This is a genomic window from Salinispora fenicalii, from assembly GCF_000514815.1.
Taxonomy (GTDB): domain Bacteria; phylum Actinomycetota; class Actinomycetes; order Mycobacteriales; family Micromonosporaceae; genus Micromonospora; species Micromonospora fenicalii.
The window spans coordinates 417,622-474,018 of record NZ_KI911471.1; the positions used below are offsets into that span (position 1 = coordinate 417,622).

At 71.5% G+C, this 56,397-nt stretch carries 54 protein-coding genes and 1 riboswitch (2 of these 55 cut by a window edge); of the genes, 31 read left to right on the top strand and 23 right to left on the bottom strand.

Features of this window, described 5'->3' with window-relative positions:
- A protein-coding gene (locus tag B116_RS0119855; RefSeq protein WP_027661094.1) for a glycerol-3-phosphate dehydrogenase/oxidase crosses the window boundary here: on the top strand, window positions 1–1,410 show its 3' portion. 117 nt of this gene lie to the left of the window's left edge; 1,410 of the gene's 1,527 nt are visible here — the last part of the coding sequence; the start codon falls outside the window, past its left edge; its stop codon occupies window positions 1,408–1,410.
- 39 nt (window positions 1,411–1,449) lie between these two features.
- On the opposite strand, the gene B116_RS0119860 is transcribed toward B116_RS0119855, so the two are convergent.
- Window positions 1,450–1,833: a hypothetical protein gene (locus tag B116_RS0119860; protein ID WP_018720076.1), complete on the bottom strand. Its 384-nt coding sequence runs from the start codon at window positions 1,831–1,833 to the stop codon at window positions 1,450–1,452.
- An 83-nt stretch (window positions 1,834–1,916) separates the two neighbouring features.
- Window positions 1,917–2,357 (bottom strand): hypothetical protein, encoded by a 441-nt coding sequence (locus B116_RS0119865; RefSeq protein WP_026321330.1) that lies wholly within the window; start codon window positions 2,355–2,357, stop codon window positions 1,917–1,919.
- Between B116_RS0119865 and B116_RS27925 the strand changes: the two genes are divergently transcribed.
- Window positions 2,269–2,460: a hypothetical protein gene (locus tag B116_RS27925; protein WP_188116058.1), complete on the top strand. Its 192-nt coding sequence runs from the start codon at window positions 2,269–2,271 to the stop codon at window positions 2,458–2,460. The two genes, B116_RS0119865 and B116_RS27925, sit on opposite strands and share 89 nt — an antisense overlap.
- Window positions 2,461–2,673: 213 nt before the next feature.
- On the opposite strand, the gene B116_RS0119870 is transcribed toward B116_RS27925, so the two are convergent.
- From B116_RS0119870 to B116_RS0119880, 3 genes are all read right to left on the bottom strand, one after another.
- Entirely contained in the window at window positions 2,674–2,973 is a 300-nt protein-coding gene (locus B116_RS0119870; protein ID WP_018720079.1) for a BON domain-containing protein, read from the bottom strand.
- Window positions 2,974–3,045: 72 nt separating this feature from the next.
- Window positions 3,046–3,576 carry an STAS domain-containing protein gene (locus B116_RS0119875; protein WP_018720080.1) on the bottom strand — a complete coding sequence of 177 codons (531 nt, stop codon included), beginning with the start codon at window positions 3,574–3,576 and terminating at the stop codon, window positions 3,046–3,048.
- The gene (locus tag B116_RS0119880; RefSeq protein WP_018720081.1) at window positions 3,573–3,917 is read right to left on the bottom strand and encodes a hypothetical protein; all 345 of its coding nucleotides are present in this window, start codon (window positions 3,915–3,917) and stop codon (window positions 3,573–3,575) included. The genes B116_RS0119875 and B116_RS0119880 overlap by 4 nt, the downstream gene beginning before the upstream one ends.
- 173 nt (window positions 3,918–4,090) lie before the next feature.
- On the opposite strand from B116_RS0119880, the gene B116_RS0119885 reads away from it, so the two are divergent.
- Genes B116_RS0119885 through B116_RS0119895 form a run of 3 tightly spaced genes read left to right on the top strand, consistent with a single transcriptional unit; the run spans window position 4,091 to window position 6,668 of the window.
- Window positions 4,091–4,765, top strand: coding sequence for a response regulator transcription factor (locus B116_RS0119885; RefSeq protein WP_018720082.1), 675 nt, complete (start codon window positions 4,091–4,093; stop codon window positions 4,763–4,765).
- Window positions 4,762–6,114, top strand: coding sequence for a sensor histidine kinase (locus B116_RS0119890; RefSeq protein ID WP_026321331.1), 1,353 nt, complete (start codon window positions 4,762–4,764; stop codon window positions 6,112–6,114). The genes B116_RS0119885 and B116_RS0119890 overlap by 4 nt, the downstream gene beginning before the upstream one ends.
- On the top strand, window positions 6,111–6,668 hold the full coding sequence (locus B116_RS0119895; RefSeq protein ID WP_027661095.1) for a GerMN domain-containing protein: 558 nt from the start codon (window positions 6,111–6,113) through the stop codon (window positions 6,666–6,668). Before B116_RS0119890 ends, B116_RS0119895 begins: the two co-directional genes overlap by 4 nt.
- Window positions 6,669–6,713: 45 nt before the next feature.
- On the opposite strand, the gene B116_RS0119900 is transcribed toward B116_RS0119895, so the two are convergent.
- Window positions 6,714–8,198: a coiled-coil domain-containing protein gene (locus B116_RS0119900; protein ID WP_027661096.1), complete on the bottom strand. Its 1,485-nt coding sequence runs from the start codon at window positions 8,196–8,198 to the stop codon at window positions 6,714–6,716.
- A gap of 259 nt (window positions 8,199–8,457) precedes the next feature.
- Here B116_RS0119900 and B116_RS0119905 point away from each other — a divergent pair, with 259 nt between their 5' ends.
- Window positions 8,458–9,357, top strand: coding sequence for a siderophore-interacting protein (locus tag B116_RS0119905; protein ID WP_027661097.1), 900 nt, complete (start codon window positions 8,458–8,460; stop codon window positions 9,355–9,357).
- A 124-nt stretch (window positions 9,358–9,481) separates the two neighbouring features.
- On the opposite strand, the gene B116_RS0119910 is transcribed toward B116_RS0119905, so the two are convergent.
- Entirely contained in the window at window positions 9,482–10,117 is a 636-nt protein-coding gene (locus tag B116_RS0119910; protein WP_018720087.1) for a TetR/AcrR family transcriptional regulator, read from the bottom strand.
- Between the two features lie 109 nt (window positions 10,118–10,226).
- On the opposite strand from B116_RS0119910, the gene B116_RS0119915 reads away from it, so the two are divergent.
- Window positions 10,227–11,426, top strand: a complete 1,200-nt coding sequence (locus B116_RS0119915) for an acyltransferase family protein (RefSeq protein WP_027661098.1) — start codon at window positions 10,227–10,229, stop codon at window positions 11,424–11,426.
- A 3-nt stretch (window positions 11,427–11,429) separates the two neighbouring features.
- Here the strand turns inward: B116_RS0119915 and B116_RS0119920 are convergent, their stop codons facing one another.
- Window positions 11,430–13,763 (bottom strand): CDP-alcohol phosphatidyltransferase family protein, encoded by a 2,334-nt coding sequence (locus tag B116_RS0119920; protein ID WP_027661099.1) that lies wholly within the window; start codon window positions 13,761–13,763, stop codon window positions 11,430–11,432.
- A 91-nt stretch (window positions 13,764–13,854) separates the two neighbouring features.
- On the opposite strand from B116_RS0119920, the gene B116_RS0119925 reads away from it, so the two are divergent.
- The 7 genes from B116_RS0119925 to B116_RS0119955 are packed head-to-tail and all read left to right on the top strand — an operon-like array spanning window position 13,855 to window position 19,441.
- On the top strand, window positions 13,855–14,835 hold the full coding sequence (locus B116_RS0119925; protein WP_018720090.1) for a zinc-dependent alcohol dehydrogenase: 981 nt from the start codon (window positions 13,855–13,857) through the stop codon (window positions 14,833–14,835).
- 4 nt (window positions 14,836–14,839) lie between these two features.
- Window positions 14,840–15,238, top strand: a complete 399-nt coding sequence (locus B116_RS0119930; protein ID WP_018720091.1) for a 6-pyruvoyl trahydropterin synthase family protein — start codon at window positions 14,840–14,842, stop codon at window positions 15,236–15,238.
- Entirely contained in the window at window positions 15,235–16,269 is a 1,035-nt protein-coding gene (locus B116_RS0119935; RefSeq protein WP_027661100.1) for a glycosyltransferase family 4 protein, read from the top strand. The genes B116_RS0119930 and B116_RS0119935 overlap by 4 nt, the downstream gene beginning before the upstream one ends.
- A complete protein-coding gene (locus B116_RS0119940) occupies window positions 16,266–17,114 on the top strand; it encodes a hypothetical protein (protein WP_027661101.1) in 849 nt (282 codons plus the stop codon). The genes B116_RS0119935 and B116_RS0119940 overlap by 4 nt, the downstream gene beginning before the upstream one ends.
- A gap of 44 nt (window positions 17,115–17,158) precedes the next feature.
- Window positions 17,159–18,103, top strand: coding sequence for a lysylphosphatidylglycerol synthase domain-containing protein (locus B116_RS0119945; protein WP_050591898.1), 945 nt, complete (start codon window positions 17,159–17,161; stop codon window positions 18,101–18,103).
- A gap of 11 nt (window positions 18,104–18,114) precedes the next feature.
- Complete coding sequence (locus B116_RS0119950) at window positions 18,115–18,759, top strand: GTP cyclohydrolase II (protein ID WP_027661103.1); 645 nt, start codon at window positions 18,115–18,117, stop codon at window positions 18,757–18,759.
- Window positions 18,752–19,441 (top strand): RibD family protein, encoded by a 690-nt coding sequence (locus tag B116_RS0119955; protein ID WP_018720096.1) that lies wholly within the window; start codon window positions 18,752–18,754, stop codon window positions 19,439–19,441. Before B116_RS0119950 ends, B116_RS0119955 begins: the two co-directional genes overlap by 8 nt.
- A gap of 27 nt (window positions 19,442–19,468) precedes the next feature.
- Here the strand turns inward: B116_RS0119955 and B116_RS0119960 are convergent, their stop codons facing one another.
- From B116_RS0119960 to B116_RS0119980, 5 genes are read right to left on the bottom strand one after another with little or no spacing between them, the layout of a single operon-like run.
- Window positions 19,469–20,035: a GNAT family N-acetyltransferase gene (locus B116_RS0119960; protein WP_027661104.1), complete on the bottom strand. Its 567-nt coding sequence runs from the start codon at window positions 20,033–20,035 to the stop codon at window positions 19,469–19,471.
- Window positions 20,028–22,121, bottom strand: coding sequence for a penicillin acylase family protein (locus B116_RS0119965; protein ID WP_027661105.1), 2,094 nt, complete (start codon window positions 22,119–22,121; stop codon window positions 20,028–20,030). The genes B116_RS0119960 and B116_RS0119965 overlap by 8 nt, the downstream gene beginning before the upstream one ends.
- Window positions 22,118–22,927 carry an ABC transporter ATP-binding protein gene (locus B116_RS0119970; protein ID WP_027661106.1) on the bottom strand — a complete coding sequence of 270 codons (810 nt, stop codon included), beginning with the start codon at window positions 22,925–22,927 and terminating at the stop codon, window positions 22,118–22,120. The genes B116_RS0119965 and B116_RS0119970 overlap by 4 nt, the downstream gene beginning before the upstream one ends.
- A gap of 26 nt (window positions 22,928–22,953) precedes the next feature.
- Window positions 22,954–23,982: a FecCD family ABC transporter permease gene (locus B116_RS0119975; RefSeq protein ID WP_027661107.1), complete on the bottom strand. Its 1,029-nt coding sequence runs from the start codon at window positions 23,980–23,982 to the stop codon at window positions 22,954–22,956.
- The gene (locus B116_RS0119980) at window positions 23,979–25,079 is read right to left on the bottom strand and encodes a FecCD family ABC transporter permease (RefSeq protein WP_027661108.1); all 1,101 of its coding nucleotides are present in this window, start codon (window positions 25,077–25,079) and stop codon (window positions 23,979–23,981) included. The genes B116_RS0119975 and B116_RS0119980 overlap by 4 nt, the downstream gene beginning before the upstream one ends.
- A 65-nt stretch (window positions 25,080–25,144) precedes the next feature.
- On the opposite strand from B116_RS0119980, the gene B116_RS0119985 reads away from it, so the two are divergent.
- Complete coding sequence (locus tag B116_RS0119985) at window positions 25,145–26,176, top strand: ABC transporter substrate-binding protein (protein ID WP_018720102.1); 1,032 nt, start codon at window positions 25,145–25,147, stop codon at window positions 26,174–26,176.
- On the opposite strand, the gene B116_RS27640 is transcribed toward B116_RS0119985, so the two are convergent.
- On the bottom strand, window positions 26,169–26,306 hold the full coding sequence (locus tag B116_RS27640; protein ID WP_155245688.1) for a hypothetical protein: 138 nt from the start codon (window positions 26,304–26,306) through the stop codon (window positions 26,169–26,171). The two genes, B116_RS0119985 and B116_RS27640, sit on opposite strands and share 8 nt — an antisense overlap.
- On the opposite strand from B116_RS27640, the gene B116_RS0119995 reads away from it, so the two are divergent.
- The 4 genes from B116_RS0119995 to B116_RS0120010 are packed head-to-tail and all read left to right on the top strand — an operon-like array spanning window position 26,305 to window position 31,581.
- Complete coding sequence (locus B116_RS0119995) at window positions 26,305–27,906, top strand: pyridoxal phosphate-dependent decarboxylase family protein (protein ID WP_027661109.1); 1,602 nt, start codon at window positions 26,305–26,307, stop codon at window positions 27,904–27,906. The genes B116_RS27640 and B116_RS0119995 overlap by 2 nt on opposite strands.
- 35 nt (window positions 27,907–27,941) lie before the next feature.
- A complete protein-coding gene (locus B116_RS0120000) occupies window positions 27,942–29,228 on the top strand; it encodes a lysine N(6)-hydroxylase/L-ornithine N(5)-oxygenase family protein (RefSeq protein WP_018720105.1) in 1,287 nt (428 codons plus the stop codon).
- Entirely contained in the window at window positions 29,225–29,794 is a 570-nt protein-coding gene (locus B116_RS0120005) for a GNAT family N-acetyltransferase (protein WP_027661110.1), read from the top strand. Before B116_RS0120000 ends, B116_RS0120005 begins: the two co-directional genes overlap by 4 nt.
- On the top strand, window positions 29,791–31,581 hold the full coding sequence (locus B116_RS0120010; protein ID WP_018720107.1) for an IucA/IucC family protein: 1,791 nt from the start codon (window positions 29,791–29,793) through the stop codon (window positions 31,579–31,581). Before B116_RS0120005 ends, B116_RS0120010 begins: the two co-directional genes overlap by 4 nt.
- A gap of 65 nt (window positions 31,582–31,646) precedes the next feature.
- Here the strand turns inward: B116_RS0120010 and B116_RS0120015 are convergent, their stop codons facing one another.
- From B116_RS0120015 to B116_RS0120030, 4 genes are read right to left on the bottom strand one after another with little or no spacing between them, the layout of a single operon-like run.
- Window positions 31,647–32,711 carry an ABC transporter ATP-binding protein gene (locus B116_RS0120015; RefSeq protein WP_027661111.1) on the bottom strand — a complete coding sequence of 355 codons (1,065 nt, stop codon included), beginning with the start codon at window positions 32,709–32,711 and terminating at the stop codon, window positions 31,647–31,649.
- Entirely contained in the window at window positions 32,708–33,556 is an 849-nt protein-coding gene (locus B116_RS0120020; RefSeq protein WP_027661112.1) for an ABC transporter permease, read from the bottom strand. The genes B116_RS0120015 and B116_RS0120020 overlap by 4 nt, the downstream gene beginning before the upstream one ends.
- Complete coding sequence (gene modA, locus B116_RS0120025; protein ID WP_027661113.1) at window positions 33,553–34,311, bottom strand: molybdate ABC transporter substrate-binding protein; 759 nt, start codon at window positions 34,309–34,311, stop codon at window positions 33,553–33,555. The genes B116_RS0120020 and modA overlap by 4 nt, the downstream gene beginning before the upstream one ends.
- Window positions 34,308–34,733, bottom strand: a complete 426-nt coding sequence (locus tag B116_RS0120030) for a TOBE domain-containing protein (protein ID WP_018720111.1) — start codon at window positions 34,731–34,733, stop codon at window positions 34,308–34,310. Before B116_RS0120030 ends, modA begins: the two co-directional genes overlap by 4 nt.
- A 264-nt stretch (window positions 34,734–34,997) precedes the next feature.
- Here B116_RS0120030 and B116_RS0120035 point away from each other — a divergent pair, with 264 nt between their 5' ends.
- On the top strand, window positions 34,998–35,420 hold the full coding sequence (locus B116_RS0120035) for a Fur family transcriptional regulator (RefSeq protein WP_018720112.1): 423 nt from the start codon (window positions 34,998–35,000) through the stop codon (window positions 35,418–35,420).
- 155 nt (window positions 35,421–35,575) lie between these two features.
- Window positions 35,576–36,712: a carboxylate-amine ligase gene (locus B116_RS0120040; protein ID WP_018720113.1), complete on the top strand. Its 1,137-nt coding sequence runs from the start codon at window positions 35,576–35,578 to the stop codon at window positions 36,710–36,712.
- Between the two features lie 76 nt (window positions 36,713–36,788).
- On the opposite strand, the gene B116_RS0120045 is transcribed toward B116_RS0120040, so the two are convergent.
- Entirely contained in the window at window positions 36,789–38,570 is a 1,782-nt protein-coding gene (locus B116_RS0120045) for an N-acetylglutaminylglutamine amidotransferase (RefSeq protein ID WP_082312853.1), read from the bottom strand.
- A gap of 395 nt (window positions 38,571–38,965) precedes the next feature.
- On the opposite strand from B116_RS0120045, the gene B116_RS0120050 reads away from it, so the two are divergent.
- Window positions 38,966–39,892 carry an ABC transporter ATP-binding protein gene (locus B116_RS0120050; RefSeq protein ID WP_018720115.1) on the top strand — a complete coding sequence of 309 codons (927 nt, stop codon included), beginning with the start codon at window positions 38,966–38,968 and terminating at the stop codon, window positions 39,890–39,892.
- Window positions 39,889–41,511, top strand: coding sequence for an ABC transporter permease (locus B116_RS0120055; RefSeq protein WP_027661115.1), 1,623 nt, complete (start codon window positions 39,889–39,891; stop codon window positions 41,509–41,511). Before B116_RS0120050 ends, B116_RS0120055 begins: the two co-directional genes overlap by 4 nt.
- Window positions 41,512–41,537: 26 nt before the next feature.
- On the opposite strand, the gene B116_RS0120060 is transcribed toward B116_RS0120055, so the two are convergent.
- Window positions 41,538–42,482: a hypothetical protein gene (locus B116_RS0120060; protein WP_027661116.1), complete on the bottom strand. Its 945-nt coding sequence runs from the start codon at window positions 42,480–42,482 to the stop codon at window positions 41,538–41,540.
- Between the two features lie 186 nt (window positions 42,483–42,668).
- Here B116_RS0120060 and B116_RS0120065 point away from each other — a divergent pair, with 186 nt between their 5' ends.
- Window positions 42,669–43,883 carry an MFS transporter gene (locus B116_RS0120065; protein WP_027661117.1) on the top strand — a complete coding sequence of 405 codons (1,215 nt, stop codon included), beginning with the start codon at window positions 42,669–42,671 and terminating at the stop codon, window positions 43,881–43,883.
- A 104-nt stretch (window positions 43,884–43,987) separates the two neighbouring features.
- Here the strand turns inward: B116_RS0120065 and B116_RS0120070 are convergent, their stop codons facing one another.
- Window positions 43,988–44,635: a CatB-related O-acetyltransferase gene (locus tag B116_RS0120070; RefSeq protein ID WP_027661118.1), complete on the bottom strand. Its 648-nt coding sequence runs from the start codon at window positions 44,633–44,635 to the stop codon at window positions 43,988–43,990.
- A gap of 95 nt (window positions 44,636–44,730) precedes the next feature.
- Complete coding sequence (locus B116_RS0120075) at window positions 44,731–45,717, bottom strand: LacI family DNA-binding transcriptional regulator (RefSeq protein WP_027661119.1); 987 nt, start codon at window positions 45,715–45,717, stop codon at window positions 44,731–44,733.
- 165 nt (window positions 45,718–45,882) lie between these two features.
- Here B116_RS0120075 and B116_RS0120080 point away from each other — a divergent pair, with 165 nt between their 5' ends.
- Both B116_RS0120080 and B116_RS0120090 read left to right on the top strand, forming a co-directional pair.
- Complete coding sequence (locus B116_RS0120080; RefSeq protein ID WP_027661120.1) at window positions 45,883–47,097, top strand: MFS transporter; 1,215 nt, start codon at window positions 45,883–45,885, stop codon at window positions 47,095–47,097.
- Between the two features lie 347 nt (window positions 47,098–47,444).
- The gene (locus tag B116_RS0120090; RefSeq protein WP_033667746.1) at window positions 47,445–48,224 is read left to right on the top strand and encodes a TIM barrel protein; all 780 of its coding nucleotides are present in this window, start codon (window positions 47,445–47,447) and stop codon (window positions 48,222–48,224) included.
- Between the two features lie 102 nt (window positions 48,225–48,326).
- Here the strand turns inward: B116_RS0120090 and B116_RS0120095 are convergent, their stop codons facing one another.
- Window positions 48,327–49,982 carry an FAD-binding dehydrogenase gene (locus tag B116_RS0120095; protein WP_027661122.1) on the bottom strand — a complete coding sequence of 552 codons (1,656 nt, stop codon included), beginning with the start codon at window positions 49,980–49,982 and terminating at the stop codon, window positions 48,327–48,329.
- Window positions 49,983–50,183: 201 nt separating this feature from the next.
- On the opposite strand from B116_RS0120095, the gene B116_RS0120100 reads away from it, so the two are divergent.
- The 5 genes from B116_RS0120100 to B116_RS0120120 form a co-directional block, all read left to right on the top strand.
- Window positions 50,184–51,392 (top strand): PucR family transcriptional regulator, encoded by a 1,209-nt coding sequence (locus tag B116_RS0120100; RefSeq protein ID WP_027661123.1) that lies wholly within the window; start codon window positions 50,184–50,186, stop codon window positions 51,390–51,392.
- A gap of 137 nt (window positions 51,393–51,529) precedes the next feature.
- The gene (locus tag B116_RS0120105) at window positions 51,530–51,874 is read left to right on the top strand and encodes a hypothetical protein (RefSeq protein ID WP_018255668.1); all 345 of its coding nucleotides are present in this window, start codon (window positions 51,530–51,532) and stop codon (window positions 51,872–51,874) included.
- 110 nt (window positions 51,875–51,984) lie between these two features.
- Window positions 51,985–52,115: riboswitch (cobalamin riboswitch) on the top strand.
- 45 nt (window positions 52,116–52,160) lie between these two features.
- Window positions 52,161–52,346, top strand: a complete 186-nt coding sequence (locus tag B116_RS27645) for a hypothetical protein (protein WP_155255771.1) — start codon at window positions 52,161–52,163, stop codon at window positions 52,344–52,346.
- Between the two features lie 127 nt (window positions 52,347–52,473).
- Window positions 52,474–56,142: a cobaltochelatase subunit CobN gene (cobN, locus tag B116_RS0120115; protein WP_027661124.1), complete on the top strand. Its 3,669-nt coding sequence runs from the start codon at window positions 52,474–52,476 to the stop codon at window positions 56,140–56,142.
- Window positions 56,139–56,397, top strand: the 5' end (the start) of a protein-coding gene (locus B116_RS0120120) for a magnesium chelatase subunit D family protein (RefSeq protein WP_027661125.1). Its footprint extends 1,982 nt past the window's final position; only the first 259 of its 2,241 coding nucleotides appear in the window; its start codon is at window positions 56,139–56,141; its stop codon lies beyond the right edge, outside the window. The genes cobN and B116_RS0120120 overlap by 4 nt, the downstream gene beginning before the upstream one ends.

The window sequence follows — 56,397 nt, forward strand, 5'->3', positions numbered from 1 at the left end:
GATGCCGCCAGCCGTGGCCTCTCCGTGGCCGCCGTCGAAGCCCAGGACCTCGCCCACGGCACCTCCCGCTGGAGTTCCAAGCTGGTCCACGGTGGACTGCGCTACCTCGCCCACGGTCAGATTCGCGTCGCCTACGAGAGCGCGATCGAACGCCACGTCCTGATGACCCGCACCGCCCCGCACCTGATCCGGGCGCTGCCGATGTTGCTGCCCACGACCGACTACACCATTGGTTGGCAGGATCGGGCCGCGGCGGTCGGGCTGCGCGTCGGCGACCTGCTGCGCGTCAGTGCGGGAACCACCCGCCGGACCCTGCCGGGTACCCGACGGCTCGGCTCGGCCGAGGCGGGTGCGATGGCGCCGATGTTGCGCCGGGTCAGCCTCCGCGGTGCCCGCCTGTCCTGGGACGGCCAGCTCTGCGACGACGCCCGGCTCGTGGTCGGTCTGGCCCGCGCGGCGGCGGCGCGCTCCGCCCGCATCCTGCCCCGCGCCCGGGTGATCGAACTGCACGGCGACGGCGCCACCGTCGAGGACACCCGCACCGGGGAGACACTGCACATCGCTGCCCGCGCCGTGATCAACGCCACCGGTGTCTGGGCAAGTAGCCTCACCCCACACGTGCGTCTGCGGCCCTCCCGCGGCACTCACCTCGTGCTGCCCGCTGCGGCGCTAGGTGGACTCTGGGCCGGTCTGACCATCCCGGTACCCGGCGATTTCGCCCGCTACGTTCTCGTGCTGCCCCAGACCGATGGCCTGGTCTACGTGGGCCTGACCGACGAGCCGTTGGCCGGACCCATCCCGGACGTACCGGAGCCCACCGAGGCCGACATCGCGTTCTTGCTCGACGTGCTCAACGGCGTCCTTGACCGGCCACTGCGCCGCAGCGACGTCCTCGGCGCCTACGCCGGGCTCCGGCCGTTGCTCGCCGACGCCGCTGACCGTACCGCGGACCTCTCCCGACAGCACGCCGTCATCGACGGCCCGGACGGGGTCATCAGCGTCGTCGGCGGAAAGCTCACCACCTATCGGCGGATGGCCGAGGACGCGGTGGACACCGCGGTGCGTTGTCGGGACCTGACCGCCGGTGCCTGTCGTACGCGCCGTCTCCCGCTCCCGGGCGCCGCGAGCCCCGCGCACCTGGCGCGGGTCCCGGCGCCCCGGCGTCTGGTGGCCCGCTACGGTGTCGAGGCGGTCGACGTCCTGGCCGAGGCGCCAGCGCACCTTCACCGGCCGATCGGCGCCGAGATTCCAGTCACCGGCGCCGAACTACTCTGGGCTGCCCGGCACGAACTAGCCCGCACGGTCGATGATCTGCTGGACCGGCGAACCCGCCTCGGGCTTGTTCCCGCCTACCGGGACGCGGCGCTGCCGGTGGCGGGTGAAGTCCTTGAGCTCGCCGCGACCCGGTGACCGGGGTCGCATCGCTGGCCCTCCGCCGGGCCTAGCCGCCTACCTGTCACCGGTCGGCTCGGCCCGGACCTCGCCCGATGTTTGGATGCGTCGGCGGTCCTCGCGGATGGTGGATCGGATCGCCGGTAGGGAGGCCTCCGGCGCGAAGATCAGTGCGTACCAGCGGTCCAGCATGGTGCGGAGCTGGGTGATGCTGGCTTGGAGCCGGTGGCTTCGCTCGTTCGAGGCGCGTAGCTGCTCCCGGATTGTCTGCGCCTCGGCCTCCAGCTCGGCCATCCGGATCCGCATTGGCTGCACCAGGGTCAGGGCGGTGTCAGTGAGCACGTCGGCCGCCTCGGCGCGGAACTTTCCCCGCTTCACCACCACGGCGGCGATGGTCGCGAACCCGCCGGCGCCACCAAGGACGCCGACTACCGACAGCACGACCTGGAGCCATTGCGGGGCGGCGGCTGCGGCATCGGTCGAGGGCGGGGGTGGAGGTGGGGGCGGAGGTGGGGTCGGGGCTGTCATGGGAACTCACCAGCCAGGTCCGGGGCTGGGCGCTGCGGCTCGACCAGCCGGTGTAGATCGTGCAAGAGCTCCCCGCCACGCCACCACGAACCGAAGGCCACCGCGGTGGTGAAGGAGACTGAGGTGACGGCGGCCAGGCCGCCGCCGACTCCAAGGGTGATCGCATACATGCTGGTGACGGCGCCGAGCATCAGCATGGACGCCAGTTCCAGCCCGAGTCCGGTGGCGTACCGGCCTGGCCACAACAGCCCGGCGATGCCGATCAGACCGGCGATGATCAGTCCCAACTGCCAGCCGATGCGGATCGGCTCGGGCATGGCGACCGCCACGGTAGGTGGCGCCCCCAGGATGAGCATCACCGTGCCGCACATGGGCGAGGTGAAGACGACGGCATTCTGGAACGGCCGTCGATTTCGCCAGATCAGCCTTTTCCGCACCGCAGCTCCTCAGGTGGTCACTCGCCGAGCCGGTCTCGGGGACATGCTCGGACCGGCGCTGCGCGAGGAGGGGATGACGACGAGCGTCATTGATTGCCGATAGATCAGTCATATCACTCGGCGGAGCTGTTACCAAAAAATGCTGAGATCCGACAAAACCCCAGGTCAAGAGGGCTGTCGTGGTGATTAGTGGCCTGGGTGGAACGGTCCGGCGTCGCCGTCGGTCGGAATTGGCGTTGCGTCAATCGGAGTTGGCGTTGCGTCGGTCGGGACTGACTATTCCGTCGATCGGAGTTGGTGCTGGCTTCGATCGCGGTCAGCGCTGCGGGCGGCCCCGCTGCGCCACCCGCAGGGTATTGCACACGTCGGCCACGCCTGGGATATCCCACGCGAGCTCGCCCGCGACCTGCCGCGTCTCGAGGTCGGCAATGACGCCGGCCAGGATGATCACTCGGTTCTGCACGGTTACGGTGATCTGCTGGCGGCGCGTCGTCCAATCGGCGCTAAGCCGTTGGGTGGCTATCGCGGCGAGCCGAGCGTCCTCGTCGTGGTGTGCTGGCGGGTCCCAGGCAGGGCGGAAGGGATCGTCGTCGGGCGGGGGCCAGGGCATGACCATGTGGCAGTCCTCATCGGTGAAGCTGGCAGCGGGGTGTGGCGGGTCGCCGGTCGCGACGCGCCGGTCCGCTGCTCACACCAGCACCTTGGGTTCGTTCGCCGCGTTCGGTTGGTCGGTGACGACCGGGAACGCGGTGTCCAGGCGCATCGTGTGTAGCACGGTCAAGACGAACCGGGAGGGCGCGTGGAGGCACAGCTCCGCGCCACGCTGACGAGCCTCCTGCCGGGCCCGGACGAGCAAGCCGAGGCCGACGGAGTCGATCTGCTCAACGGCGGAGAGGTCAACGACAACGCGCCCGTCGTGCTCGGTGGCCTTGCTCAGCGCGGTGCGTAACGGGTCCACCGCCGTCGTGGCCTCGGCGACCTCGTCGTCGTCGAGATCCCCGAGCGGCTGGGCGGGGGTGGCTTGGCTGGGCGGGGGTGGAGTGGTGCACCCGGCGCATCGGTGTGGACCGGTGGCGAATGGAGACCCGCTCCAGCCATGCTCGGATACGAGCGTCCAGACCACTTCGTCATCGGGTAGCACGACGGCCGTGCTGGCGGCGGTCTCTCCGCAACCATCGCAGATCAGGGTCATCATGTTGTCGTCTGGCACGACGGTCATGGTCGGTTCCCTTCCTGGTCCGCTGGCGCTGCGGGATCGCCAGCGGCACGCCACCGGCGGATGGACCGCCTCGTCGGCCCCGGTGTATGCCGTGCCGTTGCGACCGCGAGGGTTACTGCGGCGCCGGCGAAGCCAGCCTGCACGGCCAGCCGCAGCACGGAGGGGGCGGCGACATCGATGCCAGCGACTCGGGCGCTGATGGTGCCGAGCAGTGCGGCGCCGAGACCCACGGCGATGGCCAGCCACACCGGGGCGGCATCCCGGCCCGGGAGCACGAACCGCCCGAGTATGCCGACGGAAGCGCCGATGACGAGGGCGTGAATGAGGGCGTTGCCGGTCACTGCTGCCTCCTCTCAGCGGGACGGGGCCAGATGGGCGCGACGAGCGGCCCGACACGCCTCTCACCCTCTAAGTGGGTCGTGTAGCGGTCGGTGCGGTTGGATGACAGTCACATGACAAATCTGGCGGCTGCCCCGGAGTGGGTGGTCACCGGGACGCCGGGGATGATGCCGTAATGACCGCGGTACTGGTGATCGAGGACGACGACCGGATCCGGTTGGCGCTGCTGCTCGCCCTGGAAGAGGAGGGCTACACCGCGCGGGGGGCAGCGACCGCCGAGGAGGGGCTGCGGATGCAGCGGTCCGATCCGGCCGACAACGTGTTGTTCGACCTGATGCTGCCTGGTATCGATGGATTTGAGGGGATCCGTCAGCTGCGCCGCGACGACGATGTCCCGATCGTGGTCGTCAGTGCCCGGGACGACACCCACGACATCGTCGCCGCGCTGGAGGCCGGTGCCGACGACTACGTGGTCAAACCGGTCGCCATCAAGGAGTTGTCCGCCCGGCTGCGGGCTCTGCGACGGCGGGCCCGGGCGGTGGCCACCCCGGTCGCGGTGCAGGTCATCGGTGACCTGGAAATCAGCCCGGAGGCAGGGGAGGTGCGTCGTGCCGGAGTGCCGGTGGCATTGACCCGCACCGAATTTCGGCTCCTCTGCGAGCTGGCCGAGCACGCCGGCCGGGTGCTGTCCCGGCAGCAGTTGCTGCAACGGGTATGGGGATACGACAGCGGCGACGAGCGCCTGGTGGACGTGCACGTCGGGCGTCTGCGCCAGAAGATCGAGGCGGAACCGGGCAATCCGCGACACCTGGTCACGCTCCGTGGCCTCGGCTACAAGCTGCAGCGATGAGACATCTCGGGCTCCGCGCGCGAGTGACGGCCGGGTTCGCCGTCGGCGCCGCGCTGCTGGCGACGTCGATGGCGTTGATCTCCTATGACCTGACCCGGCGCAGCCTGCTCGACGAGCGGGAACGCACGGCCGTGCGGGCCGCCTACTTCGACGCCGGGGTCGTGCGCATCGGGCTGAACACCGATGAACCCGACGTCGTCGAAGTGCTCCGTTCGCTGGACACGGGCAGCTCCCGGCGACCCCTGCTCTACCTCGACGGTTCCTGGTACGGGCGGACCGCCGAGACGGCGGCGACGAGCGTGCCGGCGGCATTACAGGAGCGGGTCCGGGCCGGACAGCCCGGGGTGCAACGGGTCCAGTTGGCTGGGCAGTTGACACTCTTGGTCGGGGTACCACTACCCGATGGCGCCAGCTACTACGAGCTGACCTCCCTACGTGAGCTGGAGGAGACCTTCCAGGTTCTCGCGCTGGCGTTGACCGCCGTGGCGATCATGGTGGCTGGCTCCGGCGCCGCCTTCGGCTGGTACGCGACCCGGCATAGTCTGCGCCCGCTGACCGCCGTCGCGGACGCCGCCGAGCGGATCTCCGCTGGCGACTTCACGACCCGGCTGGCGCCGGCCACGGACCCGGATCTGACCCGCTTGTCGACCTCCTTCAACGATATGGTCGACCAGTTGGCTAGACGGATCGAACGGGACCGGCGCTTCGCCGCCGACGTGAGCCACGAGCTGCGCTCGCCGTTGCAAACCCTCTACGCCGCCGCGAGCGTGCTGACCCGCCGGCGGGAACACCACGACGAACGGACCGCAACGGCGGCGGGGCTGGTGGCCGACGAGATCGGCCGGTTCCAGCAACTGGTCAACGATCTCCTGGAACTAGCCCGTACCGACCAGCCCGCCCAGCGGGAGTCGGTGGACATTGTCGCTCTCGCCGGCGAGGTGTGCCAGAGCCGGGGACTGCCGGAGAGCCTGGTGCGGCCCGACCCCGGTACGCCGGCGGAGTGGCGGGTGGACCGGCGGCGCACCGAGCAGTTGCTGGTCAACCTGCTTGAGAACGCGGTCCGCTACGGTGGGGGCCCGGTCGCGGTCCGGCTGTCGGCTGTCGGCGCCACCGGCGTCGTCGAGGTAGACGACGCCGGTCCGGGCGTACCGGTGGCCGACCGAGCTGTCATCTTCGACCGCTTCGTTCGCAGTCGCGCCGCCCGTGCCCGCGCGGGCACCGATGGCACCGGGCTCGGCTTGGCGATCGTCGCGCAGCACGCCGCCGCGCACGGCGGGCACGCGACAGTCGCTGACCGGCCCGGGGGCGGCGCGCGGTTTCGGGTGGAGCTGCCTGGGAGCCTGGAGTGAACGCCCGCTTGGCGTTGGCCACGCTGCTCGTGTTGCTGGCGGGCTGCGGCGTACCCATCGACGACCGCCCGCGGGCGGTAGAGGCGCCGTACGGGCCCTTCCCGACCCCGGGTACGGCGAGCTCCGATCCGGCCGGGCGGTTCACCGAAGCGCTCTACTTTGTCCGTGATGACCGCCTCGTACTGGTTCACCGTCGCCTCGACATGTCGCCGACGGCTACCCAACACCTGGAGCACCTGCTGGCCGGTCCGAACGAGGCCGAGCGGGGCGAGGGGCTGACCACCGCGCTATTCGGCGCAGTCACCGTGGCCGGCATCCGCCTCACCGGGACGCGGGCCGAGGTGGACGTGCCGTCGGTGGCGGAGGGCGCCGGTCGAAGTGACGAAGTCTTCGCCTTCGGCCAGATCGTCTGCACTCTCACCGCCCGCCCGGACGTCGACACGGTGTCGTTCCTGCGTGACGGTTCGCCACTGGAGGTTCCCCGGGCGGACGGGTCGCTGTCGCAGGGGCCGCTCACCGCCGCCGACTACGTCGAGCTGTCCGGCTCCGACTGAGCGGCGGCGGTCGAGCTGTCCGGCTCCCCGCGGAAGCGGGTGGCGTTAGCCGGCGACCGGTACCCCCTCGCCGGGGAGGGTCGGCCCGTCGGTGTGTACCGAGGCGGCGCCGGGCAGCTCCGACGTCTCGTCGCTGTGCCCTTCGTCGCCGGCTGCGTCGCTGACGCCCTCGTCCGGCAGCTCCGGCGGCTGGCCGCCGGCCGAGTGGTTCGGCTGGCCGGGTGCGGGTGCATCGCCGGTGGCGGGGGCGTTGCGGGCGACTACCTGCGGGTACTCCGCGGTCGCGGCACCGCCCGTAGCGGCTGCCATGACCGCCGCCGCAGCCAGGTCGGCCACCCGCTTCGCCTCGCGCTTGACCCGAGACCTGACCTCCTTGGCGTGTTGGTCGGCGTAGTCGGCCGCGCGCCGCGCCTCCTCCAGCCGGTGCAGCTCGTCGGCGAGTTCCCGGCGGGTCGTGCCGAGTCGCTGCTGCTGCTTGATGAGCTCCTGATCGATGGCGTTGCCGTCCTGGCGGACCTGGGCGAGCTGCTGCTGGCCGGCCTCCAGCTCGGACTGGAGCCGGCCGAGTCCCTCCCGGCGGTCTCGGATGTCCTGCTGCACCGCAGCGAGCTGCTGCTGGTGGCTGGCGGCCTGCTCGTCAATGCGCTGGCGCACCTTCGCGGCGTACTCCTGCGCCTCGGCGATGAGCGCAGCGATCTCCTGCTCGGCGGCCGTGCGTTGGGCCGCGAGCTCCCGCTCTGCCGTGGCTCGCTGCTCGGTCAGTTCCTGCTCGGCGCCGGTACGCTTGTCGGTCAGTTCCCGTTCCACGGTGGACTGCCAGCGCGCCAGCTCCTCCTGGGTTCGCGTCCGGGCCGCCTGCAGCTCCTGCTGGATCTGGGTGCGGGCGGAGCTGAGGAACGCCTCGGCCTCGGCCCGGGCCTGCTCGATCCGCTGGGCGCTCTGCTCGTCGACCTGGAGTGCCTCCTGCCGGGCCCGCTCGTGGGCGGCCTCGCCCGCCTCCCGCAGCTGGTCTGCGGCGGCACGGATCTCGGCCAACTCAGCCTGGGCAGCGGCCCGCCGCTCCTCGTCTGCCTGCTCTTGGTTGGTACGTCGGGTGGCCAGCTCTTCTTCGAAGTCGCGTATCGTTTTGGTCGCCTGTTCCTGGGCGTCAGCCAGCGTCCGCTCCGCCTCCGCCGTGAGCTCGGCTGCCTGCTGTCCGGCCGCCTCGCCGATCATGTCGGCCTGCCGTTCGGCCAGCGCCAGGATTTCTTCGACCATCGGTCCCAGATCGCGGAACGCGGCGCGGTCAACCCGGGCTGGCCGCTCGCGTAGCTCGGTGACCTCCGTCTCCAGGCCGGCGAGCTGGGCCGTCAGTGCCTCGGCTCGGGCATGTGCCTGGTTGCGGTCGGTCACGGCCCGGAGTAGCTCGCCGTCGAGCTGGTCAAGGTGTCGTTCCACCTGCCGTTTGTCGAAGCCGCGCATGGTGACGTCGAAAGCCGGCCGCGACACTTTGTAGTCGCTGGCCGCGAACGACTCATCGCCGTGGGACATGGCTGCATCCTCCGTACGATCGCTAGCGCCACGCCGGGGCGGGGACCACCCCACGGGCAACGGTGTGGCGACACGCTACCGCCGTCGTGGTGCGGGCTGAAGACCTGCCCCGTCCTCGGGGGCGATGGTGGTGGGCTGCCGGCTGGTCGAGCCGTTCGACTGTGTCGATCTCCACTTGACAGCAGTCAAGGTAAGGCTAACCTAACTGGGTCGAGTGCGGCGCGGGACCGGTTCCCACGCCCGATCCCGGAAGGGCATCATGACCCAGACCCTGTCCGTCGCGCCCTGGCGACTGTTCACCGTCGAGGTTCGCGCCGTGCGTCGGCTCAGCCCGTCGTTTGTGCGGGTTACCTTCACCGGCCCGGACCTGGACCGGTTCGCTGACAACGGCTACGACCAGCGCGTCAAGCTGGCATTCCCGCTGCCAGGTGAACGGGGAGCCGGGTTGCCGGAGGGGCCGGACTGGTACGCCCGCTGGCGGGCGCTGCCGGAGTGTCGGCGCAATCCGATCCGCACCTACACCGTCCGTGCCGCGCGCCCCGAGCTCTCCGAGGTCGACGTTGACCTCGTGCTGCACGGTGACGGCGGGCCGGCGACCCGCTGGGCGCGCCGAGCGCAGCCCGGAGACCAGATCGTGATTGTCGGCCCGGATGCGGGTTACGACGGCGAACACGGCGGCGTCGAGTTCCGGCCACCGGCTGCCGCGAAACTTCTGCTCGCCGGCGACGAGACGGCGGTGCCGGCGATCTCCTCCATCCTGGAACGGCTCCCGGCCACCGCCCGCGGCCGGGTGCTGCTGGAGGTGCCGGAGGCCGACGACGTGCAGCCGGTGGCGGCGCCACCCGGGGTGGTGGTGCACTGGCTGGCCCGGGGCGGGCACCCGCACGGCACCCGGCTCGTTCCGGCCGTGTCGGCCGCGGCGGCGGAGCTGATGTCCGGCCCGTCGGTCGGGGTGCCGGTCACAGAGCTCAACCTGGACACGGAACTCCTCTGGGAGGTGCCCGTCTCCGTTCTCCCGGTTCCGCTCTACGCCTGGCTGGCGGGCGAGGCGGGCGTCATCCGTACCCTCCGTCGTCATCTTGTTGCCGAGCGCGGCTTGGATCGTCGGGCGGTGGCCTTCATGGGCTACTGGCGCCTCGGCCGCCCCGACCCGGCCTGACGTCGAGCCGCCCGGCCGCCGTGGCCGCGGGCCCGACGCCGCCGCACTCCGTAAGCTGCGGTGCTCAACCGTAAGTGGCAGTGATCTCAACCGGAGGAATTGCCTCCGGTTGAGATCACTGCCGTCAGGCCGGCTTCGCAGTGTCCGGCGCACCGGTTGACTGGTCGGCGCCGAACAGGCCCAGCCGCAGTAGGCGTTGGTTCGCGGCGCTGCGGCGGGCCAGCACCGGCGCATCGAACATGGGCTGGTCCAGATTCGGTTGCATGACCGGTTCCAGCAGCAGCGGGCCTACGATCAGGCACAGCATCTGGAACGGTACCCACTGTAGATCCGCATCCGTGCGGCCGCCCTCGGCCGCGATCAGCCGCTCCAGCTCGCTACGCGCACCTTCCAGAAGACGGCCGAACAGTGCCGCGCTGGCGGGGCTGTCCTCCTGCAGTGCCCGACGCAGGTAGCCGCGCAGTACTGGGTCGGCGCCGAACATCCGCGCGGACATCTCACCCAGCGACCCCATCAGATCCCCACCGCCCGGATCGAGCTCCCGCAGGGCGGCGCCGAGCCGGGCCAAGACCTGCTCATCGACGGCGGCGCGCAGTCCTTCCTTGGACCCGAAGTGGTGCATCACCAGGGCCGGCGACAACCCGGCCTCGGCAGCTACTGCGCGGGCCGAGGTGGCGGCGAAGCCGCGCTGCGCGAACAGGCGCAGCGCCGCCTCGCGTAGCCGCGCCCGTCCGGTCAGGTCCGACGGCGACGCTTCCATGTCAGCACGGTATGTCATCGCACTGGCACTGCCCGCGGGGGCATCCCGAGCGGTGATCTCCGGGGGTCTAGAGAAGCATGGCTGAACACATGTTCAGTATATTGAACGCATGGCCAGTGCTGTTGATGAACCTCCCGCACTCCGTACCCAGTACCTGCACTACCTGGACAACCTGCGGGTAGCGATGATCCTCATGGTGGTGATCCATCACGCCGCCCAGGCGTACGGCCCCGGCGACTGGTGGTACTTCCAAGGAGACCAGTACGCCCCCGTCCTAGCCGTCCTTTCGGCGGTGGGCGGGGCGTTCAGGATGAGCCTGCTGTTCTTCGTCGCTGCGTTCCTCGTGCCGCGCGCCGCCGACCACAAGGGCAGTTGGGGATTCCTGCGTGGCCGACTCAAGCGCCTCGGTATTCCGTTTCTGGTTGGCTCGGCCACGATCATTCCCGTCTTGATGTATGTCTACTACCGCGAGTACCGCAGCTATCCGTCGATCTCGTTTCCTCGCTACTACCGGGACGTGTTCCTCGGTTTCGGCCCACAGCCGGTGGACTGGACCGGCCCGACCTGGCCCGACCTGCAGTTCGGGCACCTGTGGTTCATCCAGACACTGCTCGTCTTCTGTCTCCTCTACCTGTTGTTCCGCTGGCTCGGCGGGCGACTGCGCCGCGTTCACCCAAACCCGAGGGCGACCCGGCTGACCTGGATGACCGACAACCGCAGCCTGGTCACCCTCACCCTCACCCTGGCCGTGGTCGTGTTTCTCATCCGAATCTGGTACCCACTTGACCAGTGGGTGCCGCTGTTCGGGTTTATTCAGGCCGAACCAGCTCGCCTCACCCAATACGCGGTATTCTTCGCCGCCGGCGCCATGGCCTACCGTCGTGATTGGCTCGCCCGACTGCCCCGCCGCACCGGCTATACCTGGCTGGCCACTGGCGCGGCACTCACCGCCGTACTGTTCTGGACCGGCACCGACACCCGGTTCTTCGCCCCCGGTGGTGCCTCCTGGGCCTCGGCCTGCTGGACGCTGACCGAGACCATCCTGTGTGTCGGCCTCAGTGTCGGCCTGGTCACCCTGTTCCGAGACCTCTTCGCCGGACACAACCGACTCACCCGCGCCATGGCCGCCAGCTCCTACACGATCTACCTCATCCACCTGCCGATCGTCGTCGCCCTGCAGTTCGCGTTCGCCCGCGTCGGCCTACCCACCATGGCTACCTTCGTCGCCGTCACCACTTCCGGCATCGTCCTCAGCGTCGCCGCTGCCGTGTCAATCCGTCGTCTGCCCGGACTCCGCACGGTCCTGTGACTGTCATCTACCGAGGGCGGGGGAGAAGGCGGCCAGGAAGCGGTCCCGGAACTCGTCCATCCGCCACACCGGGGCGTCCGGCGCCGGACGCAGTCCGTCCGCCCATCCCCACCCGCCGATCTGCGCCAACACGGCCGGATCGCGGGCGACGAGGTGGACCGGTACGTCCCGGCTGGCGCCCGGACCGGTGATCACTGGTGCCGGCTGGTGGTCACCGACCACGATCAGCACCAGGTCGTCGTCCCCGTACCGCTGCACGTAGGAGATGAGGGCACCGAGGGCGTACTCGATGGAGCGGCGGTACCCGATGCGGGGCTGCGTGGACGAGCTGCGTTCGCTGGCGTCGTGGAATCCTCGACCGTCGCCGAGGGTGTCCCAGTCGACCAGCCTCGGGATGTGGGTCCAGGGCGAGTGGCTGGAGACCAGGGCCAGTTCGGCCATCACCGGCCGCCGGTCAGTGCCGGCCAGTTCCCGCTGGTGGAAGACGGAGAGGGTGTACTGGTCGGGCATCGGGGCGAAGCCGAACCGGGGTCCCTGGTAGCCGAGGCTGTACTCGTCGTAGAACCGTTCGTAGCCGTAGAAAGCCCCCTCCGGCCAGGGCTGGTTGACCGCCGGCATCACCCCCACCGTCCGCCAGCCGGCCCGCTGGAACGCCGCACCGAGGGGGGTCCGATCGCTGGCCAGCAGCGTACGATGCCGCTGGCCATTGTCGATCCAGAGCCCGGAGAGCAGCGTCGCGTGGGCCAGCCAGCTGCCCCCTCCGGCGGTGGGCGAGGTGAGAAAGGCGCTACGGGTACCGAAACCCGCGGCGGAGAGCCGCCGCTGCCCCTCGTCGAGCACCGCCTCGACGGAGGCGAACTCCGGCTCCTGCACCGCGTCCCGCCCGTAGCTCTCCACGAAGGCGACCAGGACATCCTTGCCGTCCAGTGCGGTCAGCAGCTGATCGTCGGGGGCCAGGCGGTACGGGTCGATGTTCACCCGGTCGGCGAAGCTCACGCGGTCCTGAAGGCGTTCCTGCACCTGTGCGGCGTGCGCCCGGAGCAGGTCGGTTGTGGCCGCGTCGGCCACCGGGAGACCGGGGACGATCCGTACGCCGGTGGCGGCGGCTACCAGCCAGAGTGCCACCAGGCCCGCGAGTACCCGCCGCGCGCCGTCCGGGTGCCCGGTCAGCAGTCGACTCAGCCGCAGGACCGCCCAGGTGGTTACCGTCAGCAGCGCCCCTACCAGCAGGCCAGCGCCGACGGACGCCGCGATCGCGCCGGTTCGGCTAGCTGAGGCGCTGATGAAGGTGAACGTCTCGTCGAGCAGGCGCCAATCCAGGGCCAAGTCGACCGGCCGGCCGAGGGTGCTGTGGAAGCCCAGGTCGGCAGCCTTGATCACCACCAGCAGCCCGAGCAGCATCCCCGCCAGTGCGGCGAGCGGCCGCCGGGCCCGAGCGGGCACGGCGAGCAGGACAGCCGCGATCGCGAGACCTTCCAGCGGGATCCGTAGTAGCGCGGCCGGTGCCAGGTGGCTGGGCTGCCGCGGCACGGTGAGGGCGACCAACGCCAGCAGCACCGCCAGGAGGGCGGGCACCCGTCGCCGCCATGCCGGCCACCGTGGCTCCGCTGCCCCGGAGGGTGCCGTCACCAGCGGGGCTGGCGGCGTGCTGGCGCGGCGTCGCCACCGCCAGGCCACGTCCCGGCCAAACGACTCCAGCTGCAGCACCAGCACCGCTAGGGCGAGTAGCCCGCCGACCATGTTCGGCAGCAGTCGGGACGTCACCACCAGCAACACCACGCCGAGGGCCGCCGCGACGACCTTGCGCCAGTAGCGCGGCGGCAGCGGCCCGCGCAGCCAGGGCAGGGCCCAGCCGGCGACGAGGAACATGTACCGCATTGCACCGAGGATGAGCACCCACGGCCCCAGCACAGGTGCCACATGCAGACTGAGCACCGCCACCAGAACGCTGTCGGTCTCCATGTCGAACCGGGCGCCGAACGCGCTCTCGGTGCCGGTGCGCCGGGCCACGTAGCCATCGACCGCGTCCAGCGAGAGCGCCACCGCCGCGAGAGCGGTCAGGAGCCCGACCGGCACCGGGCGGCCGGTGAGCCCGTCCGCCACCAGCGCGACGACCGCTCCGATGAGCACCGCCCGGGTTAGCGTCACCCGGTCGGCCGGCCCGAGGCCCCTTCCCGCCTGGTGCAGGCCGCGAACCAGCGCCAGGCACACCACCAGCCCGTACGTGAGGCCAGCGAACCAACCGACGGTGCCGAGCCCCACCGTTTCGGCCACCCCGGCCAACAGGAGAATCTGGACGGACAGCCCAATCAGTGGACCGGTTCGAACCGTGGTCACGACGCCTCCCTGTTTATGATCGACCACTCTGACAGGGTCTACGAATGGCGCGTCGCTCCGGTTCGCCCGGGGCCGTGGAGAGGAGCAACCGGTGAGCCAGACCGCACGCGCCTTCTGGCTCACCACACCCGGCCAAGGCGAGATCCGTTCGGTGCTGCTGCCCACCCCGGACGCGGGCGAGGTGCTGGTCCGAACCCGCTACTCCGGCGTGAGCCGCGGCACCGAGACGCTGGTGTTCACCGGAGGTGTCCCGAGCGGACAGTATGCGGCGATGCGCGCCCCATTCCAGGAGGGCGACTTTCCGGCCCCCGTCAAGTACGGCTACCTGAGCGTGGGCGTGGTCGAACAGGGTCCGACCGGATTACGCGGGCGGACCGTCTTCTGCCTGCACCCGCACCAGACGGCGTACGTGGTCCCGGCCGAGGCGGTGGTGGTGGTGCCCGAGCAGGTGCCGGCGGCCCGGGCGGTGCTCGCTGGCACGGTGGAGACCGCGGTGAACGCGCTCTGGGACGAGCCACCCCTGGTCGGCGACCGGGTCACCGTGGTCGGTGCCGGGATGGTCGGCGCGGCCGTCGCGGTCCTGCTGGCCCGCTTTCCCGGCGTACGGGTGCAGCTCGTCGATGTGGATCCGACGCGGGCGGCGCTCGCCGGGGCGCTCGGCGTCGGGTTCGCCGCACCGGCCGACGCTGCGGCCGGACAAGACCTGGTGGTGCACGCCAGCGCGACCGCCGCCGGCCTGCGTCGCTGCCTGGAACTGGTGGCGCCGGAGGGCACGGTGCTGGAGCTGAGCTGGTACGGCGACCGCGAGGTCGCGCTACCGCTCGGTGCGCAGTTCCACACCGGCCGGCTCACCTTGCGCAGCAGCCAGGTGGGACGGGTCGCCCTGGCTCGGCGGAGTCGGCGTAGCCACGCCGACCGGCTCACCCTGGCGCTGGATCTCCTCGCCGACCCGGTCTTCGACACCCTGCTGACCGGGGAGTCCCGGTTCGCGGACCTGCCCGACGTGCTGCCCCGGCTCGCCGATCGGCGGTTGCCGGCCCTCTGCCACCTGATTACCTACGACGGAGAGTGACACTGTGTTCAGCGTGACCGTCCGGGACCACATGATGATCGCCCACAGCTTTCAGGGTGAGGTGTTCGGCCCCGCCCAACGACTACACGGGGCGACGTTCGTGGTTGACGCGACCTTCCGCCGCGGTGACCTGGACGTCGACGGGGTCGTGGTGGACATCGGTCGGGCCACCGAGCAACTGCGCGCGGTCCTCGGCGAGCTGACCTACCGAAACCTGGACGACGAGCCGGAGTTCGCCGGGGTGAACACCACCACCGAGGTCCTGGCCCGTACCGTCGCCGACCGCCTCGCGGCTCGGGTGCACGCGGGGGAGTTGGGCGTGGGCGCCGCTGGCCTGACCGGCATCAGCGTCACCCTGCACGAGTCGCACGTCGCCTGGGCCAGCTACGAACGGTCGTTGTGACCCACACCCTGCATGCGGTGCTGCCGGGCGACGTGGACGATCCCACCAACCCGAGTGGCGGCAACCGGTACGACCGGCGGGTCCTCGACGGACTGGCGGCCGCCGGCTGGTCAATCCACGAGCACCCGGTGCCCGGTGCCTGGCCGGACCCGGCGAGCGCGGACCGTTCCGCTCTCGCCGGGGTGCTTGACGCACTGCCGTCCGGGTCACTCGTCCTGCTCGACGGGCTCGTCGCCAGCGCCGTGCCGGAGCTTCTGGCCCCAAACGCCGGACGGCTGCGCCTGGCGGTGCTGGTGCACCTGCCCCTGGCCAGCGCGGCGGAACAGGTGGCCCTGCGGCACGCGGCGGTGATCGTGGCGACCAGCACTTGGACCCGCCGGTGGCTGCTTGACCGGTACCGGCTGCCCGCCGAGCGGGTGTACGTCGCCGCCCCCGGGGTTGACCGGGCCGCCGCCGGGCCCGGCTCGGCAGCGGGCGAGCGGCTGCTCTGTGTCGCTGCCCTCACCCCACACAAGGGACACGACACACTGGTTGACGCCCTCGCTCTCGTCGGGGAGCTGACCTGGCGCTGTGACTGCCTCGGATCGCTCACCCAGGACCCGGGCTTCGTCGAGCGGCTCCGGGGACGGATCGACGACCTGGGCCTCGCCCGACGGGTACACCTCGTCGGGCCCCGCACCGGTCCCGCCCTGGCCGCCGGGTACGCCACCGCCGACCTGCTGGTGTTGGCCTCCCGGGTCGAGACGTACGGGATGGTGGTGACGGAGGCGCTGGCGCGGGGCGTACCGGTGCTGGCTACCACCGCCGGTGGGCTGCCCGACACCCTTGGGCGCGCCCCGGATGGGACGGTGCCCGGAATGCTGGTGCCCCCAGACGACCCGGCAGCCCTTGCCGGCGCGCTCCGCCGCTGGCTCACCGACTCGGCCTTGCGGGACCGGCTGCGTCACGCCGCGCGGGCACGCCGGGAGACTCTCACCTGCTGGACCACCACCACCCGGTCGCTCGCGGCGGCGCTGGAAGGAGCGAGATGACGGAGCGGGACTGTGCGCTCAAGCTGGGCCTGCCGGCGGCCTTCGCGGACTGGCTCACCCGGCGGGAACCGGCTGACGCCGCCGCCCGCGTGGTCGACCTCGTCGACCGGGTCCGGGCCCGGCTCACCGGCTCCCGCCCGGTCGTTGTTCACGACCTGGGCAGCGGCACCGGTGCGATGGGCCGGTGGCTCGCCCCCCGCCTACCCGGGCCGCAACATTGGGTGCTGCACGACGGGGACGCCGACCTGCTGGCCCGGGCTGCCGTCGACCCACCACCGGCCGCCGCCGACGGGAGCCCGGTCACCATCGAGACCCGTCGTGGTGACCTGACCCGGCTCACCGCCACCGAGTTGGCCGAGGCCGACCTGATCACCGCCTCCGCGCTGCTGGACATGCTCACCGCCGAGGAAGTCGGACGGGTGGCGGCGGCCTGCGGCGGCCGGCCGGCGCTCTTCACGCTCTCGGTGGTCGGCCACGTCCGACTCGACCCCGCGGACCCGCTCGACACGGAGGTCGCCGCGGCGTTCGACGACCACCAACGCCGTACGGTCCATGGACGGCGGCTGCTCGGCCCGGACGCGGTAGCCGTCACCGCCGCGGCCTTTGCCCGGCAGGGCGCTGCGGTCACGCTGCGGTCCAGCCCGTGGCGGCTCGGCCCCGCCGACGCGGGCCTGATGGGGGAGTGGTTCACCGGCTGGATCGATGCGGCCCGGGAGCAGCGCCCCCAGCTGGCCGGCCGGTTGACCGGGTACGCGCATCGTCGCCGGGCCGAGCTCGCGGCCGGCCGGTTGTCCGTGCTGGTTGACCACCAGGACCTGTTGGCCCTGCCGACGGTGAACCCGTGACCGCTGTGGAGTGTGCCTACCCACGGAAGATCCGCGAGGGGGGACTGGACGGTCAGGACGATGTCGCGGATAGCGGCCGGCGCTGGGCGTGGGCCCGGACGCTGGGTGGTCTCGGTCTGCTGGCTCTGCTGCTGTGGCTGGTGGGTACCGGCCCGTTCCTTGCCGGGCTGCGCCTGATCACCGTTCCAGCGTTGGCCGCGGCGTTGGCGATCGGCGGGATCACCACGGTCTGCGGTGCGTGGCGCTGGAGGCTGGTGGCCCGGGGACTCGGGGTTCGGCTGCCGCTACCCACCGCTGTCGCCCACTGCTACCGGGCGGTCTTTCTGAATGCGACCCTGCCCGGCGGGATCCTGGGCGACGTGCACCGGGCGGTCGGCCACGGGCGGGCCGTGGGTGACCTCGGCCGGAGCGCCCGGGCCGTCCTCTGGGAGCGGACCGCCGGCCAGGTGGTCCTCGCGGTGGTCGCGATGGTGGTATTGGCCGTGTTCCCGTCCCCGGTCCGGCCGTATCTGCCGGTAGTGACCGCCACGCTGGCCGGGGTCGGCCTCGGCGCAGCGCTGCTGGCGTGGATGCGTCCCACCGGTCAGTCCCGGTGGGCGCGGGTGGTCCGCGTCGCGATCGCCGACATCCGTGCCGGCCTCCTGGCCCGCCGTACCTGGCTCGGGGTGCTGCTCGCCTCGATCCTCGCCGTGGTGGGGCACCTGGCGACCTTTGTGCTCGCCGCCCGGACCGCCGGCTCGACGGCGCCGCTGTCGCTGCTGCTGCCGTTGACCCTACTGGCCCTGCTCGCCATGGGTATTCCGGCGAACATCGCTGGCTTCGGACCCCGCGAGGGAGCGGCCGCGTGGGCTTTCGGCGCAGCCGGTCTCTCCGCCGCGGAGGGCGTCGCTATCGCCGTCGTCTATGGGGCTCTGGTGCTCGTCGCCAGTCTTCCCGGTGCCGCCGTCCTGGCGGCCCGTCGTGTCCGCGTGCCGGCTGGCACCGTCTGACGAGGAGTCCGATGCACCCAATTGCCACGATCCGCACCCAGGTCAGCGTGCCGTTACGCTTTCCGGACGGGTACGCCACCACGGCCCGGGTCTACTCCTTCGCCGGTCTGGTTGACGGTCGCGAGCACCTGGCTTTCGGGCTCGGCAACCAGGCTGCCCCGGCGGTGGTCCCAGCGGAGCGCTCAGTGCCGCTGGTGCGGCCGCACAGTGAATGCCTTACTGGAGATGTGTTCGGTAGCCAGCGCTGCGACTGCGGCCCGCAGCTGCGCGAGGCGGTCGAACGAATCACCGACCGCGGTGGCTATCTGCTCTATCTACGCCAGGAGGGCCGGGGTATCGGCCTGTACGCGAAGTTGGCGGCGTACGCGTTGCAGGACGCCGGGTTGGACACGTACGAGGCGAACATCGCCCTCGGCCACGGGGCGGACGAGCGGGACTACACTGTCGCCGCGCAGATGCTCACCGCCCTCGGTGTGGATCGGGTCGCGCTGCTCAGCAACAACCCGGACAAGTGCGCACAGCTGAACCGACACGGCATCGCCGTCAGCGAACAGGTGACCACCGGGGTCTTCCTCTCCCCAGCCAACGCCGACTATCTGGCGATCAAGGCGACTCGCGGTGAGCACACCCTCGACCTGTCTTTCGTTCATGACTGAGCGCCCGTACGTCCTGCTTAGTTGTGCCGCGTCATTGGACGGCTACATCGACGATGCGACCGGTCAGCGGCTGGTGCTCTCCAACGACGCCGATCTGGACCGGATCGATGAGGTGCGGGCTGGCTGCGACGCGATTTTGGTCGGTGCGGGCACCATCCGGCGAGACGATCCGCGGCTGCTGGTCCGGTCCGCGGCGCGGCGGGCCGAGCGGGTTGCCCATGGCCGGGCTGCCTCACCCGTCCGGGTGACCGTCACTGGCTGCGGCGACCTCGACCCGCGGGCCCGGGTGTTCACCACCGGTACGACCCTCAGGTTGATCTACTGTGCCACCTCGGGGGTGGAGAAGGTCCGGGAACGCCTCGGTCACGTCGCCACCGTGGTTGACGCCGGGGAGCCGGTCGACCTGGCGCCGGTGCTGGCCGACCTGGCCGCGCGGGGGATCGGCCGGTTGCTGGTGGAGGGGGGCGCGAGCATGCACACCCAGTTCCTCGCCAGCGGGCTCGCCGACGAGCTGCATCTGGTGGTCGCCCCGTTCTTCGTCGGGGACGGCCGGGCACCCCGCTTCGTGCGGGACGGCTCCTTTCCGTGGCACGCCGGTCGTCGGGCTCAGGTCGCCGAGGTGCGTCAGATCGGCGATGTGGCGTTGGTCCGTTACGCCCTATCCGACCGCTGCCCCGGCTGACGGCGACATCTGGTGCGGATCTATCCGCTACCGGCGGCCAGCAGCGGTGCGATCCAGGAACATCAGTCGGGCCTGCTTGTCCGGCAGGTCGACCAACGGCCCATCGACGAAGCCGGTACGGCGCAGTCGAGCCTGTGCCCGCTCGTTGCGGGCGTCTGGCTCGGCGACGATCCGCTGGTGGGTGGGGTCGGCGAAGACGAAGTCGACCAGGAGCCCGAAGAGGTGGCCGGTGAAGCCCGGCTCGGGGCGGGTGGGGAGGGCCGGCGGGCCGATCAAAAAGTGGACGCCGTGGTCGCCGGGCTGGACCCGGTACACCTCGCCGACCGGATCGGCGTCCGGCTGGTATGTCTGGAACAGCGCCGCCGGGGCCCCGTCGCGTAGCGCCAGCCAGGCATGGTGAGTGGGGAGTGAGTCCAGGTAGTGGTAGATCTCCGCCACCCGCTCCCGACCGGCGTCGCGCATCCCCCAGAACCGGGCCCGCTCCTGGCTGACCCAGCCGTGGATGAGGTCCAGGTCGCCCTCCGGATCGACCGGCCGCAGCTGCACCTCGCCGAAGCCCGCGACTACCCGCCCGAAGACCACCCGGTCACCCATTCCGCTCCTCCGTCAGCTTGTCCCAGTCGGTGACTATCGGCAGCAACTCCCCGCGTTGCCAGGCTGCCAGCTGGTCGTCGTCGTGCCCCGCGCCGGGCACGCCATCCGCGCCGAGCGGCACCACCCAGCGGCTGTTCTCGCGTCGGGCGAGGTCCCAGGCGTATCGGGCGGCCGGCCCGCGCCGGCACAGGTCGGTTACGCCGGGCACGCTGGAGGTGGCGAGCACACAGTCGTGGTCCCCATCCAGCTCCGGTCCGGCATCCACCCCCCGGGAGCCCGGCACCGGGTTGTCCGCGACCACGTTGACCGGCCCCGCCCGCCAGGGCGCGAACCGGTGCCGGGTACCCCACCGGGCTGCCTCGCCGCCGACAGCGGGGTCGCGGTCACCGCCCGCGACCTCCAGCAGTGCGGCCCGGACCAGGGCCGGCGCGTCCAAGCCGGGTAGCGCGTCGGGGGCGAGTAGCGCGTTCAGCGCCGTCCCCACCCGAGGGGTCAGCGCCAACCAGGGCGCGAAGACCTCCGGGTACGCCGGTGGGTCGGCGAGCGCTGCCAGCGCCGGGTGCGCGGTGATGCGCCGGACCAGGTCGGCCCGGAGGGCGGCGAAGGCGCCCGCGTCGGCACTGTCGGCGGCCATCCGTCGATCCCAGCGCAGCAGCCGGTCTCGCAGCGCGACGGCCGGCGTCGGCAGTTCCTCCAGGCCCGCCAGGAGGGCGAGCAGTGGCCCGGCGGCGGCCGAGTACGTGTCGGTGTGCACGTCGGCCATTCGCTCCGCCGTCCAACCGGCGGTCGCGTCGAGCAGCTCGCGGATGCGCCGGGCCCGGTGTGGGGGTGCGAACTCGACCCCCAGCGAAGCGGAGAGAGCACGCTCGTTGGCCATCACGGCGACCTCGGTGACGGTAGCCCGCGGCATCGAGCACCAGCCAGACCAGGCGTACCGGGGCTCCCACGCCGGTACGACCCGAACGCCGTTGGCCGATGGGCGGGCTGGCACCGCACCGGCGACCCGGTGCAGCAGCCCACCGGCGGTGTCGGCGGCGAGCACCACATTGACCGGTTCCACCCAGTGCTCCACGGCGGCGTCAACGTCGGCGACGGTGCGTGCCCGCAGTAGCGCCGGCAACGCGGCGAAGCCCAGCTCGCCGCTGACCCGGGGTGGGTAGCGGAGGCTGATCGCCTCGGCCGACTCCGGGCCGCCAACCACCACCGGCCCCCGGTCGGTCTCCACCACCTCCACCTCGACCGGCTCGCCGCCCGCCACCGTGATCGTCTCTGCGTGCGTGCGCGTCGGCTGCCAGCCGTCCGGCCCGTACGCCTCCACGTCGCTGCCCTGTCGACGTAGCCGCTCGGCGTACAGGTCCTGGTAGTCAGCCATCGCGTTGGTGATCGCCCAGGCGACTTCGCCGGTGTGCCCGAAGTGGCCGATGCCGGGAATGCCCGGTACCGCCAGACCGACCACGTCGTACGCCGGGCAGGCGAGGCGGATCTGCTGGTAGATGCCCGGGTCCTCGAGGTACCGGTGTGGGTCGCCGGCGAGTAGGGCGGCACCGGTGGCAGTCCGTCCGCCGGCCAGTAGCCAGCCGTTACTGCCGGAGCTGACCGGCGCGTCGGCGTGGAAGAGCGCGACGGCGTCCGGGCCGAGTTGCCGGGTGAGATGCTCGCGCCAGAGCTTGCTGGGGAAGCCGGCGAAGAGCACGTGGTGGGCCAGCCAGATCGCCAGCGGGGTCCAGGGCTCCCACCGGCCGGCGTCGAGCCCAGCGGTGGCGAAGCGCGGGTCGCGGGCCACCCCCGCGGCCAGGCCGGCGTTTACTCCGGCCACGTACCGGCCCACCCAGGAGGCGGTCGCCGGGTCGAGGCGGGCGTGGCAGCGGCGGGCGGTGTCGGCGAGGCGGGCCTGACGGGCGAACCGGTCCCACGGCACCGCCTCCGGGCCGAGGAACGCGGCGCTCGCCCCGAGCGATCGGTGCCGCTCCACCTCGATCTGCCAGGCCCGGTCGTACGCGGTGACCCGGCCCTGGGCGTATGCCAGCTCGTCGGGGTCGGCGGCCCGCAGGTGCGGCACACCCCACTGGTCCCGGAAGAGTCTCACGCCGTGACTCCGATCGCGGTCCGGTGCCGGGCCGCCGGCACCACCAGCGGGGTGCCGGTCTCCGGATCGTCGATGATCCGGCAGGGGAGGCCGAAGACCTCCTCGACGAGCGCGGCGGTAACCACCGTCCGGGGCGGGCCGGTAGCCACCACCTGCCCGTCGCGCATGGCGATCAGGTGGGTCGCGTAGCGGGCGGCCTGGTTCAGGTCGTGGAGTACGGCGACCAGCGTGCGACCCTCCTCCTCGTGTAGCCGGGCGCAGAGGTCGAGGATCTCGATCTGGTGGGCGATATCCAGGTAGGTGGTGGGTTCGTCGAGCAGTAGCAGGGGAGTCTGCTGGGCGAGGGCCATGGCGAGCCAGACCCGTTGCCGTTGCCCGCCGGAGAGTTCGGCAACCGGGCGGTCGGCGAGGTCGGCGACGCCGGTGGCCGCCATCGACTCGGCGACCACCGCTTCGTCCTCACGGGACCACTGCCGCAGCAGCCCCTGGTGCGGGTATCGGCCCCGGGAAACAAGTTCGGCCACGCCGATGCCGTCCGGGGCGACCGACGACTGGGGCAACAGGCCAAGGGTCTTCGCGACCTCCCGGGCGGGACGCTGGTGGATGTCCGCTCCGTCCAGCAGGACCGCACCGGTACTCGGCCGAAGCAGCCGGGACAGGGCGCGCAGCAGGGTGGACTTGCCGCAGGCGTTCGGGCCGATGACGACGGTGAACGACCGGTCCGGAACGTCAACGGTCAACTCGCGGGAGATGGTCCGCCGTTCGTATGCCAGGGTCATCGCGCTACCGCGTAACCGGGACCGCATCTTTGGTGCTCCGTTCTCCGTCGTTGTCACAGCCGACCCGCCCGACGTTCGGCTGTCAGTAGCCAGATTAGGTACCCGCCGCCGATCAGGCCGGTTACTACCCCTACCGGCAGTTGGTGGCCGGGGATGACGCGTTGAGCGGTCTGGTCGGCGACGACCAGTAGTAGCGCCCCGAGCAGTGCCGAGGGCAGCAGGTTGGGACCGGGTGCGCGGGTGAGTCGTCGGGCCAGGTGCGGCGCGGTGAGCGCCACGAAGTTGACCGGGCCGGCGGCTGCCGAGGCGAGGGAGACCAGCAGCACGGCGGCGCCGAGCAGGGCCAGCCGTAGCCGCTCGACCGGCACGCCGAGGGCGCTGGCGGAGTCATCGCCCATCTCCATCAGCCGCAGGGCGGGCCCGGCGCCGGCCAGCACCGCCGGCCCGAGTAGGGCGAGGGCGATCAGAACCGGCAGGGCGTGTATCCAGCCCCGGCCGTCGAGGCTGCCGGTGAGCCAGAGTACGGCCCGGGCGGCGTCCATCAGTGGGGCGCGGGTGAGCAGCCAGCCATTGATCCCAGTGAGGATCGCGGCGACCCCGATACCAGCCAGCACGAGTCGGTAGCCGTGCACTCCGCGTCGCCAGGCGATCACGTAGACCAGGAGGCCGGTGGCGAATCCGCTGACGGCGGCGGCACCGGAGAGCATCGTGCTGGTGCCGCCGATGACGATCACCACCAGCGCGCCGGTCGCCGCGCCCTGGGTGAAACCGAGCAGGTCGGGACTGCCGAGGGGGTTGCGGACCAGGGTCTGGAAGACGGCGCCGGCCAGAGCCAGCGCGGCGCCGACCGCGATGGCGGTGACGAGGCGGGGGAGTCGTAGCTCGTGGACGATGAACTCCTCAGCCGGGGTACCGCCGCCAGTCAGGGTGCGGAGCACGTCGGCGGCGCTCATCGGGTAGTCGCCGCTACCCAGTGCCAACACTCCCACGGCCAGGGTGAGTAGCGCGCAGGTCAGGCCGACGGCGAGGGCGCGCGGGCGCAGGCGCAGCGAGATACCGCCCGGTGTACGTACGACGATCATGGCTGCCCCACCCGCCCCCGGAGTACCAGCCAGAGGAAGAGCGGCCCACCCAGCACGGCGGTGACCATGCCGACCTGGAGTTCGCCGGGGCGGCTGAGGACCCGGCCGAGCACGTCGGCACCGAGCAGGAGCACGGGTGCGAGCACGGCGCAGTAGGGCAGCAGCCACCGTAGGTCCGGCCCGGTCAGCGCGCGTACCAGGTGTGGGACCAGCAGCCCGACGAAGACGATCGGTCCACAGGCGGCGGTGGCGGCGCCACAGAGCAGGGTGACCGCCGCGATGACTGCCGCCCGGATCAGCGCCGGCCGCGCGCCGAGCGCCCGTGCGGTGTCGTCGCCGAGGGCGAGGGCGTTCAGCGGGCGGGCCACGGCGAGGGCGAGCAGCAACCCCACCGCGATGAACGGCGCCACCGTGCCGACGATGGCTAGTTCGGCGCTGGCCAGCGATCCCACGGTCCAGAACCGCAGCCGTTCCAGCGAGGCGGCGTCGAGCAGCATGATCGCGTTCACATAGGAGTAGAGGGTGGCGTTGAGCGCGGCACCGGCGAGGGCCAGCCGCGCAGGGGTGGCACCGCGCCCGCCGCCCACGACGTAGCCGGCGGCGGTGACGACGGCGGCGCCGGCTAGCGCTATCCAGACCTGTCCGTCCAGTCCAGCGACACCGACGAGGACCGTGCCGGTGGCCACCGCCGCGGAGGCGCCGGCGTTGATGCCGAGTAGCCCGGGGTCGGCGAGCGGGTTGCGGGTGAGCGCCTGCATGACCGCCCCGGCCACCCCGAGGGCAGTTCCGGCGAGCAGGCCGAGCAGTGTGCGGGGCAGTCGCATCTGGTGGACCACGGTGTATTCGTCCGCGTCGGGGTCGAGTAGCCCGGACCAGACATCGGCGAGCGGGAGGGCTTTCGCCCCGACGGCGATGCTGAGCACCGCGACGACGGCGAGCAGGAACACGGCGGCGGCGAGGCCGCTGGCGCGGGTGGCGGTACGACCGCGTCGGATGGGGTGCGCCGAAACCGTTTGCGCTGCGGACGGCGGTGATTGAGTGATGGACAGGGTGAACTCCGAGTTGGTGCGAATCGCCGAGGCGGGGCTTGACAGCATCTTAGGTTAGGTTAGCCTAACCCCGCTGTCCATGGTCGCCCACGACCCCGACCGAAAGATCTCACATGTCGTACCCCGCGTCCGCCCGTCGACTCTCCCGTCGTGGCCTGCTCGCCGCCGCCGGCGGTGTCGGCCTGGCCGCCCTCCTCGCCGGCTGCGGCAGCGAGGACACCGACACTCCCTCCGCCGACACCAGCTCCGGTCCCTGGTCCTTTACCGACGACCGAGGCGAGAAGCTCTCCGCCGAGGAGCCTCCCGCCCGCGTCGTCGCCTTCACCGGAGCGGCCGCGGCGCTGGTCGACTTCGGCCTCAACGAGCAGATCGTCGGCGTGTTCGGCGAGACCACCCGCGCCGACGGCAGCAAGGACCCGCAGGCCGGGGAGCTGAACGTGGAGAGCGTGGAGATCCTGGGCAACACCTGGGGCGAGTTCAACCTGGAGAAGTACGTCGGCCTGCGGCCCGAACTGCTGGTCACCCACATGTACGACAACGATGCGCTCTGGTACGTGCCGGACGAGAGCAAGGACAAGATCGTCCCCCTCGCCCCGGTCGCGGCGATCACCGCTGCCCGGGTGCCCATGACCCAGCCCATCGAACGATACGCGCAGCTCGCCGAGTCCCTCGGCGCGGACCTGTCCGCGCCGGCGGTCACCAAGGCGAAGGCCCGCTTCGACGCCGCCGCGGAGTCGGTCCGCGAAGCCGTCAAGGCCAACCCGGGTATCAAGGTGATGGCCTGCTCCGGCAGCCCCGACCTGTTCTACGTCTCCAACCCGAAGGTCGGCACCGACCTGATGTACTTCGCCGAGCTCGGCGTCGACCTCGTGGTGCCGACCAAGCTGGAGGCGGGCGACTACTTCGAGGCACTCAGCTGGGAAAACGCCGGCAAATTCCCGGCCGACCTGCTTCTGCTCGACAACCGCGGCACCGCGCTGCAGGCCGCCGACCTCGCCCCCAAGCCGACCTGGGCGCAGCTACCGGCCGTGGCGGCCAACCAGATCACCACCTGGGATTCCGTGCCCCGCTTCTCGTACGCCGGTGCCGCTCCGCTGCTGGAGAACCTGGCCACCGCGATCAAGGGTGCGAAGAAGGTCAGCTGACCGTCGCGTCCCGGCCGGCGACACCACCGGCCGGGACCCGCCCAAACTTCCGTACCGCAACCGCCGTCAGCGCACGGCGGACGATGGCGGCTGCCCGCATCCGGGCGCCATGAACATGAGGATCACCCATGAACCCGTCCGCAGACCCCGTTGACGCCGTACCGCTCGACCAAGGGCCCACCTCGGCCCGACCCGACCCGGCGACCGGGTCCCCAGGCGCTGTCGCAGCCGCCCAGGCGTACCTGCTCGGCAACGGCTCGGTCGACCACTACCGACAGGCGCTCGCCGACGGGGTGGAGCGGGTGGCCCGACGGGTCGCCGCCGTCGACCGCCCCTTCACCGGCATCACCCCGGACGAGCTGGCCCCGCTCGTCGGCGGCATCGAACTCGACCGGCCGCTCGGCGACCACACCACCGCCCTGGACGAGTTGGACGAGCTGTGGCTGCGCGACGCGGTCTGGTTCCACCACCCCCGCTCCCTGGCCCATCTCAACTGCCCGGTGGCAATCCCCGCACTGCTCGGCGAGGCGATGCTCACTGCCGTCAACCCGTCGCTGGACACTTGGGACCAGAGCGCTGGCGCCACCTTCATCGAGCGCCGGTTGATCGGGTGGACGGCCGCCCGGATCGGCCTCGGAGCGACCGCCGACGGAATCTTCACCAGCGGTGGGACCCAGTCCAACCTGCACGCCCTGCTGCTGGCCCGAGAGGAGGCCGTCGCGCGCACCGCCGATGCGGACGCCCGGGCCGCGCTCCTGCCCCGGCTGCGGATCCTCACCTCCGCCGCCGGGCACTTCAGTGTCCAGAAGGCCGCGAAGCTGCTCGGACTGGCGCCGGACGCGGTGATCACCGTCGAGACCGACGCGACCCGGCGGATGTGCCCGCAGGCGCTGGACCGGGAACTTGAGCGTTGTCAGCGGGCCGACCTGCCGGTGATGGCGGTGGTCGCCACCGCCGGTACCACCGACTTCGGCACCATTGACCCGCTCCCGGAGATCGTCGGGCGCTGCGCCACCGCGGGTGTCTGGCTGCATGTCGACGCCGCGTACGGCTGCGGCCTGCTGGTCTCGCCGACCCGCCGGCACCTGCTCGCCGGCATTGAGCAGGCTGACTCGGTGACCGTCGACTACCACAAGTCCTTCTTCCAGCCGGTCAGCTCAAGCGCGTTGCTGGTCCGGGACCGCCAGGTGCTGCGGCACGCCACCTACCACGCCGACTACCTCAACCCCGCCCGGGCGGTCGCCGAGCGCATCCCGAACCAGGTGGACAAGAGCCTGCAGACCACCCGTCGGTTCGACGCGCTGAAGCTGTGGTTGACCCTGCGGGTGATGGGCCCGGACGCGATCGGTGCGCTCTTCGACGAGGTCTGCCGCCGCGCCGTTGACGCCTGGGCCCTCGCCGACGCCGACCCCCGCTTCGAGGTGGTCGCCCGCTCACCGCTGAGCACCGTCGTCTTCCGCTGGTGCCCCGCCGGCACCGACGCCGAGCTGGCCGACGAGGCCAACCGGCACGCCCGGGCCCAACTCGCCGCCTCCGGTGCCGCCATGGTGGCCGGCACCATGGTGGACGGCTGGGCGCACCTCAAGTTCACCCTGCTCAACCCCGCGACCACGAGCGCGGACGTGACCCTCGTGCTGGACTTGATCGCCGAGTACGCCGGCCGGTACGCGCACGACCACGCCCCCGGGCGGAGCGACCGCCCGGCCGACCTGTCCTGCTCGGTCGTCTGACCAACCACCTTGCAACACCGCGTCTGGAGAAGCACATGACCACCCACGACTTCATCGCGATCGGGCTCGGCCCGTACAACCTGGGCCTGGCCTGCCTGACCGAGCCGATCTCCGAGCTGGACGGGCTCTTTTTGGAGTCCCGGGCCGATGTCTCCTGGCACCCCGGGATGCTGCTGGAGTCCACCCGACTGCAGACGCCGTTCCTCGCCGACCTGGTGACCTTCGCCGACCCCACCTCGCCGTTCTCCTTCGTCAACTACCTGAAAGAGACAGGCCGGCTCTACCCCTTCTACATTCGGGAGAGCTTCTTCCCGCTGCGGGCGGAGTACGACGCGTACTGCCGGTGGGCGGCGGACCGGCTGTCGAACCTGCGCTTCGGGCACACCGTCACCATGGTGTCCTACGACGAGGCCAACGGCGAGTACGTGGTGCACGCGGAGACCGCCGACGGACCGGTCACCCACCGGGCCCGGCGCCTGGTGCTCGGCACCGGCACCTCGCCGGAGCTGCCCGCCGTCTGCCAGGATCTCGGTGGGGACGCGTTCCACAACTCCCGCTACATGGAGCACCGCGACGCGCTGCGGAGCAAGCGGAGCATCACGATCGTCGGTAGTGGGCAGAGTGCCGCCGAGATCTACCACGAACTGCTCACCGACATCGACAGCTACGGCTATCAGCTGAACTGGGTGACGCGGTCGCCCCGCTTCTTCCCACTGGAGTACACGAAGCTGACGCTGGAGATGACGTCGCCGGACTACGTGGACTACTTCCACGCGCTGCCGGAGGAGACCCGCTACCGGCTGGAGTCCGAGCAGGTCGGGCTGCTCAAGGGGATCAACTCCGACCTCATCAACAGCATCTTCGACCTGTTGTACGCGCGCAGCACCGACGGTCCGGTCCGTACCCGACTGATCACCAACACCGAGCTGGTCAGCGCCGCCCACGACGCCGGTACGTACACGTTGGGTCTGCGCCACCACGAGCAGGGCCGGGACTTCACCCTCGACACCGAGGGCCTGGTGCTGGCCACCGGCTACCGGTTCCAGGCGCCGGCGTTCGTGGACGGGATCCGGGACCGGCTCCGCTGGGACAGCCACGGCCGGTTCGACATCGCCCGTAACTACAGCATCGACCACACCGGACGCGAGGTCTTCCTGCAGAACGGCGGCACCCACACGCACAGCGTTACCTCCCCGGACCTGGGCATGGGACCGTACCGGAACTCGTACCTGATCCGGGAAATGCTCGGCCGGGAGTACTACCAGGTGGAGAAGAGCGTCACCTTCCAGGAGTTCGGGGCTCCGGCGGCGGTGGATTCGTGACCACCCTGCACACCCGCCGGGACCCGCTCCTGGGCGAGTTCACGCTGCGCGCTCTTGACCCGGAAGGTGACGCCCCGCTGCTGCACCGCTGGGTCACGCACCCGAAGGCGGCCTTCTGGCTGATGCAGGACGCCGACGTGGCGCAGGTCGCCGCCGAGTACCGGCGCATCGCCGACCACCCGCACCACGACGCGTACCTCGGGTGGCACGAGGCGGCGCCGGTCTTCCTCGCCGAACGCTACGACCCGGCCCATGTGGAACTCGTGGGCCGGTACGACGCCCGCCCCGGCGATGTCGGTATGCACTTCCTCTGTGCTCCCACCGAGAAGCCCGTGCACGGATTCACCCATGCCGTCATCACGGCGGTGCTGGACTGGCTCTTCGCCGACCCCGCCACCCAGCGGGTCGTGGTGGAGCCGGACATCCGCAACACCGCCGTCCACGCCCTGAACGCCGCCGTGGGTTTCCAGGTCGTCGGCCCGGTGGAGCTACCGGCGAAGACCGCCCTACTGAGCACCTGCACCCGCGCGGCCTTCCGCGCCGCCACCCAAGGAGCGCCCGCATGACCCCCGGCGAAGCCGTCACGCACCTCACCCCGGCGCGCTGGGAGCAGGCCAACCGGCTGCTGGTGCGCAAGGCTCTCGCCGAGTTCGCCCACGAACGGCTGCTCACCCCGGAGCCGATGCCGGCTGAGCCGGGTCGCTACCGCGTCCGTAGCGACGACGGCACGGTCGAGTATCGCTTCACCGCCCGGCTGCTCGCCCTGGACCACTGGCAGATCGACCCCGACAGCGTCACCCGACACGGGGAGTCCGGGCAGCTGCCGATTGACGCCGGCGACTTCTGCCTGGAACTGCGCGGCGCACTCGGCCTCTCCGACCGAGTCCTGCCGGTCTACCTGGAGGAGATCACCGCCACCCTCGCTGGGACCGCGTACAAGCTCGCCCGAGGCGGGCCGGCGGCGGAGAAGCTGGTCACCGCCGAATTCCAGACCGTGGAGTCGGCGATGACCGAGGGGCATCCCTGCTTTGTGGCCAACAACGGCCGGCTTGGATTCAGCTCCGACGAGTACCACCAGTACGCGCCGGAGGCCGCCGCGCCGGTGCGGCTGATCTGGCTCGCCGCGCACCGCGACCACTCAACCTTCAGCTGCTCGGCGGAGCTGGACTACGACACGCTGATCCGCACCGAGTTGGATGAGCCGACCCGGGCCCGGTTCGCTGCCACCCTGGCCGAGCTCGGCCTGGACCTCGCCGACCATCACCTGATCCCGGTGCATCCCTGGCAGTGGCGACACAAGCTCTCGGTCACCTTCGCCGGGGAGGTGGCCCGCCGGCACCTGGTCTACCTCGGTGCGGGGCCGGACGACTACCAGGCCCAGCAGTCCATCCGGACCTTCTTCAACCTGACCGAACCCGGCCGGCACTATGTGAAGACCGCGCTGTCGGTGCTGAACATGGGCTTTATGCGGGGCCTGTCGGCCGCCTACATGGCGGCCACCCCGGCCATCAACGACTGGCTCGCCGACCTGATCGACGGCGACGAGGTGTTGCGCGGCACCGGGCTGACCATCCTGCGCGAGCGGGCTGCCGTCGGCTACCGGCATCGGCAGTACGAGGCGGCGACGGATCGCTACTCGCCGTACCGAAAGATGCTGGCGGCGCTCTGGCGGGAGAGCCCAGCGCAGGGGTTGCCGCCGGGCCGGCGGCTGGCCACCATGGCCTCGCTCCTGCACCTTGACCCGGACGGCCGGTCCCACACCGCCGCGCTGATCGCCGCCTCGGGGCTCACCCCGGCGGCCTGGCTCCGCCGCTACCTCGACGCCTACCTGGTGCCGTTGCTGCACGCCTTCTACGCGCACGACCTCGTGTTCATGCCGCACGGCGAGAACGTCATTCTGGTCCTGCACGAGGGGGTGGTCGAGCGGGTGATCTTCAAGGACATCGCCGAGGAGATCGCGGTGATGAGCGCCGACGCGCCGTTGCCCCCGGCGGTGGAGCGGATCCGAGCGGACGTACCGGAAGAGATGCGACTGCTGTCGATCTTCACCGATGTCCTCGACTGCTTCCTGCGGCACCTCAATGCCGTGCTGGTCGAGGCGGGGGTCTGCCCGGAGGAGACCTTCTGGCGGACGGTCGCCGAATCCGCCACGGGCTACCTGGACCGGGTGCCGCACCTGGCCGAGCGGACCCGGCGGTACGACCTCTTCGCACCCGAGTTTGCGCTCTCCTGCCTCAACCGGCTTCAGCTGCGGGACAACCAGCAGATGGTTGACCTCGCCGATCCGGCAGGGGCGTTGCAACTCGTGGGGACGCTGGCCAACCCGCTCGCCCCGTACCGCCCGGGGAGCTGACGGCCCGGCCCGGAGCGCGCCTACCCGGCCCGGAGCGCGCCTACCCCGTCGGTAGGCCACGTCCGCTACCCCGCCGGGTAGGCGTGCGTCTCCGTCACCTCGACCGCGGCCCACACCCGTTGCCCTGGAATCAGGCGCAGGGTCGCCGCGGTCGCAGGCGGTACGTCGGCCGCCACCTGGACCGGCCCGTCCAACTGCACCCGCAGGTTGTCACCGTGGCGCTGCACCCCGGCGACCGTGGCCGGCCAGGTGTTGGGTGGACTACCGGCGGGCTGGCCGTCGTGCAGCGCCACCGCCGAGGGGCGGAACGCGACGAAGGCGTCCCCGTCAAGGCGCTCCGGGACGGTGAGCAGGAGCCCGTCGGCGACCCGGATGTGGTTGTTCTCGGCCCGGCCCCGGTGCAGGTTCAGCCCGACCAACTGGGCAACGTAGTCGGTCCGGGGCCGGGCGGTGACAGTGGCCGCATCCCCCTCCTGGACAACCCGGCCCTCCTCCACGATCACCAGCCGGTCGGCCAGCACCAGCGCGTCGAGGGGGTCGTGCGTGACCAGTACGGTGGCGCCGGAGTGGGCGGCCAGGTGCCGGTGCAGCTCGGCGCGGGTGTCCAGACGGGTACGGGCGTCCAGGGCGGCCAGCGGCTCGTCGAGCAGCAGCACGGCCGGCCGTACCGCGAGCGCTCGGGCCAGCGCCACCCGCTGCGCCTGCCCGCCGGAGAGCTGACCGGGACGCCGGCGGGCGTGCGCGACCATCCCCACCCGGGCCAGCCAGTCACCGGCGCTGCGCCGGGCCGTGCGCCGGTTGGCGCCGTGCCGGCGCGGGCCGAAGGCCACGTTGTCGAGCACGTTCAGGTGTGGGAAGAGCAGGTAGTCCTGGAAGACCACGCCGACCGAGCGGTGCTCGGCGGGGACGAACGTGCGCCGGTCCGGCCGGTCCAGGTCACTGCCCGCCACCGTGAGGTGGCCGGCGGTCAGGGGCTGCAGGCCGGCAAGCGCCCGCAGGGCGGTCGTCTTGCCGGCGCCGTTTGGACCCAGCAGCGCCACCACCTCACCGGCGGCGACCCGCAGCGGTACGTCCAGCCGGAAGTCGCCCCGCTCCACCGCGAGGCGCGCGTCCAGGAGGCAGCCGGTCACGGTGTGCTGATCCACCGGTCGCGCAGCCCCGCCAGGATCACGACCGAGACGACGAGCAGGATCAGGCTGAGTACGATCGCGGCCTCGACATCGGTCTCCAGCGCCAGGTAGACCGCGAGCGGCATGGTCTGGGTCCGGCCCGGGTAGTTGCCGGCGAAGGTGATCGTGGCACCGAACTCGCCCAGCGCGCGGGCCCAGCACAGCACCGCCCCGGCGGCCAGGCCCGGCCCGACCAGCGGCACGGTGACGTGGGTGAACGTGGTCCACCGTCCGGCGCCGAGGGTGGCCGCGGCCTCCTCGTATCGGCGGTCGGCACCTCGTAGTGCCCCCTCCACCGCGATGACCAGGAACGGCATCGCCACGAACGCCTCGGCGAACACCACGCCGGTGGTGGTGAAGGGCAGCGTGATCCCGAAGGTCTGGTCGAGCCAGCCGCCGATCAGCCCGCGCCGACCGAAGACCAGCAGCAGGGCCACCCCGCCCACCACGGGCGGAAGTACCAGAGGCACGGTGACCAGGGCGCGCACCAGCCGTCGGCCGGGGAACTCCACCCGGGCGAGCAACCACGCCAGCGGTACCCCGAGCAGCAGGCAGAGCAGGGTCGCCAGGGTGGCGGTGAGTAGCGACAGCCGCAGCGCGGCGAGCACCCCGGGCTCGGCGAGCCGCTGCGGCAGAGTGCTCCACGGGGTGCGGGCCAGCAGACCGATCAGCGGCAGAGTCAAGAAGGCCAGACCGAGTAGCGCCGGCAGCAGCAACGCGATCGGGACGCCACCGCCTCGTCGGGGGGCACCGCGCGGTCGGCGGGAGCCCACCGGCCCGCGGACCGGATGCTCGGTGAGCGTCATGGCGCCTGGAATCCGGCCTCGGTGAGCACCGCCCGCGACTGGGTGGAGCGGACGTGGGCCACGAAGGCGTGGGCCGCGGTCGGGTTCGGCGCGTCGGCCAACACGGCGATCGGGTAGTCGTTGATGGCCTGGGCGGACTCGGGGAACTCCACCGCCGCCACGTCCGGCGTGGCGGCCCGCGTGTCGGTGCGGTAGACGAGGGCGGCGTCCACCTCACCCAGCCGTACCTTCGCCAGGGCTCCCCGCACGTCCGCCTCCAGGGTGACCGGGGTCAGCGCGACACCGGCGGCGTCGAGCGCCCCGCGGGCCGCCGCCCCACACGGCACCTGCTCGGCGCAGAGCGCCACCTTCAGCCCGGGCCGGGCCAGGTCATTCAGGCTTCGTACGCCCTCGGGGTTGCCGGCGGCGACCGCGATGACGAGTTGGTTGCGGACGAAGACGGCCGGCGTGCCGTCGGCGGTGGTGACGGCCTCCAGGTGCTGCGGGGCGGCGGAGGCGAAGACATCCGCCGGGGCCCCTGCGGTGATCTGGGTGGCGAGGGCGGAGCTGCCGGCGAAGTTGAACACGACGGTGCTGCCGGGGTGGGCTGCCTCGAAGTCGCGCCCGATCCGGTCGAACGTCGCGGTGAGCGACGCGGCGGCGAAGACGGTCACCGTGCCGGTCACGTCACCGTCGGCGGCTTCACCACCGGGGGTGCCACAGCCGGCCAGGACCAGCGCGACGGCACCGGCCAGGACCGCGGTACGCGGCCTCATGGCGCCGGCCTTCCCCGGGTGCCGGCCGGCGGCGTAGCCCGTTCGACCAGTACGTTGGTCGACTTGATTACGGCGACGGCCAGCGAGCCGATCCGCAGGTCCAATTCGTCGACGGCCTCCCGGCTCATCAGGGAGACGATGCGGAACGGGCCGGCCTGGATGTCGACCTGGGCCATCACGGTGTCCCGAACGACACCGACCACGATGCCGCGTAGTCGGTTGCGGGCCGACGAGGCGTCGGAGCGCTCGTCGCGCTCGGCCGCCTGCGCGCGGGCGAAGGCCGCCAGATCCACCCCGTCCACGGCGCGGTGTCCATGCTCGTCGCGTTCCGCCCGGATGCGCCCAGCGTCGATCCAGCGGCGGACGGTGTCGGCGCTCACCCCGAGCAGCTCGGCCGCTTCCCCGATCCGAAACCTCGTCACCCGGTCACCTTAGCGTCTGCATTCGAGAGGCACTGCCCCGCTCATCCCCGGCGGCTGCAAGGTGCTGGAGCCAGATTTCCTCGTAACCGCGAGGTCTGGCTCTAGTCGGACACCGACGTGCATGCCTGACCCGGTGGTCAGACCCGTCGGCGGTGGGATCGACGGGCCTGGCCCGCTGCCGCGGTGTACGCCGCGGGCCGGGTCTAACCCGGCGGCGCATAATGTGGGTACGCCGGAGCTGCCCCGGCGGTCAGCACACGTGAAATGGTGGGGAGTACGGTGCCGCGGACGATTCCGAACGCAACCCGGAACACCCGGCAGCGGGCCGAGGTGCTCGCACTGCTCGGGGAGGTTGACGGGTTTCACACGGCGCAGCAACTGCACCGGATGCTCTGCGACCGCGACGCCCGGGTGGGCCTGACCACCGTCTACCGGACCCTCCAGCTTCTGGTGGACGCCGGCGAGATCGACTCCACCCGGCTGCCCGGCGGCGAACAGCTCTTCCGCCAGTGCAGCCAGAGCCGTCACCACCACCACCTGGTCTGCCGGTCCTGCGGACGGACCGTGGAGGTGGCCGGCCCGGCGGTCGAACGCTGGGCCGACCAGGTGGCGGCCGAGCATGGTTTCAGCGAGGTCGGGCACACCCTGGAGATCTTCGGCATCTGCGCCGGCTGCGCCGCGTCCTGACCTGACCGGCTGCCACCGGCCGGGGCGTTTCCCGCCCCGTCGGCCGGGAAATCGTCACCGCGGCGGCACCCGGCAACGCGGTCGGGAAGCCGTCATCGCGGCACCCCGGCAACGCGGCGTATCGCGCGCCGCCCGACGAACGGACGCCGATCGCCATGACGTACCGTCCGGCCACCGACCGTCCCGACCTGGACAACCTCACCCTCGGGGTCGAGGAGGAGTTTCTGCTGCTGGACTCCGATACGGGAGAGAGCATGCCGATCGCCGCCCGGGTACTCGACGGGTTGTCCGGCGCCGCCTACGAGCAGAGCCGGCGGGAGTTTCGACACAGCATGGTCGAGATGGTCACGCCGGTCCTATCCGACCTGACGGAGCTGCGGCGGCACCTGGTGGCGCTGCGCACCGCCGCCATTCACGCGGCCGAAGCCGCCGGCGCCCGCCTCGTCGCGGTGGGAGCGACTCCGGTGAACGAGGCGCACCGGACCGTACCGGACGAACCCCGCTACCACGCGATGTCCCGGCGGTTCGGACCGGTCGCGCACGACCCGGCGGTCTGCGGCTGCCACGTGCACGTCGGCCTGCCCGACCGGGAACTGGCGGTCCAGGTCTGCAATCACCTGCGCCCGTGGTTGCCGGTCGTGCAGGCCCTCACCGTCAACTCGCCGCTGCACGACGGCCAGGACACCGGGCACGCGAGTTGGCGGGGGATGCAGCTGGAGCGTTGGCCGAGCATTGGCCCCACCCCGTACTTCGACTCGGCCGCCGACTACGACGCCACGGTGGCGGATCTGATCAAGGCGGGGATCATGCTCGATGCCGGGATGGTCTACTGGTATGTCCGGCCCTCCGTCGCGTACCCCACGGTCGAGGTTCGGGTTGGCGACGTCTGTCCCACGGTTGACGACACGGTGCTGGTGGCTGCGCTGGTACGAGCCCTCGTCGCGACTCTCGCCGCGGAGGTCCGAGACGGCGTCCGCGCGACCCGGATTCGCGGCTGCCTGGTCTCCGCCGCACACTGGCGAGCCGCTCACGACGGGCTCGACGGTGACCTTGTTGACCTTCGTACCGGGCACGCCCGACCGGCCTGGGACTTGGTGGACGAGATGTTCGCCCTCGTCACGCCCGCCCTGGAACGCCAGGGCGACCGGGGGTACGTGCTCGACCAGCTAACTCGGCTCCGGGACGAGGGTACCGGTGCGGCACGGCAGCGCCGGATTCTGGAGCGGACCGGCTGCGACGTCCGCGCCGTCCTGGCTCATCTGGCCGCACAGACCCGCCCCGTCCCGGCCTGAGCTGGCTGGACCAGACCGTCAGTTCTGCCGCCTGGCCGAACCGTCCGTCCTACCGCTGGTGGTGTGGCCGCCCGTCCTACCGCTGGTGTGTCTGCAGCCACAGCTCCAGCAGCCCGAGCTGCCACAGCTTGTTGCTGCCGGCCGCGGCCTGCATCGCCGCCGGGTCGGCGAGCAGTTCGTCAACGTACTCGGGCTGGAACAGCCCCCGTTCCTGGGCGACCGGTGCCCGCAGCGCGTCGATCACCAGCTCCCGCACCCGCCCGGAGACGTTGCGCAGCGCCGGCACCGGAAAGTACCCCTTCGGTCGGTCGATCACCTCGGCCGGCAGCACCTCCCGGGCGATCTCCTTGAGCACGCCCTTGCCGCCCTGCGCCACCTTGTGCTCCGGCGGACAGGCCGCGGCGAGCGCGACCAGATCCTGGTCCAGAAAGGGGGTGCGGACCTCCAGCCCCCACGCCATGGACATGCTGTCCACCCGCTTGACCGGGTCATCGGGGAGCATCCGGTGGGTATCCAGGCGTAGCACCGCGTCCAACGCGGTCTCCGCGCCGGGCGCGGCCAACTCGGCGACGAGCAGTTCCCGACTGGCGTCCCGGTCGTGGGCGTACGCCGGACTGACAACCCGGGAAAGCTCGGCGTGGTCGCGGTCGAAGAACGATGCGGCGAAGACCTCCGCCGCCCCGTCCCGGGGTGCCGTCACGAGCGGCTGGTGGTAGCCGTACCCGGCGAACACCTCGTCGGCGCCCTGCCCCGACTGGGCCACCTTGACGTGCTTGGCCACCTGTTCGCTGAGCAGGTGAAAGGCCACCACATCATGGCTGCCCATCGGCTCGGTCATCGCGGCAACCGTGGCTTGGACCGCCGGCAGCAGGTCGTTGTCGGCGAGCCGGATCCGCCGATGGTCGGTGCCGAAGGCCCGGGCCACCTGGTCGGAGTAGTGGAACTCGTCGCCCGCCTCGTCGCCCCGGCTGTCGAACCCGATGCTGAACGTCTGCAGGTGGTGCTGGCCCGCCTCGGCGAGCAGGGCCACGATGAGACTGGAGTCCAGGCCCCCGGAGAGCAGCACCCCGACCGGGACGTCCGCCACCAGCCGCCGGCGAACCGCCGCGCGCAGGGCGCCACCGACCGCTGCTTGCCAGTCCCGGGCATCCCGGCCGGCGTGGGCGGGGTCGCGGGCGTACTCCGGCTGCCAGTAGACGCGTTCGCGGCTGCGCCCGTCCGCCTCGACCACCCGCAGCGTCGCCGGGGGCAGCTTCCGGACGCCGCGCAGCACGGTCCGCGGCGCCGGCACAATCGAGTGCCAGGAGAGGTAGTGGTGCAGGGCAACCGGGTCGATTTCGGTGTCCACGTCGCCGGCGTGCAGGAGCGCGGGCAGAGTTGACGCGAAGCGCAGGCGGCCGGGGGACTCCGCCAGGTAGAGCGGCTTGATGCCGAGCCGGTCGCGGGCCAGCACCAGCCGCTGACGGATCCGGTCGAACAGCCCGATTGCGAACATGCCGACCAGGTGGTCGACGAAGGCCTCCCCCCACTCGGCGTACGCCACCAGGATGACCTCGGTGTCACTGGTGGAACGGAAGGTATGCCCGGCGGCCCGGAGCTCCTCACGCAACTGTGGATAGTTGTAGATGCATCCGTTGAAGACCAGCGCGGAGCCGAGGTCCTCGCGCACCATCGGCTGGGCGCCGGTGTCGGAGAGGTCGATAATGGTGAGCCGGCGGTGCCCGAGGGCTACCCAGCCGTCGGTCCAGTGGCCGGTGTCGTCCGGGCCGCGGGACTCCATCGCCTGGCTCATCCGGATCACCGCGTCGGTGTCCGGCCGCGATCCGTCAAAACGCGCTTCCCCGCTGATGCCGCACACGCTCAGTGCCCCTCCGGCCGCTGTCCGGCGGTCCGGGCAGGTCGGTGGCCGAGCGTCGAATCCATGGCCCACCGTCCCGTCGTACCGTCTCACCTGGCCACCGGGCGTGGGCCCGGGCCCGTCCCGCGGACGGGTGCGGCGGGTACCCGTGATCGGCTCGCTCAAACCTGGCCCTATTGCCCGCCGCCGGTCGGACCCGCGCTGTTCTCCCGCGGCCAGCATCGGGCGTCGGGGCCGGGCCGGCGACGAGCACACCGGTCGGCCCGGATCGAGTTCCGAGCCGGATTCGAGATCGGCATAGCGTGGCGCGGGACTCCTAAGGTGGTGGCCATCGGTTCACCCAGGTGGGTTCGGATGCGCGTAACCAGCGCGAACTGACAGCGACAGGAGATCCTATGACCGTTATCGCGATTGACGGACTGGTGAAGAGTTTCGGCGCGGTCCGCGCGCTCGACGAGCTCAACCTGCAGGTGGAGGCGGGGGAGGTGCATGGCTTCCTCGGGCCCAACGGCTCCGGAAAGTCCACCACCATCCGCGTCCTGCTCGGGCTGCTGCGCGGTGACGCCGGCAAGGTGCGGCTGCTCGACGGTGATCCGTGGCGCGACGCGGTGACTCTGCACCGTCGACTCGCCTATGTCCCGGGCGACGTGAACCTGTGGCCCAACCTCTCCGGCGGGGAGGCGATCGACCTGTTCGGGGCCCTGCGCGGTGGCTTGGACGAGCGCCGCCGCGACGAGCTGCTGGAGCGATTCGACCTCGACCCGACCAAGAAGTGCCGGGCCTACTCCAAGGGCAACCGGCAGAAGGTGGCGATCGTCGCCGCCTTCGCCTCCGATGTCGAGCTGTACGTGCTCGACGAGCCGACCTCCGGGCTCGACCCGTTGATGGAGGCGGTGTTCCAGGAAGAGGTTCGGCGCCTCACCGGCAACGGTGCCACGGTGCTGCTCTCCAGTCACGTGCTCGCCGAGGTGGAGGCGCTCTGCGACCGGGTCAGCATCATCCGTGCCGGCCGTACCGTCGAGTCCGGCTCCCTGAGTGAGCTGCGGCACCTCGCCCGCACCACGGTCACCGTCGAGACGGTGCGCCCGTTGACCGGCGTCGCGGAGCTACCCGGCGTGCACGAGGTCCAAGCCGTTGATGGTCGGGTCCGGTTGGAGGTCGAGCCGGAGCACCTCGACGCGTTGCTCGCCCACCTGATCCGCTTCGAGGTGCGGGCGCTGGTGAGCGCGCCGCCCACCCTGGAGGAGCTGTTCCTGCGGCATTACGACGGGGCCGATGACGGCCGGGCCGTCGCCGTCAGCGGCGCGGAGCAGGCCCAGTGAGCGCATTCACCGGCACCGGCCGACTGGCCCGGCTCGTCCTGCGCCGCGATCGGATCAAGCTCGGGGCCTGGCTGCTCGGTATGCCGCTGCTCGGGTTCGCCCTCACCGGCAGTGTCATCGAGTTCTACCCCGATGAGGCCGCTCGCCTCAGCTATGCCGATACCGCGCTCACCAGCGTGGTGGCGCGGGCCTTCAACGGGCCGATTTTCAACGCCGAACTTGGCTCGATCGTCGTCGCCGAGGCGTACCTGACGTTAACCCTGCTCGTCGCCTTTGTCAGCACGTTCGCCGTCGTCCGGCACACCCGACAGAATGAGGAGACCGGCCGGGCGGAGCTGCTCGGTGCGGCGGTCGTCGGTCGGCATGCGTTGCTCACCGCCCCGTTGCTTGTCGTCGTCGCGGCGAACGTCGCCGCCGCCTTACTTCTCGGGTTGGCCTTTGCGGCTGCCGGCCTGCCACTGGCCGGATCCCTCGCCGCCGCCGGGGCGGTCGGCGGGGTCGGCGTCGCCTTCACCGCCGTCGCCGCCGTCGCCGCCCAGCTCACGGCTACCTCCCGTGGTGCGAACGCGCTGGCCGCGGCCACCGTCGGGGTGGCGTTCCTGCTCCGCGCCGCCGGGGATGTCCTCGGTGAGCGGGACGGCCTGCAACTGGTGAGCGCCTGGCCGTCCTGGCTCTCCCCGCTCGGTTGGGGCAACCAGGTACGCGCGTTCGGCGCCGAGCGGTGGTGGGTTCTGGGCCTGCCGGTCGTGTTGCTGATCGGCGCCACCCTGGCCGCGTTCGGTCTCGCCCGTCGGCGGGACCTCGGCGCCGGCCTGCTCAGCGACCGGCGGGGGCCGGCCCGGGCCGCCACCGGCCTGCTCAGCCCGAGCGGACTGCTCTGGCGACTGCACCGCGGCTCCCTGGTCGGCTGGTCGGTGGCGGTGGTGGTCCTCGGGGTCTCGATGGGCTTCGCCGCGGACGAGGTCAACGACGTGATCGCCGAGAATCCAACCGCCGCCGAGCTGATCGCCGCGATGGGGGGCGGGGTTGACGACCTGGTTGACGCGTTCCTCGCCGCGATGCTGGGGATGTTCGCGTTGGCCATCGGCGCGTACGTGGTGCAGGCGTTGCTGCGTACCCGCGCCGACGAGTCCGGCGGCGTTCTGGAGGCGGTACTCGCGACCGCGGTGGGCCGGGTTCGCTGGCTGACAACGCAGGTGGTGGGCGCCGTCCTGGGCGCGGCGGTCCTCGTGTTGCTGGCCGGGCTCGCGACCGGCCTCGGCTACGGACTCGCAGCCGGCGATCCGGGCCGGTACGCGCTTGAACTGGGCGGAGCCGGGCTGCTACTGCTACCGGCATTGCTGGTGGTGGCGGGCTTGGTGACCGCGCTGCTCGGGTTGGTTCCCCGGTGGTCGGTGTCGCTGTCCTGGGCGGTGCTGATCGGGCTACTGCTGTTGGGGCAGCTCGGCGCGGTGCTCGACCTGCCGCAGGCGGTGCTCAACCTCTCGCCGTACACCCATGTCCCCGCGGTGCCGGCGGTCGAGGCAACCACGCTGCCGCTGGTGCTGCTTGTCGCCGTGGCCGGTGCGCTGCTCGCCGCCGGGCTGGCCGGCTTCCGCCGCCGTGACGTCCCCAGCTGAGTGGCCCCCAGCTCCATTCTGGGCCGTTAACCGGAGACCTCCGGCTCCGGCTCCGCTTCGGCCTCCGAGCCGGTGTGGCGTTGGCGTAGCAGCTCGCCGCTCCATCGCGCGGCGGCCCGCTGCTCGGCGAGGGTCCGTTCCCGGGCGCGAGCCAGTTCCTCGCGGACCGCCTCCGGGGCGTCGGTGTCGGGCAGGTCGGCGAGGATCGCCGACCAGCGTCGGTTGAGCTGCTCGGCGTAGCGGGCGCGGCGCAGCAGCTCCTCGTGCCGGCAGTCCAGCGCGATCACGCGTTCCCAGTAGGGCTGGAGGGCTTGGCGGACTCGCTCGTCGAGCTGCACCCATGCCTCGGGCTGGCAGGTAATCGTCTGACCGCCGCGCGCGAATGACCACGGCCCCTGCCCGGCGAGCTTCCGCTGCAGCTGCGCTTCCAGCTCGCCGGCCCGGTGCGGTGCGACGGTGCGGGCGAGATCGGCGGCGATGTTGGTGAGCCGTTGGGTGGCCGCGGGTAGAAAGTAGTGGGTGTACCAGGCCAGCTGATCTGGTCGCAGTCCCTGCGAACGCCAAGTGAGGTCGGCGCGGATGGTGAAGGTGAAGACGTAGCCCCGGGCGAAGACGGTGATCGGCCCGGCCGGCTCCCGCCGCTCGATCGGATCCTGTGGCGGGGGTGGGGCCGGCCCCTGCTTCGCGGCCGTGTCGACCGTACGGGCCACGGTGAGCAGCCACCGCCACAGCCGCCGGGCGGCCGGTGCCAGCCGGGCGGCGAGTCGCCGGGCCGCTGAGGTCAGCTGGGCAGCGAACCGACGGGCCGCTGGTGCCAGCCGGGCGGTCACTCGCCGCGCTCCGGCTGCCAGCCGTGCCGCCCTCCGCCGGCCCGCCCGCACCGGCCGGGCCCAGCGGCCAGGTTGCGTGGCGTCCGGCGCGGCCTGGCGTACGGCCGGCGGGGGCGCCTCTGCCGTCGGGCCGTCGGCCATGTCGCCTCCCTCGTCCGTCAACCGGTCCGCCGGGCCGAAGGGTGATGCGGTCGGTGCCAGGTACGAGGGGAGTGCTGGCAGGTGCGGTGTCGCCGCGTACTCACGTTAACAAGGACCGGGCCAGTGGGGCGGCAGCGGCGCGGCGTGCCGACCGGCGTTCGGCTGACAGTGCGAGAGGATCCAGCCGTGAGTAGCGTCGTCGCCCCGGCCGCCGCTCGGTCGGTGCTGACTGCCCGGACTGGGGTCGTGGTGGTGTTCGCCCTCAACGGCTTCGCTATCGGGTCCTGGTTCTCCCGGGTGCCGGCGGTCCGGGAGACGCTGGACCTCTCCGCGGGCCGGCTCGGGCTGCTGTTGCTCGCGATGTCGGTCGGTGCGGTGGTGGCGATGCCCATCTCTGGTCTGGTCGTCCAGCGGCTAGGTACCGCCCGGACGGTGGTGGTGGCGACGCTGACGCTCTCGGTCGGACTGCTGGTAGCCGGTGTCTGTGCGAGCGCGATCGGCTGGTCACCTGGGGTGGCGGTGGGGCTGTTTGTCTTTGGCTACGGCACCGGTACCTGCGATGTCGCGATGAACATCGAGGGTGCTTCGGTTGAGCGGCGGCTCGGTCGTACGGTGATGCCGCGGTTTCACGCGGCGTGGAGCCTGGGTTCGGTGGCGGGCGCGGCTCTCGGTGCGGTGGCCGCTGAGGTGGGGCTGGTGTTGGCTCTCCACTTGCCGCTGGTCGGTGGGGCGGTGCTGGTCGGGATGGTCTTCGGCGCTCGAGAGTTTCTGCCGACTGCCGAGACGACATCGGCCGGCGGCAAGGTGTCGCCGGCGGCCCGCCGTCGTTCGCTGTTGGCGGCCTGGCGGGAGCCACGGACCCTGCTGATCGGCCTGTTTGTGCTGGTAGCGGCGTTCAGTGAGGGGAGCGCCACCGACTGGGTCGCGATTGCGTTCGTTGATGGGTATGGCGTCAGTGAGGCGGCCGGGGCCGTCGTGTTCGGGGTGTTCGTGGTCGGCATGACCATTGGCCGGACCACCGGCACCCTCGCCCTGGACCGGTGGGGGCGGGTGCCGGTGCTCAGCGGTGCGATCCTGCTCGCGGTGGCCGGCGTGGGCATGGCGGTACTGGCTGATTCCGAGCCAGTAGCGGCCGTCGGCGTGGCGTTCTGGGGCCTCGGCGGCTCGCTCAGCTTCCCGGTGGGGATGAGCGCGGCGGCCGACGAGGAGAAGCGCGCACCGGCCCGGGTCAGCGTGGTCGCCGCGATCGGCTACACCGCTTTCCTCGCCGACCCGCCCTTGCTCGGCGTGATCGGGGATCGGGTCGGGGCGCTGCACGCCCTGCTGGTGGTACCGATTCTGCTGCTGTTGTCGGTCGCGTTGGTGCCAGCCACCCGCCCTCCTCGCGGACACCCCGAGTAATCGCCGAAGCGAGAAAACCGGAAGCACCCGACCTCATCGCGGACGACGGATGCGCCTCACCCCCGCAGCAGCCTCGCGCCGCTGTTGCCGGTGGACAAGACTCATCAGCTCTGTGGCGGTGCCACGGTCTCCAGGGCGTCGATGCTGCCGGACATGATCGTGCGAATGTGATCGGTGATGTGTTGCAACGGCCAGTCCCACCAGGCAAGCGCCATCAGCCGGGCAACCTCCACTTCGTGGAAGCGGCGGCGGATCACCCGGGCCGGGTTGCCGCCGACGATGCTGTATTCGGGGACATCGTCAACGACAACAGATCCAGAAGCAACGATCGCCCCGCTACCGATGTGGACGCCGGGCATAACCATGGTGTGGTAGCCGAACCACACGTCGTTACCGACTACCGTGTCACCCCGTCCGGGCAGGTTGGTGATGAGATCGAAGTGTTCGCTCCAGGAGCCACCCATTATCGGAAACGGGAAGGTTGAGGGCCCGTCCATGCGGTGATTGGCGCCGTTCATAATGAACCGTACGCCCTCGCCCAGCGCGCAGAACTTCCCGATTACCAGTCGCTCCGGCCCGTAGTGATAGAGAACGTTGCGAACCTCGAAGGCGGTCGGATCGTCCGGGTCATCGTAGTAGGTGAACTCCCCGACTTCGATCAGTGGCGAGGTGATCAGTGGCTTCAGCAGCACCACACGTGGTTGTCCGGGCATTGGATGTAGGACATCCGGATCAGCTGGAGTGCCCGTCATCGCAACTTCCTTCTGGGGTGAAAGGTGGAAACCAGGACTGTGCTGGCCAAGCGGGAGGCTATCACCGCGCCTATTTTGCGGAGAAGCGCGTTGCGTCAGCCGCTCATCCGGTGCACCGGGCGGGACGGAAAGAGCGTTGGCGGTAGGACCGCCTCGCCGTTGAGTGCGGCGGTCACGGCGGCTGTCGCGATTCCGGCCACCGGGTGGGTGGACGTGGTGAGCGAGGGGTTGGTCATCGCGGCCAGTGGGGTGTCGTCAAAGCCCGTCACCGCGATGTCCCCGGGGACCTGGACGCCATCGCGAAGGAGCCCGTTGATCACGCCGAACGAGGTCACGTCGCTGGCGCCGACGATGGCGTCGGTGTCCGGCCAGCGGGCCAGAACCTCCCGGGCCGCGGCACGTCCCCGGTCCGCGGTGAAGTCACCCCGAACCAGCCGGGGCGGCAGGCCGGCCGCTCGCAGCACCGCCCGGTAGGCGCGCACCGAGCGGCCGGCGCAAGGTAGCCAGCGAGAACCACTGATCATGGCGATGCGGCGGCGGCCAGTCGCGTACAGGTGCTCCACCAGCGCTGTGGTGCCGCCGCCGTTGTCGATGTCGAAGGAGGCCACCAGGGGAGAGCCGACGCCGAGCGAGGCGACCCGGCCCCTCAGCGTCGGGGGCACGGCGGCCAGGACCGTGGGAGTGGTGTTGACCAGGATCAGCCCGCTCACTCCGCGCTGCTCGCCGAGGCGGCGCAACTGGGCCAGGTCCCGGGTCGGCAGCCAGTGTAGGGCCACGCCGACGCCGTGCGGGGCGCAGACCCGGGCGGCGGCGCCGACCACCTGGTCGACGTACGGGTCTTCGAGCACCCGGGGCGAGGTGCCGTGGACCACTGTGTCCAGCCGCACACCGGTGCCGCGGACCAGGGCGCGGGCGGCCGGGTTCGGCATGTAGCCGAGCTGTTCGGCGGCGGCAGTGACCCGGTCGCGGGTGTGGGCCGCGGCGTACCCGTTCTTGGCGAGCACCCGAGAGGCGGTGGCCCGGGAGACGTCGGCCGCCCGCGCCACATCCGCCAGCGTCGGCGCGCGCTGCGGTGCCGGCATCGTGATCCCCTCCCCGTTCCCGCCGTCGGGCGACGTGTGGTCAGGACATTATTGCTCGGCTCGACGGCGATGGCCTGCGAAGACTTTTTGGTTTGCACTGAGAACGTTCTCAGGGGTGTGCTCGTGCGGTCCGCCCTGATCACTTTGCGCGAGAGGACCCCTGTCGTGAACAGCGTTACTACTCCGGTCGCCCCCGCTGCCCGCCCTCGGTCGGTGCTGGCCGCCCGCACCGGGGTCGCGGTGGCGTTCGCCCTCAACGGACTCGCCATCGGGTCCTGGTTTGCCCGGATACCGGCGGTCCGAGAGGCACTCGACCTCAGCGCGGGTCGGCTCGGGCTGCTGCTGCTCGCCATGTCGACGGGAGCGGTGGTGGCAATGCCCACCTCCGGTCTGGTCGCCCAGCGGTTGGGTACCGCCCGGACGGTGGCGCTGGGGGCCCTTCTGGTCTCCGTGGGCTTGGGGACCGCCGGTGTCTTCGCCAGCACGGCCGCCTGGCTGCCCGGGGTTGCGGTGGGCCTCTTCGCCTTCGGCTATGGCACCGGCACCTGGGATGTCGCGATGAACATCGAGGGCGCTGCCGTTGAGCGACGGCTCGGCCGCACGATCATGCCTCGGTTTCACGCCGCGTGGAGCCTGGGCTCGGTAGCCGGGGCCGGCCTCGGTGCGGTGGCCGCCCAGGTGGGGCTGGCGGTGGCCGTCCACCTGCCGCTGACCGCCGGGGTGGTGCTGGTCGGCGCGGTGTTTGGCGCCCGGGCCTTCCTACCGGTCTCCGAGACAACGCCGGCCGCCGACGGAGCCTCCCCGGCAGCCCGCCGCCGGGCGCTGCTGGCCGCCTGGCGGGAACCACGGACCCTGCTGATCGGTCTGTTTGTACTGGTCGCGGCGTTCAGCGAAGGGGCTGCCACCGACTGGGTCGCGGTCGCATTCGTGGACGGCTACGGCGTCACCGAGGCGGCCGGAGCCGCCGTCTACGGCGTGTTCGTGATCGGCATGACCATCGGCCGGACCGTCGGCACCCTCGCCCTGGACCGCTGGGGCCGGGTATCCGTGCTCGGCACCACGATCCTGCTTGCCGTGGTCGGCGCGAGCGTGGCGGTGCTGGCCGGTTCCGGGCCGGTCGCGGTCGCCGGCGTAGCGTTGTGGGGCCTTGGCATTGCCCTCAGCTTCCCGGTGGGGATGAGCGCAGCGGCCGACGAGGAGGAGCATGCCCCGGCCCGGGTCAGCGTGGTGGCCGTGATCGGCTACACCGCGTTCCTCGCCGGAGCGCCCCTGTTGGGCCTGCTCGGGGACCGGGTCGGGACGCTGCACGCCCTGTTGGTCGTGCCGATTCTGCTACTGCCGTCGCTGGCGTTGCTGCCGGTGACCCGCCCTCCTCGCTGACCGTACTGGCGGCCGGCGAACGTTCGGGCCACCGTGAGTATCGTCGAAGGTCGTCGTCCGGAGGCCCAGTTGATCCGACCCCTGGCGCACCACTTTGTCGGTGCCGCTGCCGCCTGGTTGGGGGCTGCACCCGTCAGCTGATCTGGCGGGCGGCCGAGGATGGCGGCCGGTGCCGGCCGGGGCGGGCACCAGCTGATTGACCGGCAGGTGTTCCCCGCCGACTTCGGACATCCGGCCTCGTACCGGAGCAGCGGCGCGTACGTTGACAGCCAAGGGTGGTGTTGACGCCACCCGGCCGCTGCCCGAGCCACCGCCGGACCCCGCACGATGAGGGAATTGGGGGCATCGTGAGCATCAAGCAGAGTTTCGCCTGGTGGTCGTTCGCGGAGGCGCCGCAGCAGGTGCCCGACCTGTTGCAACAGGCCGCGACCATCGGCTACCAGGGCGTCGAATTCCTGCCCCGCGACCGCTGGCAGGAGGCCTACGACCTGGGCCTGCAACTGACGGCTATCGATGTTCATGAGTGTGTCGAGGTCGGCTTCAGTGATCGGGCCAATCATCGGGTGCTGGCCGATGAGGTGCGCCGCAACCTGGACATCGCGATCGCCGGAGGGGTGCGCAACCTTGCGGTCGTTTCGGGCGACTGGTCCGGCCCTCCGCATGATGGGGTCAGCATCTGCGCCGAGGGTCTGGCGCCCCTCGCCGCTGAAGCCGAGGCCGCCAATGTGCGGCTGTTGCTGGAGCCGCTGAACACGAAGGTGGATCATCCCGGGCAGGAGTGCGACTCAACGGACTGGGCGGCGGCGGTCATCGAACAGGTCGGCTCGCCGGCACTGCTGATGCTCTATGACATGTACCACATGCAGATCATGGAAGGTAACCTGATTCGGACAATAAGGGAGAAATTTCCGCTTATCGGCCACGTCCATGCGGCCGGTGTGCCGGGCAGAGCCGAACTCGACGACCGCCAAGAGGTGAACTGGCGGGCGATCGCCGCAGCGCTGCGGGAGCTCGACTACCCCGGATACGTGACCCACGAGTTCATCCCGCGGGGCGACCCGGTCGCCGCACTGCGGCAGGCCTTCGAAATCTTCGCCCAGCCGGCCGTTGAGGCCGCCCGCAGTTGACCGGGCATCCGGACCGCGCCCAACTGCGGTGCCGGTCGGCGTTCTCCACGGACGGTGGACGTCTACCTCGCAAACAACGGCGGCCCCGCCGGGCGTCGCCCGTCAGCTGATCTGGCGGGCGGCGGCGCGACCGGCGACCCGGCCGGAGAAGAGACAGCCGCCGAGGAACGAGCCCTCCAGGGCGTTGTAGCCCATCATGCCGCCACCGCCGAACCCGGCGACCTCGCCGGCGGCGTAGAGGCCGGGAAAAGCGTCGCCGTCGCGGGTCCGGCAGCGACCGTCCAGGTCGGTCTCCAGCCCCCCGAGGGTCTTGCGGGAGAGGACGTTGAGCCGTACGGCGATCAAGGGTCCGGCCTTCGGATCCAGGAGGCGATGCGGCGCGGCGACCCGCAGGAGCCGGTCACCGCGGTACGTGCGGGCGGAGCGGATCGCCTTGACCTGAGCATCCTTGCTGAATGTGTTGGTGAGCTGTCGGTCCCGTTCGGCGACGAGCGTACGGATCCGGCCCAGGTCGATCGCCGGCACGTCCGGGTCGGCGATGCGGTTCATCCCGGCGACGAGGTCGTCGAGGGTGTCCGCGACGACGAAGTCCTCGCCGTGCCGCTTGAACGCCTCGACCGGGCCGGGAGCACCGGCCCGCACCCGGGACAGCAGCAGCTTGAGGTCCTTGCCGGTCAGGTCCGGGTTCTGCTCGGAGCCGGAGAGAGCGAACTCCTTCTCGATGATCTTCTGAGTCAGTAGGAACCAGGAGTAGTCGTAGCCGCTGTGGCGTAGGTGACGCAGTGTGCCGAGGGTGTCGAAGCCGGGGAAGTACGGGGCCGGCAGCCGGTTGCCGGCGGCGTCCAGCCAGAGTGAGGACGGTCCGGGCAGGATGCGAATTCCGTGGTTCTCCCAGATCGGATCCCAGTTCCGTAACCCTTCGACGTAGTGCCACATCCGGTCCGGGTTGATGATGTTGGCGCCGGCCTCCTCGGCGATGCCCAGCATCCGGCCGTCCACGTGGGCCGGCACTCCGGCCACCATCCGCTTCGGCGGGCTGCCGAGCCGCGCCGGCCACGCCCGGCGGATCAGGTCGTGGTTGCCGCCAATCCCGCCGCTGGTGACGATGACGGCCTGGGCGCGGGCCTGGAACTCGCCGACCACGGTTCGGCTGCTCGGTCGGCCGCGCTCGGCCGTGGTCGGCTCCAGCCGGCTGCCGTGCACCCCGACCACCGCACCGGCTTCCACGAGTAGCCCGTCAACCTGGTGGCGGAACGCGAACCGGATCCGTCCGGTGTCGACGTGCGCCCGTACCCGTCGCTCGAACGGCTCCACCACACCGGGTCCGGTGCCCCAGGTGATGTGGAACCGCGGAACCGAATTGCCGTGCCCATGGGACCGACCGTCGCCGCGTTCGGCCCAGCCGACCACCGGGAAGAAGCGATGCCCGTACTGCCGCAGCCAGGACCGTTTCTCTCCGGCGGCGAACTCTAAGTACGCCTCGGCCCAGGCGCGCGGCCACCGGTCCTCGTCGCGGTCGAACTGGGCGCTGCCGAACCAGTCCTGCCGGGCCAACTCGAGGGAGTCCCGAACGCCCATCCGCCGCTGCTCGGGGCTGTCAACCAGGAACAGCCCGCCCAGGCTCCAGAACGCCTGCCCGCCCAGGTTCTGCTCCCCCTCTTGGTCAACGAGGAGCACGCTCCGGCCGAGGTCTGCTGCCTCGGCGGCGGCGACTAGCCCGGCCAGACCGGCTCCAACCACGACGACGTCAGCTTCCACGGATGCCTCCTATCGGTGGGGCGGGCATTGACCCGCTTCCGGGCCGATCGCGGGGAGCGGGGCGGCGCCGGGGGTTGCCCCACCGTGCCGCAGTCAATCGAGTGACGCCACCAGTTCCGCGCCGGGTGAGCATGAGTATTGTCAACCCGCGCGGTTCGGGGATGGTCGGGCCGGCTGGCAGTGCGAGGGGCGGTGACCGGGGTGGGCCTCGCGGAACGACTGTTCGTGCATCGGATGCTCACCGAGCGTAGCTCAATGCTCGTGGATGAGATGGTCGGCGCGGTCGTCGACCAGGTCCCGATCTACCGCGGACTCAGCGACACCCAACTGCAGGAGGTCACGGCCATCGCCCAGTGGGCCGTCACCCGGCTCACCGAGATGTGGGTCGACGGCACTCGGCTGACCGCCCGGGACATCAGCCGCTTTCGGGGCATCGGCGCCACCCGCGCCACCGACGGCCGGCCACTGCTGGCGGTGCTGCGCGCCTATCGGGTCGCGGCAGCTGTCATCACGGACGCCATCGCCGAGCACGCCCCGCCCGGCCTGACCGTCGTCGACCTCGCCGCGCTGGTGCAGGCCCTCGTCGCCGCGCTCGACGAGCTGTCCGAGGCGTTGGCCAACGGCTATCAGCACAAGGCCGCCGAGTTGATTACCGACCGGCGCCAACTGATCGAAGAATTCCTGCATGATCTGCTCGCCGGTCGCCAAACCTCGCCCGGCGCCCTCGCCGACCGTACCGAGCAGCTCAACATCCGCGTTCCCGCCAGCTTCGGTCTCCTCCTCGCCGTCGGCGACCCGATGAGCCCGGAGACCCACCCGGCCCGGGTCGCCACGCTCGTTGAGGCCCCAGTCGTTGCCGCGGACCACGGCCCGGTCGATCTGAGTACCGGTGCGCTGCTGAGTACGATGCGGGCCGGCGCGGGTGTCCTGCTGCTCCCGGACGAGCACGATCAGTCCGCGGTGGTGACGGCGGTGGCCGCCGGCGGTTGGCGGGCCTGTCTGATCAGCGGCGCTTCCCCGGCAACCCTGCCCCAGGACTACCGGGCGGCGGTCGCCGCGCTCGAGCACGCACCGGTGGCGGCGTTCGCCCGCCGGACCGTCCTCGACCGCGGCGACGCGCTCACCGTCGCGGTACTGCACGGCGCGCCTCCTGTTGACCGTGCTGCGCTGCACGCCGCGGTCCTCGGGCCGGTGCTCACCCCCGCCAACGCCCACCTGCTCGAAGGGCTGCACGCGTACCTCACCCACGGGTCGGCGGTCGAGGCCGCGACCGCGGTCGGACTGCACCCGCAGACCATGCGCCATCGGCTCCGCCGGCTCACCGAGCTCACCGGCCGCAGTCTGACCCACTCCTGGGACCGGCTCGTGCTCGCGGTGACGCACGCCTCACTCCCGCCCCCGGGGCGGTGAGCCGGCCGGCCCCGCGGACCTGGCTCCGACCCGCTCCCGGCGTACCCTCAGCACGGACTCAGGGGGCGTACAGATGGCGTTCAGCCAAGGGTGGTGCACTGGAGGCCGGCGGCACTGGAACGTCAAGGAGGAGCGGCATGGGCTGGTTCAGTCGGAAGCGGTCGCGTACCTGGGGATCAGACGGGGTGCCGACGAAGCTTGACCGGGAGGGCACCCGCGCGGACCTGGTGGCGCTGGAGCAGTTCGTCGCCAGCCGGACTGGCGTCGAGTTCTACCTGGAGCCGGAGACGACGGCGACGGATACGACGGTGGTGGCGATCGCTCACGACGGTGAGTGGATCCGCCGCCGTACCAGGTCGCCACGGGTTGCCGCGGAGCTCGCCCGCCGGCTGGCCCTGCCGCTGTACGAAGCGGCCAAGGTGGGCTATCCGGAGCGGATGCGCGCCTGGAACCGGGCCCACCCGGAACGGCGCCTTCGGTAGCCGCCGCGTTCTTCGGGGCCATGCCTTCGGCGCCGGTCGATCGGTGCTCCCCCCCGGCGGCGTTGACCGCGGCGTAGTGGTGTGGCAGAGTTCGCGGCCGGACGGCAGTGAAGGAAGCCGGTGTAAATCCGGCGCGGTCCCGCCACTGTCACCGGGGAGTGATCCTCCTTGCAGAGCCACGATCGTGCGTTGCGCGGTTGGAAGGCCGGGGGTGAGCGTCGATCCGGGAGCCAGGATACTTCGGCCGTCGGTGCACCCCAGGGCGTGGATACCCGAGGAGGACCCGATGACGCGTAGCGTTCTATCTATCGATAACTGTCGCATTGGCCCGGCGGGTGGCGTGATGCCCGCGATCGGTCTGCGGTCCAGCGCCGTCGCGATCGGCCCGGCTGCCGCGATCGGCCCTACCGTCGAGAACCGCCCCGCTGCCGTGATCGGCGCCGTCGTTCGCGGCCCCGCTACTCACGGCTGATCGCTGCCGGACGCGTGCCCAGTCGGCCGCCCGGTCGGGTGGCCGGGACGGCGCCGTGAAGCCGAACCGTCTCCCGTCTCGCTGATCGCCCGCACCCTGGCGCGGGCGTCACTTTCCGGAGTTTGCCGTGCGCATTCTGCTGCTCTCCACCGCCGACACCGACCTGCTCGCCGCGCGGGCCAGCGGGGCCGACTATCGCCTGGCCAACCCAACCCGGGTGGCCGTTGACGGCGTCCCGGAACTGCTCGACGACGTGGACCTGGCCGTCGTACGCCTGCTCGGCGGCCGGGCCGCATGGCCGGACGGGCTGGCCGCGGTCCTCGCCTCGGACGTGCCGACGGTGGTGTTGGGCGGGGAGAGCGTCCCCGACGCCGAGCTGACCGCCGCCTCCACCGTGCCCTCCGGGGTGACCACCCAAGCCCTGTCCTACCTGGTCGAAGGGGGTCCGGAGAACCTGGCGCAGCTGGCCCGGTTCCTCTCCGACACGGTGCTGCTCACCGGCGAGGGGTTCGCGCCCCCCGCACCGACCCCGGTGTACGGGATGCACGGTGAACGGGCGACCGACCCGGCCCGACCCACCGTCGGAATCGTCTTCTACCGGGCGCACGCGTTGGCCGGTAACACCGCCTTCGTGGACACACTCGCCGATGCCGTGGAGGCCGCGGGAGGAAACGCGGCGCCGATCTTCTGCGGCTCGCTGCGCGGGCTGACCGCCGGCGCGGGCCCGCTGGAGCTCTTCGCCCGCTGCGACGCGCTGCTGGTCACCGTGCTCGCCGCCGGAGGCACCGTGGCCGCCGACGCGGCCGGTGGTGGCGACGAGGACGCCTGGGACGTGGGCGCGCTCGCCACCCTCGACCTGCCGGTCATCCAGGCGCTCTGTCTCACCAGCACGCGGGAGCAGTGGGCCGACAGTGACGCCGGGTTGTCCCCGTTGGACGCGGCGATGCAGGTGGCGATCCCCGAGTTCGACGGGCGGATCGTCACCGTGCCGTTCTCGTTCAAACAGATCGACGCCGACGGGCTGTCGGTCTACGCGCCGGACCCGGAGCGCGCCGCCCGGGTGGCCGGGATCGCCGTTCGGCACGCCCGGCTGTGGCACCGGCCGAACGCCGGCAAGCGGGTGGCGGTGGTGCTCAGCTCGTACCCGACGAAGCACTCCCGGGTCGGCAACGCCGTCGGCCTGGACACCCCGGCGAGCGCGGTGCGGCTGCTCGCCGCGCTCGCCGCCGCCGGCTACGACCTCGGCGCGGCACCCGTCCCGGACGACGGGGACGCCCTCATCCACGCCCTCATCGCCGCCGGCGGCCACGACGTCGAGTGGCTCACCCCCGAGCAGCTCGCCACCGCCAGCGCACGGGTACCGCAGGAGACGTACCGGCGGTGGTTCGACGAGGTACCGGCGCCGCTGCGCGCCGGCATGGTCAGCCACTGGGGGGAGCCGCCAGGGGAGCTGTATACCGACGGCGGCGACCTCGTCCTGGCCGGCCTTCGGTTCGGCAACGTGGTCCTGCTGATCCAGCCGCCCCGCGGCTTCGGGGAGAACCCGATCGCCATCTACCACGACCCGGACCTGCCGCCGAGCCACCACTACCTGGCCGCGTACCGGTGGCTGGCCGCCCCCGTCGCGGCGGGGGGCTTCGGCGCCGACGCCGTGGTACACCTGGGCAAGCACGGCACCCTGGAGTGGCTGCCGGGCAAGGGTCTCGGGCTGGCCGCCGACTGCGCCCCGGACGCGGTCCTCGGCGACCTGCCGTTGGTGTACCCGTTCATCGTCAACGACCCCGGGGAGGGGACGCAGGCCAAGCGCCGCGCGCACGCGGTCGTCGTCGACCACCTGGTGCCGCCGATGGCCCGCGCCGAGACGTACGGGGACCTGGCGAAGCTGGAGCAGCTGCTCGACGAGTACGCGACCGTGCAGGCGCTCGACCCGGCGAAGGTGCCCGTCGTACGGGGACAGATCTGGGAGCTGGTGCGCACCGCGGAGCTGCACCACGACCTGCACCAGTCGGAGATGCCGGCCGCCGACGACTTCGACGACTTTGTGATGCACCTCGACGGCTACCTCTGCGAGGTCAAGGACGTGCAGATCCGCGACGGCCTGCACGTGCTGGCCGATGCCCCCATCGGCGAGGCGCGGGTCAACCTGGTGCTCGCCGTGCTGCGTGCCCCCCAGGTGTGGGGCGGGACCCGGGCCCTGCCCGGCCTGCGGCAGGCCCTCGCCGCCAGCTACGGCCTGGACGAGTCCGCGCTGCTCGCCGCGCCCGGAGACCGGGTGCGGGTCCCGGTCGCGTTGATCGAGGTGGCCGATGGTCCGGCCGGCACCGCCGCCGACGCCGTCGACCTGATCGAGGGCCTGGCCCGGCGCCTCGCCCTCGGAATGGAGACGCTGGGCTGGCCGGCGGACCGGGCCGAGGACGTCGTCGTCGAGGTCACCGGCCGGGCGATTCCGGACGCCGCCGCGGTGCTGCGCTTCGCCGCCACCGAACTGGTGCCGCGGCTGGAGCGCACCACCGATGAGCTGGCACACACCCTCGCCGCCCTCAACGGGCGGTTTGTGCCCCCCGGGCCGTCCGGCTCACCCACCCGGGGCCTGGTCAATGTGCTGCCCACCGGCCGCAACTTCTACTCGGTCGACCCGAAAGCGATCCCGAGCCGCAACGCCTGGGACGTCGGCGTGGCCCTGGCTGATTCGCTGCTGAGCCGGCACCTCGCCGACACCGGGGCGTACCCGCGCTCGGTCGGGCTCACCGTGTGGGGCACCAGCGCCATGCGGACGCAGGGCGACGACATCGCCGAGGTGCTCGCGTTGCTCGGCTGCCGACCCACCTGGGACGACCGGTCCCGGCGGGTGACCGGAGTCGAGGTGGTGCCCCTGGCCGAGTTGGGTCGCCCCCGCATCGATGTGACCGTCCGCATCTCCGGCTTCTTCCGGGACGCCTTTCCGCACGTGGTGGCGCTGGTGGATGACGCGGTACGGCAGGTGGCCGCGCTGGACGAGTCGGCCGCGGACAACTACCTCCGGGCGCACGTGGCCTCAGACCTCGCCGAGCACGGCGATGAGCGCCGGGCCACCGCGCGGATCTTCGGGTCGAAGCCGGGCGCCTACGGGGCCGGGCTGCTTCCGCTGATCGACGCCCGGAACTGGCGCAGTGACGCCGACCTGGCCGAGGTGTACGCGGTGTGGGGTGGCTACGCGTACGGGCGGGGGCTGGACGGCCGGGAGGCCCGCACCGACATGGAACGCGCCTTCGCGCGGATCGCCGTGGCGGTGAAGAACCAGGACACCCGGGAGCACGACATCGTCGACTCCGACGACTACTTCCAGTACCACGGCGGGATGGTGGCGATGGTCCGACACCTCACCGGCGCCGCACCGGCCGCGTACGTCGGCGACTCGGCGATGCCGCACGATGTGCGGACCCGCACCCTCAGCGAGGAGACCCGCCGGGTGTTCCGAGCCCGGGTGGTCAACCCGAAGTGGGTCACGGCGATGCGCCGGCACGGCTACAAGGGCGCGTTCGAGTTGGCGGCCACCGTCGACTACCTGTTCGGCTACGACGCCACCGCGGGTGTGGTCGACGACTGGATGTACGAGCGGCTCGCCGAGGCGTACCTGTTTGACGAAGAGACCCGGGAGTTTCTGGAGCGGTCCAATCCGTGGGCGCTGCGCGGCATGACCGAACGACTGCTTGAGGCCGCCGACCGGGGGCTGTGGGCAAAGCCGGAGCCGAGCACCCTGGACCGGCTCCGGGAGGCGTATCTGGCCAGCGAGGGTGATCTGGAGGATCGCGGATGAGCACGACGAGTGAGCCGGGCCTGCGGGTGCCACGGCCGTTGCGACCGGAGGCGCCCGGGGTGAACTACCCGTTCTCGGCCGTACTCGGCATGGCCGACATGCGCCTGGCGCTGCTGCTGAACGCGGTCAACCCGGCGATCGGCGGGGTGCTGGTGCGGGGCGAGAAGGGCACCGCCAAGTCGACCGCGGTGCGTGCCCTCGCCGCCCTGCTGCCGCCGGTGGTTCGGGTCGCCGACTGCCGGTTCGTCTGCGATC

Coding starts and splice junctions, on each gene's coding strand:
- B116_RS27925 (WP_188116058.1), top strand. CDS start 2,269: ATGAGCATCACCGTGCCGCACATGGGCGAGGTGAAGACGACGGCATTC.
- B116_RS0119870 (WP_018720079.1), bottom strand. CDS start 2,973: ATGGTCATGCCCTGGCCCCCGCCCGACGACGATCCCTTCCGCCCTGCC.
- B116_RS0119875 (WP_018720080.1), bottom strand. CDS start 3,576: ATGACCGTCGTGCCAGACGACAACATGATGACCCTGATCTGCGATGGT.
- B116_RS0119885 (WP_018720082.1), top strand. CDS start 4,091: ATGACCGCGGTACTGGTGATCGAGGACGACGACCGGATCCGGTTGGCG.
- B116_RS0119890 (WP_026321331.1), top strand. CDS start 4,762: ATGAGACATCTCGGGCTCCGCGCGCGAGTGACGGCCGGGTTCGCCGTC.
- B116_RS0119900 (WP_027661096.1), bottom strand. CDS start 8,198: ATGTCCCACGGCGATGAGTCGTTCGCGGCCAGCGACTACAAAGTGTCG.
- B116_RS0119905 (WP_027661097.1), top strand. CDS start 8,458: ATGACCCAGACCCTGTCCGTCGCGCCCTGGCGACTGTTCACCGTCGAG.
- B116_RS0119910 (WP_018720087.1), bottom strand. CDS start 10,117: ATGGAAGCGTCGCCGTCGGACCTGACCGGACGGGCGCGGCTACGCGAG.
- B116_RS0119915 (WP_027661098.1), top strand. CDS start 10,227: ATGGCCAGTGCTGTTGATGAACCTCCCGCACTCCGTACCCAGTACCTG.
- B116_RS0119940 (WP_027661101.1), top strand. CDS start 16,266: ATGACGGAGCGGGACTGTGCGCTCAAGCTGGGCCTGCCGGCGGCCTTC.
- B116_RS0119950 (WP_027661103.1), top strand. CDS start 18,115: ATGCACCCAATTGCCACGATCCGCACCCAGGTCAGCGTGCCGTTACGC.
- B116_RS0119955 (WP_018720096.1), top strand. CDS start 18,752: ATGACTGAGCGCCCGTACGTCCTGCTTAGTTGTGCCGCGTCATTGGAC.
- B116_RS0119960 (WP_027661104.1), bottom strand. CDS start 20,035: ATGGGTGACCGGGTGGTCTTCGGGCGGGTAGTCGCGGGCTTCGGCGAG.
- B116_RS0119970 (WP_027661106.1), bottom strand. CDS start 22,927: ATGCGGTCCCGGTTACGCGGTAGCGCGATGACCCTGGCATACGAACGG.
- B116_RS0119975 (WP_027661107.1), bottom strand. CDS start 23,982: ATGATCGTCGTACGTACACCGGGCGGTATCTCGCTGCGCCTGCGCCCG.
- B116_RS0119980 (WP_027661108.1), bottom strand. CDS start 25,079: ATGCTGTCAAGCCCCGCCTCGGCGATTCGCACCAACTCGGAGTTCACC.
- B116_RS0119985 (WP_018720102.1), top strand. CDS start 25,145: ATGTCGTACCCCGCGTCCGCCCGTCGACTCTCCCGTCGTGGCCTGCTC.
- B116_RS0119995 (WP_027661109.1), top strand. CDS start 26,305: ATGAACCCGTCCGCAGACCCCGTTGACGCCGTACCGCTCGACCAAGGG.
- B116_RS27640 (WP_155245688.1), bottom strand. CDS start 26,306: ATGGGTGATCCTCATGTTCATGGCGCCCGGATGCGGGCAGCCGCCATC.
- B116_RS0120000 (WP_018720105.1), top strand. CDS start 27,942: ATGACCACCCACGACTTCATCGCGATCGGGCTCGGCCCGTACAACCTG.
- B116_RS0120010 (WP_018720107.1), top strand. CDS start 29,791: ATGACCCCCGGCGAAGCCGTCACGCACCTCACCCCGGCGCGCTGGGAG.
- B116_RS0120020 (WP_027661112.1), bottom strand. CDS start 33,556: ATGACGCTCACCGAGCATCCGGTCCGCGGGCCGGTGGGCTCCCGCCGA.
- modA (WP_027661113.1), bottom strand. CDS start 34,311: ATGAGGCCGCGTACCGCGGTCCTGGCCGGTGCCGTCGCGCTGGTCCTG.
- B116_RS0120035 (WP_018720112.1), top strand. CDS start 34,998: ATGGTGGGGAGTACGGTGCCGCGGACGATTCCGAACGCAACCCGGAAC.
- B116_RS0120040 (WP_018720113.1), top strand. CDS start 35,576: ATGACGTACCGTCCGGCCACCGACCGTCCCGACCTGGACAACCTCACC.
- B116_RS0120050 (WP_018720115.1), top strand. CDS start 38,966: ATGACCGTTATCGCGATTGACGGACTGGTGAAGAGTTTCGGCGCGGTC.
- B116_RS0120060 (WP_027661116.1), bottom strand. CDS start 42,482: ATGGCCGACGGCCCGACGGCAGAGGCGCCCCCGCCGGCCGTACGCCAG.
- B116_RS0120070 (WP_027661118.1), bottom strand. CDS start 44,635: ATGACGGGCACTCCAGCTGATCCGGATGTCCTACATCCAATGCCCGGA.
- B116_RS0120075 (WP_027661119.1), bottom strand. CDS start 45,717: ATGCCGGCACCGCAGCGCGCGCCGACGCTGGCGGATGTGGCGCGGGCG.
- B116_RS0120105 (WP_018255668.1), top strand. CDS start 51,530: ATGGGCTGGTTCAGTCGGAAGCGGTCGCGTACCTGGGGATCAGACGGG.
- B116_RS27645 (WP_155255771.1), top strand. CDS start 52,161: ATGACGCGTAGCGTTCTATCTATCGATAACTGTCGCATTGGCCCGGCG.